Annotated in this window: 47 protein-coding genes and 1 tRNA gene (2 of these 48 running past the window's edge); 27 read left to right on the top strand and 21 right to left on the bottom strand. The window is 65.0% G+C overall.

Going from position 1 to position 57,671, the window contains the following annotated elements:
• On the bottom strand, window positions 1–172 hold the beginning of the coding sequence (locus BMX85_RS27960) for an enoyl-CoA hydratase (protein WP_090327001.1). It extends 605 nt beyond the left edge of the window; 172 of the gene's 777 nt are visible here — the first part of the coding sequence; the start codon lies at window positions 170–172; its stop codon lies beyond the left edge, outside the window.
• A 71-nt stretch (window positions 173–243) separates the two neighbouring features.
• Between BMX85_RS27960 and BMX85_RS27955 the strand changes: the two genes are divergently transcribed.
• A complete protein-coding gene (locus BMX85_RS27955) occupies window positions 244–1,560 on the top strand; it encodes an MFS transporter (protein WP_090326996.1) in 1,317 nt (438 codons plus the stop codon).
• A gap of 79 nt (window positions 1,561–1,639) precedes the next feature.
• The gene (locus BMX85_RS27950; protein WP_090326992.1) at window positions 1,640–2,077 is read left to right on the top strand and encodes a universal stress protein; all 438 of its coding nucleotides are present in this window, start codon (window positions 1,640–1,642) and stop codon (window positions 2,075–2,077) included.
• A 12-nt stretch (window positions 2,078–2,089) separates the two neighbouring features.
• Here the strand turns inward: BMX85_RS27950 and BMX85_RS27945 are convergent, their stop codons facing one another.
• On the bottom strand, window positions 2,090–3,304 hold the full coding sequence (locus BMX85_RS27945) for a murein transglycosylase A (RefSeq protein WP_090326986.1): 1,215 nt from the start codon (window positions 3,302–3,304) through the stop codon (window positions 2,090–2,092).
• Window positions 3,305–3,479: 175 nt separating this feature from the next.
• The gene (gene apaG / locus BMX85_RS27940) at window positions 3,480–3,854 is read right to left on the bottom strand and encodes a Co2+/Mg2+ efflux protein ApaG (protein WP_090326982.1); all 375 of its coding nucleotides are present in this window, start codon (window positions 3,852–3,854) and stop codon (window positions 3,480–3,482) included.
• 198 nt (window positions 3,855–4,052) lie between these two features.
• Here apaG and rpe point away from each other — a divergent pair, with 198 nt between their 5' ends.
• From rpe to trpC, 9 genes are all read left to right on the top strand, one after another.
• A complete protein-coding gene (rpe, locus tag BMX85_RS27935; protein WP_090326979.1) occupies window positions 4,053–4,718 on the top strand; it encodes a ribulose-phosphate 3-epimerase in 666 nt (221 codons plus the stop codon).
• 328 nt (window positions 4,719–5,046) lie between these two features.
• Window positions 5,047–5,169: a hypothetical protein gene (locus BMX85_RS31395; protein ID WP_255372404.1), complete on the top strand. Its 123-nt coding sequence runs from the start codon at window positions 5,047–5,049 to the stop codon at window positions 5,167–5,169.
• Between the two features lie 23 nt (window positions 5,170–5,192).
• On the top strand, window positions 5,193–6,224 hold the full coding sequence (locus tag BMX85_RS27930; RefSeq protein WP_218147412.1) for an ADP-ribosylglycohydrolase family protein: 1,032 nt from the start codon (window positions 5,193–5,195) through the stop codon (window positions 6,222–6,224).
• Between the two features lie 142 nt (window positions 6,225–6,366).
• The gene (locus BMX85_RS27925; RefSeq protein WP_177196899.1) at window positions 6,367–7,068 is read left to right on the top strand and encodes a phosphoglycolate phosphatase; all 702 of its coding nucleotides are present in this window, start codon (window positions 6,367–6,369) and stop codon (window positions 7,066–7,068) included.
• Window positions 7,069–7,280: 212 nt separating this feature from the next.
• Entirely contained in the window at window positions 7,281–8,777 is a 1,497-nt protein-coding gene (gene trpE / locus BMX85_RS27920; RefSeq protein ID WP_090326976.1) for an anthranilate synthase component I, read from the top strand.
• A gap of 1 nt (window position 8,778) precedes the next feature.
• Complete coding sequence (locus BMX85_RS27915; protein WP_090326971.1) at window positions 8,779–9,342, top strand: anthranilate synthase component II; 564 nt, start codon at window positions 8,779–8,781, stop codon at window positions 9,340–9,342.
• A gap of 66 nt (window positions 9,343–9,408) precedes the next feature.
• Window positions 9,409–10,446: an anthranilate phosphoribosyltransferase gene (trpD, locus tag BMX85_RS27910; protein WP_090326967.1), complete on the top strand. Its 1,038-nt coding sequence runs from the start codon at window positions 9,409–9,411 to the stop codon at window positions 10,444–10,446.
• 12 nt (window positions 10,447–10,458) lie between these two features.
• Complete coding sequence (locus BMX85_RS27905) at window positions 10,459–11,124, top strand: LysE family translocator (protein ID WP_090326962.1); 666 nt, start codon at window positions 10,459–10,461, stop codon at window positions 11,122–11,124.
• Window positions 11,125–11,131: 7 nt separating this feature from the next.
• On the top strand, window positions 11,132–11,932 hold the full coding sequence (trpC, locus tag BMX85_RS27900) for an indole-3-glycerol phosphate synthase TrpC (RefSeq protein WP_090326957.1): 801 nt from the start codon (window positions 11,132–11,134) through the stop codon (window positions 11,930–11,932).
• A 7-nt stretch (window positions 11,933–11,939) separates the two neighbouring features.
• Here the strand turns inward: trpC and BMX85_RS27895 are convergent, their stop codons facing one another.
• The 7 genes from BMX85_RS27895 to BMX85_RS27865 all read right to left on the bottom strand — a co-directional run bounded on the left by BMX85_RS27895 (window position 11,940) and on the right by BMX85_RS27865 (window position 20,617).
• Window positions 11,940–13,148: a GGDEF domain-containing protein gene (locus BMX85_RS27895; protein ID WP_229210695.1), complete on the bottom strand. Its 1,209-nt coding sequence runs from the start codon at window positions 13,146–13,148 to the stop codon at window positions 11,940–11,942.
• Between the two features lie 240 nt (window positions 13,149–13,388).
• Window positions 13,389–15,218 (bottom strand): M61 family metallopeptidase, encoded by a 1,830-nt coding sequence (locus BMX85_RS27890; protein WP_090326953.1) that lies wholly within the window; start codon window positions 15,216–15,218, stop codon window positions 13,389–13,391.
• Between the two features lie 14 nt (window positions 15,219–15,232).
• Entirely contained in the window at window positions 15,233–15,817 is a 585-nt protein-coding gene (locus BMX85_RS27885; RefSeq protein ID WP_090326948.1) for a nucleotidyltransferase family protein, read from the bottom strand.
• A gap of 4 nt (window positions 15,818–15,821) precedes the next feature.
• Window positions 15,822–18,077, bottom strand: a complete 2,256-nt coding sequence (locus tag BMX85_RS27880; protein ID WP_090326943.1) for a xanthine dehydrogenase family protein molybdopterin-binding subunit — start codon at window positions 18,075–18,077, stop codon at window positions 15,822–15,824.
• A gap of 11 nt (window positions 18,078–18,088) precedes the next feature.
• Complete coding sequence (locus BMX85_RS27875; RefSeq protein ID WP_090326937.1) at window positions 18,089–18,547, bottom strand: (2Fe-2S)-binding protein; 459 nt, start codon at window positions 18,545–18,547, stop codon at window positions 18,089–18,091.
• A gap of 76 nt (window positions 18,548–18,623) precedes the next feature.
• Window positions 18,624–19,352, bottom strand: a complete 729-nt coding sequence (locus tag BMX85_RS27870) for a DsbC family protein (protein WP_090326935.1) — start codon at window positions 19,350–19,352, stop codon at window positions 18,624–18,626.
• Between the two features lie 47 nt (window positions 19,353–19,399).
• Window positions 19,400–20,617, bottom strand: a complete 1,218-nt coding sequence (locus BMX85_RS27865; protein ID WP_090326928.1) for an FAD-dependent monooxygenase — start codon at window positions 20,615–20,617, stop codon at window positions 19,400–19,402.
• Window positions 20,618–20,694: 77 nt separating this feature from the next.
• On the opposite strand from BMX85_RS27865, the gene BMX85_RS27860 reads away from it, so the two are divergent.
• Window positions 20,695–20,770 (top strand) — tRNA-Phe (locus BMX85_RS27860).
• A gap of 74 nt (window positions 20,771–20,844) precedes the next feature.
• Here BMX85_RS27860 and BMX85_RS27855 read toward each other — a convergent pair.
• Entirely contained in the window at window positions 20,845–21,297 is a 453-nt protein-coding gene (locus tag BMX85_RS27855) for a hypothetical protein (RefSeq protein ID WP_090326924.1), read from the bottom strand.
• A gap of 179 nt (window positions 21,298–21,476) precedes the next feature.
• On the opposite strand from BMX85_RS27855, the gene BMX85_RS27850 reads away from it, so the two are divergent.
• The 4 genes from BMX85_RS27850 to rnk all read left to right on the top strand — a co-directional run bounded on the left by BMX85_RS27850 (window position 21,477) and on the right by rnk (window position 26,419).
• Window positions 21,477–23,345, top strand: a complete 1,869-nt coding sequence (locus tag BMX85_RS27850) for a rhomboid family intramembrane serine protease (RefSeq protein ID WP_090326920.1) — start codon at window positions 21,477–21,479, stop codon at window positions 23,343–23,345.
• A gap of 25 nt (window positions 23,346–23,370) precedes the next feature.
• The gene (locus BMX85_RS27845) at window positions 23,371–23,517 is read left to right on the top strand and encodes a DUF2256 domain-containing protein (protein WP_218147411.1); all 147 of its coding nucleotides are present in this window, start codon (window positions 23,371–23,373) and stop codon (window positions 23,515–23,517) included.
• 158 nt (window positions 23,518–23,675) lie between these two features.
• Window positions 23,676–25,706 (top strand): S9 family peptidase, encoded by a 2,031-nt coding sequence (locus tag BMX85_RS27840; protein WP_090326916.1) that lies wholly within the window; start codon window positions 23,676–23,678, stop codon window positions 25,704–25,706.
• A gap of 305 nt (window positions 25,707–26,011) precedes the next feature.
• A complete protein-coding gene (rnk, locus tag BMX85_RS27835) occupies window positions 26,012–26,419 on the top strand; it encodes a nucleoside diphosphate kinase regulator (protein WP_090326911.1) in 408 nt (135 codons plus the stop codon).
• A gap of 161 nt (window positions 26,420–26,580) precedes the next feature.
• On the opposite strand, the gene BMX85_RS27830 is transcribed toward rnk, so the two are convergent.
• Complete coding sequence (locus BMX85_RS27830; protein WP_090326906.1) at window positions 26,581–29,382, bottom strand: M16 family metallopeptidase; 2,802 nt, start codon at window positions 29,380–29,382, stop codon at window positions 26,581–26,583.
• A 119-nt stretch (window positions 29,383–29,501) separates the two neighbouring features.
• Window positions 29,502–31,160 carry a M28 family metallopeptidase gene (locus tag BMX85_RS27825; protein WP_090326903.1) on the bottom strand — a complete coding sequence of 553 codons (1,659 nt, stop codon included), beginning with the start codon at window positions 31,158–31,160 and terminating at the stop codon, window positions 29,502–29,504.
• A gap of 157 nt (window positions 31,161–31,317) precedes the next feature.
• Between BMX85_RS27825 and BMX85_RS27820 the strand changes: the two genes are divergently transcribed.
• Window positions 31,318–32,154, top strand: coding sequence for a DNA-formamidopyrimidine glycosylase family protein (locus BMX85_RS27820; protein WP_090326899.1), 837 nt, complete (start codon window positions 31,318–31,320; stop codon window positions 32,152–32,154).
• On the opposite strand, the gene BMX85_RS27815 is transcribed toward BMX85_RS27820, so the two are convergent.
• Complete coding sequence (locus tag BMX85_RS27815) at window positions 32,096–33,511, bottom strand: GntP family permease (RefSeq protein WP_090327100.1); 1,416 nt, start codon at window positions 33,509–33,511, stop codon at window positions 32,096–32,098. The genes BMX85_RS27820 and BMX85_RS27815 overlap by 59 nt on opposite strands.
• Before the next feature lie 291 nt (window positions 33,512–33,802).
• On the opposite strand from BMX85_RS27815, the gene BMX85_RS27810 reads away from it, so the two are divergent.
• The 3 genes from BMX85_RS27810 (at window position 33,803) to BMX85_RS27800 (ending at window position 36,553) form a co-directional block, all read left to right on the top strand.
• A complete protein-coding gene (locus BMX85_RS27810) occupies window positions 33,803–34,963 on the top strand; it encodes a TIGR04552 family protein (RefSeq protein ID WP_090327096.1) in 1,161 nt (386 codons plus the stop codon).
• A 61-nt stretch (window positions 34,964–35,024) separates the two neighbouring features.
• Window positions 35,025–36,062 (top strand): hypothetical protein, encoded by a 1,038-nt coding sequence (locus BMX85_RS27805; RefSeq protein WP_229210694.1) that lies wholly within the window; start codon window positions 35,025–35,027, stop codon window positions 36,060–36,062.
• A gap of 83 nt (window positions 36,063–36,145) precedes the next feature.
• Window positions 36,146–36,553, top strand: coding sequence for a hypothetical protein (locus BMX85_RS27800; protein ID WP_229210701.1), 408 nt, complete (start codon window positions 36,146–36,148; stop codon window positions 36,551–36,553).
• A 97-nt stretch (window positions 36,554–36,650) separates the two neighbouring features.
• On the opposite strand, the gene BMX85_RS27795 is transcribed toward BMX85_RS27800, so the two are convergent.
• From BMX85_RS27795 to BMX85_RS27775, 5 genes are all read right to left on the bottom strand, one after another.
• The gene (locus BMX85_RS27795; RefSeq protein ID WP_090326886.1) at window positions 36,651–39,809 is read right to left on the bottom strand and encodes a S8 family serine peptidase; all 3,159 of its coding nucleotides are present in this window, start codon (window positions 39,807–39,809) and stop codon (window positions 36,651–36,653) included.
• A gap of 16 nt (window positions 39,810–39,825) precedes the next feature.
• Window positions 39,826–40,632 carry an NF038120 family PEP-CTERM protein gene (locus BMX85_RS30685; RefSeq protein ID WP_090326881.1) on the bottom strand — a complete coding sequence of 269 codons (807 nt, stop codon included), beginning with the start codon at window positions 40,630–40,632 and terminating at the stop codon, window positions 39,826–39,828.
• A 425-nt stretch (window positions 40,633–41,057) separates the two neighbouring features.
• Window positions 41,058–43,715 (bottom strand): aminopeptidase N, encoded by a 2,658-nt coding sequence (pepN, locus tag BMX85_RS27785; RefSeq protein WP_090326876.1) that lies wholly within the window; start codon window positions 43,713–43,715, stop codon window positions 41,058–41,060.
• A gap of 94 nt (window positions 43,716–43,809) precedes the next feature.
• Window positions 43,810–45,867 carry a S9 family peptidase gene (locus BMX85_RS27780; RefSeq protein ID WP_090326872.1) on the bottom strand — a complete coding sequence of 686 codons (2,058 nt, stop codon included), beginning with the start codon at window positions 45,865–45,867 and terminating at the stop codon, window positions 43,810–43,812.
• 135 nt (window positions 45,868–46,002) lie between these two features.
• Window positions 46,003–46,785: a type 2 periplasmic-binding domain-containing protein gene (locus tag BMX85_RS27775; RefSeq protein WP_090326868.1), complete on the bottom strand. Its 783-nt coding sequence runs from the start codon at window positions 46,783–46,785 to the stop codon at window positions 46,003–46,005.
• Between the two features lie 130 nt (window positions 46,786–46,915).
• On the opposite strand from BMX85_RS27775, the gene BMX85_RS27770 reads away from it, so the two are divergent.
• The 6 genes from BMX85_RS27770 (at window position 46,916) to BMX85_RS27745 (ending at window position 54,629) form a co-directional block, all read left to right on the top strand.
• On the top strand, window positions 46,916–47,494 hold the full coding sequence (locus BMX85_RS27770; RefSeq protein WP_090326865.1) for a TetR/AcrR family transcriptional regulator: 579 nt from the start codon (window positions 46,916–46,918) through the stop codon (window positions 47,492–47,494).
• An 83-nt stretch (window positions 47,495–47,577) separates the two neighbouring features.
• Window positions 47,578–48,288 (top strand): SDR family oxidoreductase, encoded by a 711-nt coding sequence (locus BMX85_RS27765; RefSeq protein ID WP_090326862.1) that lies wholly within the window; start codon window positions 47,578–47,580, stop codon window positions 48,286–48,288.
• 379 nt (window positions 48,289–48,667) lie between these two features.
• Window positions 48,668–49,258 carry a hypothetical protein gene (locus BMX85_RS27760; protein ID WP_090326859.1) on the top strand — a complete coding sequence of 197 codons (591 nt, stop codon included), beginning with the start codon at window positions 48,668–48,670 and terminating at the stop codon, window positions 49,256–49,258.
• Window positions 49,259–49,471: 213 nt separating this feature from the next.
• On the top strand, window positions 49,472–50,827 hold the full coding sequence (locus BMX85_RS27755; RefSeq protein WP_229210693.1) for an MFS transporter: 1,356 nt from the start codon (window positions 49,472–49,474) through the stop codon (window positions 50,825–50,827).
• A gap of 71 nt (window positions 50,828–50,898) precedes the next feature.
• A complete protein-coding gene (locus BMX85_RS27750) occupies window positions 50,899–53,286 on the top strand; it encodes a S9 family peptidase (protein ID WP_090326847.1) in 2,388 nt (795 codons plus the stop codon).
• Between the two features lie 2 nt (window positions 53,287–53,288).
• Window positions 53,289–54,629, top strand: coding sequence for an alpha-amylase family glycosyl hydrolase (locus BMX85_RS27745; protein ID WP_090326843.1), 1,341 nt, complete (start codon window positions 53,289–53,291; stop codon window positions 54,627–54,629).
• Window positions 54,630–54,652: 23 nt separating this feature from the next.
• On the opposite strand, the gene BMX85_RS27740 is transcribed toward BMX85_RS27745, so the two are convergent.
• The gene (locus tag BMX85_RS27740; RefSeq protein WP_090326839.1) at window positions 54,653–55,189 is read right to left on the bottom strand and encodes a DUF2058 domain-containing protein; all 537 of its coding nucleotides are present in this window, start codon (window positions 55,187–55,189) and stop codon (window positions 54,653–54,655) included.
• Window positions 55,190–55,322: 133 nt separating this feature from the next.
• On the opposite strand from BMX85_RS27740, the gene BMX85_RS27735 reads away from it, so the two are divergent.
• Window positions 55,323–56,315, top strand: a complete 993-nt coding sequence (locus BMX85_RS27735; protein ID WP_090326835.1) for a DUF3616 domain-containing protein — start codon at window positions 55,323–55,325, stop codon at window positions 56,313–56,315.
• 8 nt (window positions 56,316–56,323) lie between these two features.
• Here the strand turns inward: BMX85_RS27735 and BMX85_RS27730 are convergent, their stop codons facing one another.
• A protein-coding gene (locus tag BMX85_RS27730; RefSeq protein ID WP_090326831.1) for a M20/M25/M40 family metallo-hydrolase crosses the window boundary here: on the bottom strand, window positions 56,324–57,671 show its 3' portion. The gene runs 65 nt beyond the window's last position; the window shows 1,348 of its 1,413 coding nt (coding positions 66–1,413); its start codon lies beyond the right edge, outside the window — the gene reads right to left on this strand; it ends in the stop codon at window positions 56,324–56,326.

Here is a 57,671-nt window from a genome sequence, read left to right as displayed (position 1 = left end):
CGCTGCCGGTCAGGACGATGCACCCGATCGCCGGATCGGCGTCAAACTTGAACAACGCCTCGCCAAGTTCGTTCATCATGCGGTCATTGAGCGCGTTCAGCGCCTTCGGACGGTTCAGGCGGATCAGCGCGACTTTGCCGTGCACCTCAACGATCAGGTCTTCATATTGCATGGTGTTGCCTCCATGGTGGAATTTTACAGGTCGATTGTAGCGCCTATCACCGCCGCTGGTATTATTGATGCTTGGCAACTTACTTCGGCGAGCCTCCCATTTTTACCTCCCTGCGCCGCCCGCTGCGCGACAAGCTGGGCGCTGACCCGCTGCTGGGCAACAGCGATTTCCTGCGCTACTGGTTCAGCGCCATCCTCAACGGCTTCGGCGGCTATATCGGCGGGCTGGCCGTGCCGCTGTGCGCGGTGCTGCTGCTCAAGGCCACGCCGGCGCAAATGGGCATGCTGGGCGCGGCGGCGGCGATGCCGTTCGCGCTGTTCGCGCTGCCGGCCGGCGTGCTGCTGGACCGCAACCGCAAGCTGCCGATCCTGCTCTCCAGCAAAGCCATCCAGGCGAGCGCGCTGTTCAGCATCCCCGCCGCTTACTGGATGGGCGTGCTGTCGGTCGAATGGATGTATGCGGTCGCCTTCACCACCGGCGCGTGCAACGTCGTCGGCGGCGGCGCCGAGCAGGTCTTCCTGACCAACCTGATCGGTCGCGAGCGCCTGATGGACGCGCAATCGAAATTCGCCGCCACCGACTCGGCCTCGCGGCTGCTGGCGCCGGGGCTGGCGGGGCTGCTGATCCAATGGCTGACCGCGCCCTATGCGGTGCTGCTCAACGCCATGGGCTTCGTCACCTCGATCCTGCTGCTGCGCAACCTGAAGGCCAACGATCCGAAGCCGGCGCCGTCCGACAAGCACCCGCTGCGCGACATCCGCGACGGCTTGCAATTTATCTGGCAGCAGCCGTTGCTGCGCACGCTGGCCTGGAGCGTGGGCGCCTGGCACATGCTGTTTTACGGTTACGCGGCGCTGGCGGTGCTGTTCGCCACGCGCGACCTCGGCATGAGCGCGGGCATGCTGGGCGCGGCGCAGATGGTCGGCGGCCTCGGCGTGCTGGCCAGCTCGATGCTGCTCAAGCCGCTGACCCGGCGCTACGGCGCCAGCGGCACCATCCTGATCGGCATCGGCCTGACCGCCTTCGCCTTCACGTTGACGCCGATGATACCGGCCAGGCTGTTCGGCACGCCGATGGCCAGCGCGACGGCGTTCGCGGCCTTGTCGCTGTTCCTCGACTGCGGCGTGATGCTGTTTGTCATGCCGTACATGGCCATCCGGCAAAAAGTCACGCCGGACGCCTACCTCGGCCGCATGGTGTCGACGATGCGCTTCCTGACCATCGCCGTGGCGCCGCTGGGCGCGCTCACGGCCGGGTATATCGGCGAGCATTTCAGCGTCCGCACCGGCATGGCGTGCGTGGCCGTGGGCGCCATCGTGCTGACCGCCTGCATGGCCGTGGCGTCGTCGCTGCGCGACGCCGAACAGCCGGCGGTGGCCGCGCCGTAAGCGGCCCTACCGTGCGCCGGAAATCCGGCCAAGCCAGTACGCTCACTCCCGTATCAACCGATCCCGATAGGAGTGCGCCATGTTCAACACCATATTACTGCCGACCGACGGCTCCGACTTGTCGGACAAGGCGACCGCGACGGCGGTCGAGTTCGCCAAACTGCATCGCGCCAAGATCGTCAGCATCACCGTGATCCAGCCCTTGCCACTGGCGTCGATGGGCGATGGCGGCGCCGTGATCGACTCCGGCCAGTTCGCCGTCAAGATGCAGGAAGCCGCGCGCGCCTACATCGACAAGGTGGCGGCGGCCGCGCGCGCCGCCGATATTCCATTCGAAGGGGTGATCTCGGTGTCGCACACCCCGTACGAGGAAATCGTCGAGGCGGCGAAAAAATTCGACTGCGACCTGATCATGATGGCGTCGCACGGGCACAAGGGTATTAACAAGCTGCTGCTGGGCAGCCAGACCGACAAGGTGCTGGCGCACACGACCTTGCCGGTGTTGGTGTTGCGCTAGCGCTCCCCGGCCTCAGGGCTGCTTGGGCAACAACACCCAGACATTGCCGCGCTGCTTCATGCGGCCGGCGTTTTCCGCCGCCTCCGTGCCGAAGCCGAAGAAGTAATCGACCCGGATCGCGCCACGGATGGCGCCGCCGGTATCCTGCGCCATCACCAGGCGTTGCAGCGGAATATCGCTGTTCGGCATCGTGGTGGCCAGGAACATCGGCGCGCCCAGCGGCAGTTGCGAGGCGTCGATCGCCACCGAACGCTGCGGCGTCAGCGGCACGCCCTGCGCGCCCTTCGGCCCGACCTTCGGGTCCGGCAGCTTTTCTTCCTTGAAGAACACATAGCTCGGGTTCGCATTGAACAGTTCCTGCATGCGGGTCGGGTGGCCGGCGATCCAGGCCTTGATGCCCTGCGCCGACGCCTGTTCCAGCGTCAGCTCGCCCTTCTCCACCAGATACTTGCCGATCGATTTGTACGGATGGCCGTTCTGGTCGGCGTACGCCACGCGCACCGTTTCCTGCGTATCGGTCAGCTGCACGCGGCCCGACCCCTGCACCTGCAGGAAGAACGATTCCACCGGATCGTCCACCCACAGCAATTCCTTGCCGGTGAAATCGGCCTTCTCGATCTCGGCGCGGGTCGCGTACGGCACCACCTTCTTGCCCACCAGCTTGCCGCGCAGGCGCATGCCCTTGAGCTCCGGATAGACGCCGGCCAGGTCGATCGTGACCATGTCGTCCGGCACCTTAAACAGCGGCGTTTGATACGGCCCGCCCTTTTTGCGGGCGCCGCGCAGCAGCGGCTCGTAATAGCCGGTGACCAGCCCATCGGTGGCGCCGTCCGGCGCGATCACCTGGTTGGGCACCATGAACGCCTCGAAGAAGGTGCGGATGGCCTTGTCGTCGGCGGCGTTGACGCCGCGCGCGATCGAGCACGATTCCTTCCATTGCGGCTGCTTGACCAGCACGGCGCACGAGGACATGAAGGCCGGCCAGGCGGCGCGCACGTCGTCGCGGTCCCAGCCGGGCAGCGCGGCGAAGGTGGCCGGCACCATCCGCAGCGCACCGGGCGCGGCCGGCACGGTCGGGACCGGCGGCGTCGACGGCGTGGCGGGCACGGCCGGCGGGGTCGGCTGTCCGGCCGGCTTTTCCGGCGGGATCGGCGTGGTGGTGCAGGCGGCCAGCGAAAGCGCGACGACGGACAGCGGAACGAGTAGACTACGACGTGTAAATGACATAAGGATAGCTATGTGGGTAGTGATATTGGAAGCATGCGTGGCGTTTTTCCTGCTGGTCTTCATCGTCTGGTGGACGATGTACCAGGGCAAAGGCAAAACCAGGAAGTTGCCCCCGCCCGAACGGCATGACGATCCGAAATAACGGGAGAGGCGGCGCGGCCGCAAACCCGCTGGATCAATGGAGCGTGCGTGGCAGCGACAGCACGAACTCGGGGATCTTGGCTTCGAACTGATGGCCGTCCTCGGCCACGCAGAAGTATTCGCCGACCATCGAGCCCTGCTGGGTTTGCAGCGCGGTGCCGCTGGTGTATTCGAAATGCTCGCCCGGCTGCAGCAACGGCTGATGGCCGACCACGCCCAGTCCGCGCACCTCTTCGATGTGGTTGTTGGCGTCGGTGATGACCCAGTGGCGCGAAATCAGTTGCGCGGCGACGGTGCCGGTGTTCTTGATCGTGATCGAATAGGTGAACACGAAGTTGGTGCGTTCCGGATCGGATTGATCCGGCAGGTACTGGGTTCTGACCGACACAGTAAATTCATAAGTTGCCATCGAAATTCCTTAAGGCTGAGGCGTGGGGTCGTAATGAGATCAATTGCGATTGTATATCGTCAGGCCCCCATTGCACCGCAAATCGGCAACGGGTGCAAGCGGCGTGAGGCTGAAACCAGGCTGAAAGCAGGCTGAAAACGGGCGCGGGCGCGCACGGCAGCGTAAAATAGCGCATCTTTTTAATGCAGGCCTCACGTCATGTCCAATTTCCGTATCGCCCCCAGCATCCTGTCCGCCGACTTCGCCCGTCTGGGTGAAGAGGTGCGCAATGTCGTCGCCGCCGGCGCCGACATCATCCACTTCGACGTGATGGACAACCATTATGTTCCGAACCTGACCATCGGCCCGCTGGTGTGCCAGGCGATCCGCCCGCACGTGGACGTGCCGATCGACGTGCACCTGATGGTCAAGCCGGTCGACCGCCTCATTCCGGACTTCGCCAAGGCCGGTGCCAACATCATCACCTTCCACCCGGAGGGCTCCGAGCACATCGACCGCTCGCTGCAACTGATCCGCGACCACGGCTGCAAGGCCGGCCTGGTGTTCAACCCGGCCACCCCGCTGAGCTATCTGGAACACGTCATGGACAAGATCGACATGATCCTGATCATGTCGGTCAACCCCGGCTTCGGCGGCCAGTCCTTCATTCCGCAGGCGCTCAAGAAGATCGCCGAGGCGCGCCGCCTGATCGACGACTCGGGCCGCGACATCATGCTGGAAGTCGACGGCGGCATCAAGATCGACAACATCGCGGCGGCGGCGGCGGCCGGCGCCGACACCTTCGTGGCGGGCTCGGCCATCTTCGGCCAGCCGGACTACAAGGCCGTCATCGACGCCATGCGCGCCAATTTGGCGGCGCTCTGATCCTCTAGCACGACTTCGGGTGGCGCGGCCGCGCCACCCTGCCCGTCCCCTCCCGCTGTAGCATTTCCCGCATCCAGAACGCAAAGATCGCCTCGAATCCACCAGCGCTTGTGCCTGCTCAAAATTTCACGCCTTATCCAATGCCAGCATAGCGCACACGGACAAGCAGTCGGGAATGAAAGAGCGAGCCCGTTGGCGAGTTGCGGCAAGGCAGGCGCAACGATCGCAGATGCGATAGCAAGTCCATTGGACGGCGTCAAAGGGCTCTTAAGGGCCTCGTGAACATGATGCTACGACAACCAGCATCTTGAAGTTTGGAGGAAATTCAATGACTGCCGATAAAAACACAGAAGCTGCTCTAGAGCAAATTAATCGAGCACCGGAAAAGCAGAAAAAATATCCGGAAGACATGGGTTTTTATCCAATTCGCTCGCATGACAGGACAAACTGAAAACACCCTGGCTCGAAAATTATTTGGATCTACGTGACGATAATGCGGGCAAGAGTGCGTTAAACAACTTCTTGCGTGAGACAGGTGCGGACTCATTTCCTCTAGCGGACCGCTCGCGGGGGGCACTCTTAGGGCTGATGCTTGGGGATGCGCTAGGGATGCCACTGGAGTTTAGTAAGCGGGATACCAAGCACGTATCGGACCTCGAAAAAGGCGGCCCTTTCAATCTTGAGCGCGGCTACTGGACCGACGACAGCAGCCTCGCCTTCTGCACCGCCTACAGTCTGTCCAAATGCGTCGGCTTCGATGCCAGGCATATGATGGAATGTTATTCGCTCTGGTATCGCTATGGAGCGTTCAGCTCAACCGAAGAGTGTTTTGACATTGGCAATGCGACCCGGCAGGCGATCGAAAACTACCTCCGCACCGGCGAGCCATATTCGGGCAGCGCGCACCCTAAAACCGCTGGAAACGGCTCTTTGATGAGGCTCGCGCCAATACCGATCTTCTATTCGGACGACTTTCAACGCACCGTCCATTTTGCGGCCGAAAGCTCAAAATTGACGCACAAGGCGGTCGAGGCGGTTGATGCATGCCGTTACTTTGCCGCGCTTCTTTACGGCGCGCTCAATGGCGAAAGCAAAGGGAAAATTCTGGACGGATTGTATGCACCCGCGCCGGACTACTGGGATCAGCATCCGCTGACGCCGTCCGTGAAAAAAATCGCGCTGGGCTCGTACAAAAACAAGAGCCGCGACCAGATTTCCTCATCCGGCTATGTCATCGATACCTTGGAGGCCGCACTATGGGCATTTTATCGAAACGATGACTTCCGAAGTGGCGCCCTGGAAGCGGTCAACCTGGCCAATGACTCCGACACTGTCGGCGCCGTGTATGGCCAGCTGGCCGGCGCTTTCTATGGGGAGATGGAGCTGCCGTTCGACTGGATCCGCAAGCTCTACAAATTACAAGCGGCCTATCATTTCCCCCAGGATCTGCTTCAAGCAAAAACCGAAAACGCGCGTCATGTGGAAGCGGCGGCCGCTGCGGACTAAATGCCAGTCCACAATCGCGCGGCCTGAAAAAAGCAGCGGGATGGATGGGTTTGGCCACGCTCCGCTATACTTATCCTCCAGCCGGCGGCATACCTATCGGGCATACCGCTTTTTTTGCCTTAGCTCCGAGGAAATGCACCCAATGTCCGCCAATCTGAAACTGTCCCCACTGGCAGGCGTGCGCGCCGCAATCATCGACCTCGACGGCACCATGCTGGACACGATGCCCGACTTCCACGTGGCGATCAACGGCATGCTGAAGGAACTGGGCCTCGAATCCATCGAGCAAGAGCAAATCGCGCTGATGGTCGGGAAGGGATCCGAGAACCTGATCCGCTCCGTGTTGGCGCTGCAAGCGGACGCGGCCGGCGTGGAGCAGCGCTTCGACGCGGCGATGGACGCCTACCAGCGCCATTACCTGGGTATCAACGGCAACCACAGCACCTTGTACCCGGACGTGATCGAAGGCCTGACGGCGATGAAAGCCGGCGGCCTGCGCCTGGCCTGCGTGACCAACAAGCCGATCGCCTTCACCACGCCCTTGCTCAAGCTCAAGGGCCTGGACGGCTTTTTCGACGTGGTCTACGGCGGCGATTCGCTGCCGCGCAAAAAGCCCGATCCGCTGCCGCTGCAAACCGTGTGCGCCGATTTCAACCTGCCGCCGGCGCAGGTGGTGGCCATCGGCGACTCGTCGAACGACGCGCAAGCGGCCCGGGCTGCGGGTTGCCCGGTGTTGACGGTGCCTTACGGTTACAATCACGGACAGTCTATACACGGGATCGATTCCGATGGTATAGTAGACACGCTGCTCGACGCGGCAAGCCGCATAAGTTCGCAAAATTAACCTTTAGCTGAACCAAACCTGACCGAATGTCTTCCATCAAAAAACACAATGTCAACCAAACCGGCTCGATTGAGGCCTGGCTTTGGCGACGCTGGCAATCCTGGCAAAACTAAGCCGAACTGATTGCTGTCGCACGTGCACGCGCACCCGACAGGTTTTTTGACAAACCACCGCCAACCCACACCCATACTTTGGCGGCATGGAGAGAAGACATGACCGAACTCGAATTCAAATCGTTGGCCAACGAAGGCTACAACCGCGTCCCGCTGATCGCCGAAGCCTTCGCCGACCTCGAAACCCCGCTCACGCTGTACCTGAAACTGGCCCAGACCCAGAACGCCGGCAAGAACACCTTCCTGCTCGAATCGGTGGTCGGCGGCGAGCGTTTCGGCCGCTTCTCGTTCATCGGCCTGCCGGCGACCACGGTGCTGCGCACCTTCGGCACCCGCACCGAGATCGTCAAGAACGGCGCCGTGATCGAAACCCACGAAGGCAATCCGCTCGAATTCGTCGAGGCCTACCAGAAGCGCTTTAAAGTGGCGCTGCGTCCGGGCATGCCGCGCTTCTGCGGCGGCCTGGCCGGCTACTTCGGCTACGACACCGTGCGCCACATCGAGAAAACCCTGGCCGACACGCAGCCCAAGGACGACCTGGGCCTGCCCGACATCCAGCTGATGGTGACCGAGGAACTGGCCGTCATCGACAACCTGTCCGGCAAGCTGTATCTGATCGTCTACGCCGACACCACGCAGCCCGAATCCTTCAGCAAGGCGCGCCAGCGCCTGAAGGACCTGCGCATGATGCTGCGCCGTGGCGTCGACGCGCCGGTCACCAGCGCCTCGGTGCGCACCGAAACCATCCGCGACTTCCCGAAAGAGGAATACCTGAAGGCGGTCGCCAAGGCCCACGAATACGTGATGGCCGGCGACTTGATGCAGGTGCAGATCGGCCAGCGCCTGCGCAAGCCGTACGTCGATTCGCCGCTGACGCTTTACCGCGCGCTGCGCTCGCTCAATCCGTCGCCGTATATGTACTTCTACAATTTCGGCGACATGCAGATCGTCGGCGCGTCGCCGGAGATCCTGGTGCGCAACGAGACCCTGCCCGACGGCGAAAAGAAGGTCACCCTGCGCCCGATCGCCGGCACCCGTCCGCGCGGCTCGACGCCGGAACGCGACGCCGAACTGGCCAGGGAACTGCTGGCCGATCCGAAGGAAATCGCCGAACACGTGATGCTGATCGACCTGGCGCGCAATGACCTGGGACGCATCTCCGAGATCGGCAGCGTCAAGGTCACCGACCGCCTGGTCATCGAAAAATACTCGCATGTGCAGCACATCGTCTCCAATGTCGAGGGCAAGCTCAAAGACGGCCTGTCCAACCTGGACGTGCTGCGCGCCACCTTCCCGGCCGGCACCCTGACCGGCGCGCCGAAAGTGCGCGCGATGGAGGTGATCGACGAACTGGAAATCTCCAAGCGCGGCATCTACGGCGGCGCCTGCGGCTACCTGTCGTTCGGCGGCGAGATGGATGTCGCCATCGCCATCCGCACCGGCGTGATCAAGGACGGCATGCTGTACGTGCAGGCCGCCGCCGGCATCGTCGCCGACTCGATCGCCGAGATGGAATGGCAGGAAACCGAAAACAAGGCGCGCGCCGTGCTGCGCGCCGCCGAACAAGTGCAAGATGGCCTGGATGGGGAGTTCTGAGATGCTGCTAATGATCGACAACTACGACTCCTTCACCTACAACATCGTGCAGTACTTCGGCGAGCTGGGTGAGGATGTGCGCGTGTACCGCAACGATGAAATCACGATCGCGGAAATCGAGGCGCTGAACCCGGACCACATCTGCATCTCGCCGGGTCCGAAAGACCCGTCGCAAGCCGGTATCTCGATCGAGGTGCTCAAGCACTTCGCCGGCAAGAAGCCGATCCTGGGCGTGTGCCTGGGCCACCAGGCCATCGGCGAAGCGTTCGGCGGCAAGGTCATACGCGCCAAGCAGGTCATGCATGGCAAAACTTCTTTAATCGCGCATACGGGCGTGGGCGTCTTCAAGGACCTGCCCTCCCCGTTCACGGTGATCCGCTACCACTCGCTGGCAATCGAACGCAGCTCGCTGCCGTCCTGCCTCGAAGTGACGGCATGGACCGACGACGGTGAAATCATGGGCGTGCGCCACAAGGATTACGACATCGAAGGGGTGCAATTCCACCCCGAGTCCATCCTGTCGGAACACGGTCACGCACTGCTGAAGAACTTCCTGGTTCGTTAAGCGGCGGCCCGCCCCCGAGGGGGCCGGCTTCATATCGCGCGTTAAAAAATTAAAGAAGGAATTGCCATGGCTATCACCCATCAAGAAGCACTGCTGCGCTGCATCGAACACCGCGAGATTTTCCACGACGAGATGCTGCACCTGTTCCGCCAGATCATGTCCGGCGAGATGTCGCCGTCGATGATCGCCGCCCTGACCATGGGCCTGCGCGTGAAAAAAGAAACCATCGGCGAGATCGCCGCCGCCGCGCAGGTGATGCGCGAGTTCTCCACCAAGGTGCCGATGGCCGACACCACCGGCCTGCTCGACATCGTCGGCACCGGCGGCGACGGCGCGCACACCTTCAACATTTCCACCGCCTCGATGTTCGTGGCGGCGGCGGCCGGCGCCCGCGTGGCCAAGCACGGCGGGCGCAGCGTGTCGTCGTCGTCCGGCAGCGCCGACGTGATCGAGTCGCTCGGCGCCAACATCAACCTCAAGCCCGAGCAGATCGCGCAATCGATCGCGCAGACCGGCATCGGCTTCATGTTCGCGCCCAACCACCACGCGGCGATGAAGCACGCCGCGCCGGTGCGCAGGGAGCTGGGCGTGCGCACCATCTTCAACATTCTTGGACCGCTGACCAATCCGGCCGGCGCGCCCAATATCCTGATGGGCGTTTTCCACGCCGATTTGGTGGGTATCCAGGTGCGCGTGCTGCAGCGCCTCGGCGCGCAGCACGCCATCGTCGTCTACGGCCGCGACAACATGGATGAAGTCTCGCTGGGCGCCGGCACCCTGGTCGGTGAACTGATCGACGGCGAGATCCGCGAATACGAAATCCACCCCGAGGACTTCGGCCTGCCGATGATCGCCAGCCGCAATCTGAAGGTCGCCAACGCCACCGAATCGAAGGCGAAGATGATGGAAGCGCTGCGCGGCGAGCCTGGCGCGGCGTTCGACATCGTTTCGCTCAACGCCGGCACGGCGCTGTACGCGGCGGGCGTGGCCGGCTCGATCGAGGACGGCCTGGCGCGCGCCCGCGTGGCGATCAACTCCGGCGACGCGCTCAAGAAGATCGAGCAGTTCGTGCAGGTCACGCAAAGCCTCGCCTCCACCAACTAAAGGGCAGCGACCATGTACGGCATTCACGACCTGACCTTGTTTATCATCTCCGGCCTGCTGCTCAATATCATGCCCGGTCCCGATTCGCTGCTGATCATGACGCGCAGCGCGACCCAGGGCTGGCGCGCCGGTTCGGCCGCCGCGCTGGGCATCGGCGCCGGCACGATGATCCATATTTTCGCCGCCGCGCTGGGCTTGTCGGCGCTGCTGTCGACCTCCGCCGCCGCCTTCACGGTGGTCAAGTGGGTCGGCGCGGCCTACATCATCTACGTCGGCATCGGCATGCTGCGCGCCAAGCTGCGTGGCGAGGCCGAAGCGCTGACCGATGACGCGCAGGCTTCGGCCGTTGCCGCCGCGCCGCTGCCTTACCGTAGAATCTTCTTCCAGGGTTTTCTGACCAATGTGCTGAACCCCAAGGTGGCCTTGTTCTTCCTGGCGTTCGTGCCGCAGTTTATCGCGGCCGATTCGACCAGCAAACCGCTGGCGTTCATCATCCTGGGCTCCATCTTCAATTTCAACGGCATGCTATGGTGCCACGGTCTGGCCGTCTTCACGGCCTTCGCCAGCGCGCGGCTCAAGGTCAAGCCGCTGGTCGCCCTTTGGCTCAATCGCGTCACCGGCGGCCTGTTCGTCGCACTCGGCCTGCGTCTGGCGCTGGCGGAACAACATTCATCCTAGGTTTATCATGTCCGACATCCTGAATAAAATCCTCGCAGTCAAAGCCGACGAAGTGGCCGCCGCCAAAAAACATCGCGGCTTCGCCAGCCTGCGCGCCGACGTCGAAGGCAATGCCGAACTGCGCGCCGGCCTGCGCGGCTTCGAGGCCAGCCTGCGCGCCAAGATCGCCGCCGGTGCGGCCGGCATTATCAGCGAAATAAAAAAGGCATCGCCGTCGAAGGGCGTGATCCGCGCCGACTTCCGCCCCGCCGACATCGCCGTCAGCTACGCCGCCAACGGCGCCGCATGCCTGTCGGTGCTGACGGACGAACAGTTCTTCCAGGGCTCCGAGGCCTATCTGCGACAGGCGCGCGCCGCCTGCGCGATCCCGGTGCTGCGCAAGGACTTCATGATCGACATTTACCAGATCTACGAGGCGCGCGCGATGGGCGCGGACGCGATCCTGCTGATCGTCTCCGCCCTGGACCACGGCCTGATGGCGGAAATGGAAGCCTGCGCGCACGAATTGGGGATGGGCGTGCTGGTCGAAACCCACGACGGCGACGAACTGACCGCCGCCCTGCGCCTGAACACGGCGATGGTGGGCATCAACAACCGCAACCTGCGCACCTTCGAGACGTCGCTGTCGACCACCATCGGCCTGCTGGACCGCATTCCGCCGGAAAAACTGGTGATCACCGAATCGGGCATCATGGTGCCGGAAGACGTCAAGCTGATGCGCGACGCCAATGTCCACGCCTTCCTGGTCGGCGAAGCCTTCATGCGCGCGCCCGATCCGGGTGCCGAGCTGAGCCGTCTATTCGACTAAGCCGGGTTCACGCCGACGCGTGCAGCGGCAGAACCGCCTCGGCGGCGATCTCGATGCGGTCGCGCCCGCGTTCCTTGGCGCAATACAGCGCCCGGTCGGCGCGCAGCAAAATGTTGTCTAAATCCTCATCGGGGCTGACCTGGCAGGCGATGCCTATGCTGACCGTGTAAGGCGGCAAGGCGGCGGCCGCCGCGCTCTGTTCGCTCTCCGTTTCCGAGCGCGGCGCCCGCAGCACGGTTTGAATGCGCTCGGCGACATGGTGGCCCCGCTCCAGGCCGGTGGCGGGCAACAGCACGACAAACTCCTCGCCGCCGAACCTGGCCACATGGTCGGAGGCCCGCAGCGCCTTGGCGATGACCGACGCCACATCGGTCAGCACCCGGTCACCGGTCGAGTGTCCATAGCAATCGTTAATCGCCTTGAAGTAATCCAGATCGATGCTGAGCATCGTCATCACCGTCTGTTCGCGCCGCATCAGCGCGTGCTCCTTGGCATACACTTCGTTAAAACCACGTCGATTGAGCACCTGCGTCAACGGGTCCAGTGTCGAGCGGCGTTCCAATATCGTCTGCAGGCGGCGGGTGGCGACCGTCATGAAGCCCACCGTTAATAGCAGCGTCATAAAATGACTGGTCAGCAGATAAAGATTTTGATGCGGGCCGCTGACGAATTGATTCATATCGTCGCTGCTATGGGTCATCGCCAGAACGCCGCGTATGAGCACCACCACCGACTGGAATAACATCAACAAGCCGAAGAACACGGTGGAGAAATGGCGCTCGCCATATCCCCATATCAGCACCACCTGGTAGGAATATAAAACAAAAGCCAGAACGGAAAATATGGCGAGACGGCCGGAATAGTCTGGATTAACGATAACGTAATAGCCGCTCGCAACCATTCCCAAAACCCAAACGAAGTGGAATAGCCACCACGACGATTCGCGGCTGTAAAACATTTGCGTGCCGATAAGGCCGAACCCGAGTCCCCACAGAATAACTGCGTTGGCACACAACGGCGATAATATATTACCGAGGAGGCCGCTGGTAGATGCGTATATCCCGGAGCCGAAGGCCAACAACACCAGGCTGATCGCCCATTGCTTCAAGCCTTTAATTTCTCTGGGAAAACTCGAATGCGCGGAATACAGGACGACGCTCATCGCCACCGCCATGACGGTCGACATCAAAACGATAGTGGCGGGATCGAGTGCCATAACTTGCGAATCGGTAGCTGACCAATAGAGAGTTATGGTTAAATTTTAAACCACTTCAGGACTTGCTGGAAAACTAACCCCCGTCAAACCGCTGCATTGCACCAAAATGCCACGCCCGAATGCCGATCCGTGCCGGATTTTGGCGGTTACGCGCCAATATCTGGCATGGAATTGACGAAAAGAAACCGCCAGCGCCAGCAAAACGGCGAACCGTTGCGGCGGTGGCGGCGCTTGATGGGATTAGCGGGCCGCGCTGGGACGCAGCGGACCGCTGGATTTTTTGGCGACCGGGTCCAGCGACAGCGTGATGCCGGGCACCCGCTCACCCTGCAGCGTCATACCGAAAGTCATTAATTCATCGCGGCGGAAGGCGTGCACTTCGACGGTCGAGCCGACGCCATAGCGCGACAGCAGCGTTTCCAGATTGGTCGCGTTCACGCGCAAACCGTCGATCGCGACCAATATATCGCCGGCCGACAAACCCGCCGAATGCGCCGCGCCGTTCTCATGGACGCTCGATAATTTGCAGTCGTTGCCATCGCGGCCGATATTCGCATCGAGGCTAGGCTTGGACGATTTACGTTCGTCGTTATATTTAACGCCGAATGGCGCCAGCATTTTAGCCAGCGGTATATCCTCGGTGCCGCGTATATATTTATCGAAGAACGGTTTGAAACGCCCGCCGCTGATTTCATCGAACAGCGCCTCCACTTCGGCCGGGGTAACGCCGCGTCCGCCGCCGTTATAAAATCCACGGCCATAACGCTGCCACAGCGCCCGCATGACATCGTCGAGCGATTTCTTGCCGCCGGTTTTAGCGCGGATGCTCAGGTCCAGCGCCAAGCCGATCAGCGAACCTTTCGTGTAATAACTGATGATCGCATTGGGCGCGTTTTCATCCTGGCGATAATATTTACCCCATGCGTCAAAACTGGAATCGGCGACGCTTTGTTTGGTCCGTCCGCTACCGCGCAGTACGCTGCCGATAGTTTTTCCCAATAACTTGAAATAGGCCGGTTCGGCGATGACGCCGGCGCGCACCAGCATCAGGTCGTCGTAATAACTGGTGAAGCCCTCGAACAGCCACAGCAGCGGCGAATAGTTCTCGACTTGTAAGTTATACGGCGCGAACGCCGCCGGCTTGATGCGCTTGACGTTCCAGGTGTGGAAGTATTCATGGCTGCACAGGCCCAGATATTGCAGGTAGCCGTCGCTGATGTCCTTGCTGGTGGCGGTGGTGCTCGGCAAATCGGCGCGGGCGCAGATCAGCGCGGTCGAGGCACGGTGCTCCAGGCCGCCGTAGCCGTCGCCGACCGCCAAGGTCATGAAGACGTAACGGTCCATCGGCGCCTGCTTCGATTTCGGTTCGAAGAAGGCGATCTGGGTTTCGCAGATTTTTTTCAGGTCCGCGCTCAGGCGCGCCAGGTCCAGGTTCGGCACCCGGCCGCTGATGACGATGTCGTGCGGGATGCCGTGGGCCTTGAACGTGGCCAGCGCAAAATCGCCCTGCTCCACCGGATGGTCGATCAGTTCATCGTAGTCGGCGGCGATGTACGTGCCAAAACCATAACGCTTGGCCTTCAATTCCGGCAGCGACGTCGCCACGCGCCAGGTGTGCGCCGCCGCGTCGGCCGGACGCTGGATATCGACCACGTGGGGCTGGTCTTCCTGCCCCAGCACGCGCAGGAACACGCTGGTGCCGTTGAAGAAGGCGTGGTTCTGGTCCAGATGCGCGGCGCGCACCGACAAATCCCAGGCATAGACTTCATAGTGCAGCGTGAGCGGCGACGGACCGGTTTTCAGCGGGTCTCTTTGGGCGGCCGCCTGCCACGAGTGCTTATCGAGCTTGGTCAGCGCGACCGGCTCGCCGTCGGACTCCGCGCGGATGCGCACAATATTGCGCGAAAACTCACGGATCATGTAACTGCCCGGTATCCAGGCCGGCAGCGCGAAGATCTGGCCGTCGGGCGCCGGCGCGTCCACCGTCAGCGTGACGTGGAACAGATGCGCGGCCAGGTCGTGACCGACGATGCTGTAGGCGATGGCTGGATTCTTGTTCGGTTTCTTCATGTCGGTCCTTGTGGTTATATGTCGCCGCGTAAATCGCCGGGCGTATCGATATCGCGCACCACGCCGGCGTCGTCGACCACCAACTCGCTCACGGCATGGCTTTTCAGGATCGCGCGCGCGCCCTGGTCGCCGGATAGCGCCAGCAGCAGCGGCAAATGAAAACTGCTGAAGGCGACCGGATTGCCGCGCCGTCCTTCATACACGGGCGCCGCGATGCGCGCGCCCCGTTCCACCGTGGCCGCCAGCGCGCGCACGGTCGCCGGCTGCACGTACGGCATGTCGCCCAACGCGATCACCCAGCCTTCCGCACCCTTGGTGTGTTCGATCGCCGTCGCCAGCGACTCGCCCATGCCCAGATCCGCGTCGGCGCAGACGCGCACCTCGCATCCGAGGCCGCCCAGCAGCGCCGCCACCTTGTCGTCGCCCGGCTTCACGATCGCCAGCACGCGCGGCAGCGCGGCCAGCATGTTCCTGGCGCTGGCCGCGACCACCGCTTCACCGGCGGCGCCGTCCACGGTTTGCAGCAGCTTGTTTTGAACGCCGGACGGATCGAAACGTTTTCCCCGTCCGGCAGCGAGCAAAATACCCGTCAGCGCCATCGGCTTACGCCTTGGCCGTGCTCAGATCGAACGGCAGTTTGCGCAGACGCTTGCCGGTCAACTTGAACAACGCGTTGGCGAAGGCCGGCGCCAGCGGCGGCAGGCCAGGTTCGCCGATGCCGGTCGGTGGATCGTTCGACGGCACGATATGCACGTCGATGACCGGCATGTCGGTCATGCGCGCCACCGTGTAGTCGCCAAAGTTCTGCTGGTCCACGACGCCGTCCTTGATCGTGATCGCCGCGCCGGGCAAGGTCATGCCAAGTCCCATCAGCGCCGCGCCCTGGATCTGCGCCTCGATCGTCAAAGGATTGACGGCCGTGTTGCAATGGACGCCGGCGGTGACCCTGTTCAGCTTTGGCGAGCCGTCCTTGTTCACCGACGCCACCACCACATAGGCCACCACGGTGCCGAAGGCTTCGTGCACCGCCACGCCCCACGCCTGGCCTTTGGGCAAAGCCTTCTTGCCGTAGCCGGATTTGGCGACCGCCAGCTCCAGCGCCGCCATGTGGCGCTTGCCTTTTTCGCCCATCAGCTTTTTGCGGTAGGCGACGGGGTCGGTTTTGGCCGCATGCGCGGCTTCGTCGATCAGCGTTTCCATCACAAAGGCGGTGTGCGTCGAACCGACGGAGCGCCACCACAGCACCGGCACGTTGGCCTTGACCGCGTGCGCGCTCAGGTTCAGCGGCACTTCGTACGGCTCGCCCATGCCTTCGACCATCGTCGAATCGACGCCGTCCTTGATCATCACGGCCTCGAACGGCGTGCCGGTGATGATCGACTGGCCGACGATGACGTGGTCCCAGGCGACGATGCCGCCCTTGGCATCCATGCCGATGTCGGCGCGGTGCACGTGCGACGGACGGTAGTAGCCGCCCTTGATGTCGTCCTCGCGGCTCCACACCACCTTGACCGGTTCGCTCTTGCCGGCGGCCTTCCAGACCTTGGCGATGTTGACCGCTTCGACCAGGTAGTCCGAACTGGGCACCGCGCGGCGGCCGAAGCCGCCACCCGCCGTCATCGTATTGAGCACCACCTGCTCCGGCTTGAGGCCGGCGGTGGCGGCGATGGCGCCGTGGTCGAAGGTCTGGAACTGGGTGCCGGCCCACACGGTGCAGCCGTCGGCGCGCAGGTCGACCACGCAGTTGAGCGGTTCCATCGGCGCGTGCGCCAGATACGGGAACTCGTAGACGGCGGAGATCTTCTTAGCCGCGCCGGCCAGCTTGGACGTATCGGCCTTGCGCACCGGGGTCCCTGGCTTGCGCGACAAGGTCTTGAATTCCGCCAGCTGCTTGTCGCTGCTGATTTTTTCGACGCCGCTGGTGTCCCATTCGATGACCAGCGCCTCGCGGCCCATCTTGGCCGGCCAGTAGCCGTCGGCCACCACCACCACGCCGCTGCCGCCGCGATCGGTCGCCACTTGCAGCACTTCGATCACGCCCCTGATGGCTTTCGCCTTGCCGGCGTCGAACTTGGCGACCTTGGCGCCGAACACCGGCGGCCGCGCCACCACGGCGACCTTGCTGTCGGGCGCCTTGAAGTCGATGCCGAACTGCTGTTTGCCGTTCGATTTCGCCGCCGCGTCCAGGCGCTTGACGGGCGTGCCGATGATGGTGAAGTCCTTCGGGTCCTTCAGCTTCACGCTGGCGGGCACCGGCTGCTTCATGGCCGCATCGGCCATCGCGCCATAGGTGGCGGTCTGGCCTGCGGGGCCGGTCAAGGTGCCCTTGGCCGTCTTGACCTGCTCCGGCGACACCTTCCACTGCTCGGCCGCCGCCGCGATCAGCATCGCGCGCGCTTTGGCGCCGATTTCGCGGTACTGGATATACGAGTGGGCGATACTGCCCGAGCCGCCGGTGATCTGGATGCCGAAGATCGGGTCCTTGTACTGTTCACCGGCCGGCGCCAGCGCCCCGACCATGTTCGACCAATCGGCGTCGAGCTCCTCGGCGATCAGCATCGGCAGCGAGGTTTGCACGCCCTGACCGATTTCGATGCGGTTGACCTGCACCGTCACCGTGTTGTCCGGCGCGATGCGCAGGAAGGCGTTCGGCTCGTAGACCTTGGCCGGCGGCTGCTGCGCGTTGGCCAGGCGGCCGGCGCCGGGCAGGAAAAAACCCAGCACCAGGCCACCGCCGGCGACCGCGCCGGCCTTCATGAAGCTGCGGCGCGAGACGCCATCCGCCGCAACCGCGGCCGGCGCGGCGGCCAGCGACGCCAGCGAGGTCATATTGTCCTGATTAAGCCATTCGATACGCATACGGTGCTCCTTTAGGCGATGGTGCTGGCGGCGTCTTTAATGGCGGCGCGTATGCGTTGATAGGTGCCACATCGGCAGATATTGCCGCTCATGGCGTTGTCGATGTCGGCGTCCGACGGCTTTTTATTCGTGCGCAGCAGCGCGGTCGCGCTCATGATCTGGCCGCTCTGGCAGTATCCGCATTGCGGCACGTCGAGCTTGACCCAGGCGTCCTGCACGGCCTTGCCGATCTTGTCGTTCTCCATCGCCTCGATGGTGGTGATCTTCTGGCCGACGGCGGCCGAAATCGGCGTCACGCAGGAGCGGATCGGTTCACCGGCCAGGTGCACGGTGCAGGCGCCGCACAGCGCCGCGCCGCAACCGAATTTGGTGCCGGTCATGTTCAGGTTATCGCGCAGGGTCCACAAAATGGGCGTCGATGGATCGGCGTCGACCTGCACGTCCTTGCCGTTGATATTCAAGGTGATCATTCAATTCTCCTGGAGGGAAACCGCTTATAGGTATAGTGAGGGGACCGCCCGGGTCCCCTGTCAGAACGGCAAACGCTTACTGTTTAAGCTTGGCGAACTTCGCCTCAAGCGCCTTGGTGTCGACCGCGCCGGGGATGCGCGAGCCGTCGGCGAAGAAGATCGACGGCGTACCGCTCACGCCCAGTTTGCGGCCCAGCGCCAGCACGTCCTGGTTCGGGGTCTTGCACGATTCGGCGGCGGTCGCCGGCGTTTTACCGTTCAACATCCATTCGTCCCAGGCCTTGTTGCGGTCCGTCGCGCACCACACGCCGGCCGATTTGGTGAACGAATCCTCGCGCAGGATGTTGTACATGAAGGTGTAGACGGTGACGTTGTCGATGTCCTTGAGCGTGGTCTTGCGGAACTGCTTGCAGTAACCGCAGTTCGGATCCTCGAACACCGCGATCACGCGCGAGCCGTCGCCCTTGACGCTCTTAAGGGCTTTGTCCAGCGGCAGATCAGAGAACTTGATCTTGTTGATATCGTCGATGCGCTCGCGCGTCAGATCGGAGCCGGTGGTCAGGTTGAAGATATGGCCATTGAACACATAAGTGCCGGTTTTATCGGTGTAGAGGATCTCGTTACCCATGCGGATTTCATACAGGCCGGCGTAAGGCGTGGCCTTGACCGAATCGACCTTCACCCCCTCGCCGAGGCGCGGCTCGACGATCTTCTTGATCTCTTCCTCGGTCGGCGAGGTTTGCGCCTGGCCGCAAGACGCCATCATCACAGACAACAACAGCAAAACGAACTTACTTTTTTTCATGACATCTCCGGTGACTACTGACAGACCATGCCGCCGCCTTTTTCCACTCACTTGCCCATGGCGTGAGAGATCAGGCGGCGCTTCAGCACAGGTAATTTATTCAACAAGTTTAATCCCAAATTGCGCACCACGCGCAGGGGTTCGACGTCGGCGCCGAACAGGCGCGCCAGGCCGTCGGTGGTCAGCTGCATCAGCAGCACGTCCTCCTTGCGGGCGCGCTCGTAGCGGGCCAGCACGCGGTCGTCGCCAACGCCGCGTTGCGGTTCGCGCTCGGCTAGGGTCTTCATCAGCTGCGCCACGTCGGCGAAACCCAGGTTCATGCCATGGCCTGCCATCGGGTGGACCACGTGGGCGGCGTCGCCGACCAACGCCACGCGCGGCGACGTCATCGCGTGGGGACGCAGCAGGCGCAGGGGGAAATCGCGCACCAGCTCCGGTTGCAGCGGCGTCAGGGCGCCCAATTTTTCGGCGGCGTAGACGGCCAGGCGTTCGGCGATCCGCGCCGCCGATTCCTCGCGCAGCCGGTCGGCCAGCAGGTCCGGCGCCGACCACACCAGCGACACCCGGTTACCGGGCAGCGGCAACAGCGCCACGATGCCCTCGGCGCCGGTGAACCACTGATAGGCGGCGCCGTGGTGCGGCTTTTCGCAATCGAAGTTCGTCACCACGGCGCGCTGGCCGTAGCTGCGGTAATCGAGACCGATGTCGCATTGGCCGCGCACCCAGGAATCGGCGCCGTCCGCGCCCACCACCAGCTGCGCCCTGACGCCGGCGCCGTCGTCCAGCCGCACGGTGGCGTGGTCGTCGCCGCGCACCAGCGCCGCCGCCCGGCCATGGACCAGGGTCACGTTGCGGGCGAACCTGAGGGCGGCGTCGAGCGCCTGGCCGAGGTTGCGGTCCTCCAGTATCCAGGCCAGGGTGCCGGCGTGGGCGCCATAGGCGTCGAACGACAGGTCGCCGGCGCGGGCGCCGTCGCCCTGGATGATCATGGCGTCGACCGGCGCCACGCGGGCCGCGTCGAGCGCGTCCCACACCTTCAACGACGACAGCAGGTCGCGGGCGGTGTGGTTGAGGGCGTAGACCCGGGCGTCCCAGCCGGGATCGGCGGCGCTGGCGGCGCCGGCCGGCGCGGACGGCGGACAGAGCAAGGCGACGCTCAGGCCGGACTGGGCCAGGCCCAGCGCGGTGGTCTTGGCAATCGCGCCATTGCCAACAATGCAAATGTCACTCTCGATGACGCGCGGCGGGGACGTTGGATTATTCATCCACCCATTATAGCGTTTGTGTGCCTGAGAAATTGTTCCTTGCAATTTCGTCCGGGCCTGCTATAATTCTGCTCCTTGGCCTGGTAGCTCAGTTGGTAGAGCAGAGGATTGAAAATCCTTGTGTCGGTGGTTCGATTCCGCCCCGGGCCACCAAGATTCAAAAAATCCGCTTCGATAGCGGATTTTTTTTGCGTCTACGGATGTCAAAAACACAATCACCTTGTCCCCTATTCCTTCTTTTCCCTGAAGTCGCCATCGATCACCGTGTCATCGGTGGGCTGGGCAGGGTTGCGGCCGGTGAACTTGAAAACCGACCCGAGCAGTCGATCGAAGATCGCGCGCCGCAGCCAGGGCAAGGTCACAAGAAACACCGTCGTGACGCCGGTGACCAGCGCGGCCACCTCGTCGCCCTTCCCGACAAAGTGCACCAGGCAAAAGACGAGGATGCCCGCGATGAGCGGGCGACGGACCGGTTTGGGCAACAGCCCGACAATGCGCGGCCTGCCGTTTCTTATCCACGGAACTCTCGCAAACACAATCCCAAGCAGCAGGCCCGCGACGAAGCGGCCCGTGCCAAGTAGATCGGCCAATACGCCGACGACCAGGAAACCGGTATAGGCCATCGTGCCGGCCAACGCCGCCAGCACGCAAAATGCCACGGCGGCCGTTAGCTTGGGCATGCGGATCGCCGTTCTGACTAATAAAGGTAGGATTTGAGTGCTCCTGCAAAGTGGGATCGAAGAACGATGGCAAATTCTAACAGCACTCGCCGGTACGTCGCCGCCAGCCGTGAAGTTGCCAAGCTGTTATTATCACGCCAATATTGCATCTCCCTGCCCTTGCCACTCCTCAGGAATTCATGTCCGATCACGCACAGCCGCTCCGCCGCCCCCTCGTCACCTGGGCCCTCTTTGCCATCAACGCGATGGTGTACCTGGCGCAAGTCTTCACCGGGGTCAACTGGCTTGAGCCCAGCACCGCGTCGATGCTCGCCTGGGGCGGCAACCTGGCCGCCTACAGCCTCACCGACCAGCCCTGGCGCCTGTTGACCAGCATGTTCCTGCACGTGGGCCTGGTGCATCTGGCGCTGAACATGTACATGCTGCTGGCCTTCGGCAGCCTGGTCGAGCGCCGCTTCGGCCACGTGCGCACCCTGCTGGCGTACCTGCTGGCGGGCCTGGTTGGCAGCCTGGTCAGCGCACTGTGGCATGTCGATCCGCTGCGCCAGGTCATCGGCGCGGGCGCGTCGGGCGCGCTGATGGGACTGTGCGGCGCCTATCTGGCCGACTGGATGGTCGCCCGGTGGCACAACGATCCGCACGAGCAGCTCAGCACGAGCGGACCGCTGGTGCAGACGATCGGCATCAACCTGCTCATCGGCGCGGTCATGCCGGGCATCGACAACGCCAGCCACGTCGGCGGCCTGATCGGCGGCTTCATCGTCGGCGGCGCGTTCGCCATGATCCCCCCCGGATTTGGCCGCCTCAAAAGCGCGGTGGCCGTCACCCTCATTTCCGCCCTCACGCTGGGCGCCATTTATGCCAAGCTGAACGGCGAGCCGTCGGAAAAGCTGCTCCTGATCAAGCAACTGCGCGCCGATGAGCGGGCCGAGCAGGATGCCATGGACGCCGCCAAGCGCGCGCAGGCGGCACTGGCCAAGGAAATCGCCGACGATCGCCGGCGCGGGCCGCGCACGGTCAGCCGCGAGCAGGCGGCAGGCGCCACGATCGCGCTGGCGGGGCCGGCCAGCAGTCTGTACCTGATGCCGGACAACACCCGCATCGCGGTGGCTGACGAAGAGGAGCGCTCGCTGCGCCTGGTCGACCTGGCTGCGCGCGCGGCCGGTCCGGCGATCGGCGGGCAGCCGGCGCTCGCCGGCCTGCGGGGCTGCAGCCTGCGTGGACGCTGCACCCACCAGGATGCCAACGCCGTGGCCCTCACACAAGACGGCCGCAGCGCCTACGTGGCCTCGCTGGTCGCCAATGGCGTCGGCGTGGTCGACCTGCAAACCGGGCGGGTGACGGCATCCTTTAAAACAGGCAAAAGTCCACGCGCCATCGTGCTGGCCAAATCCGGCGAGCGCGCCTACGTGCTCAACGATGGCGACGACACCGTCGTCGCCATCGACCTGGCCACGCGCAAGATCATCGGCAAACCCGTGGTGATCGGCAAGAACCAACCGGACAACCATCACCCCACCGGGATGTGGCTGGCGGCGGACGACAAGGAGCTGTGGGTCATGGATGAGAGCGCCTCGCGGCTGGTTGTGCTCGATGCGGCCACCCTGGCCGAGGTGGGCGAAGTGGTTGTGACGTCGGGCTACATGAACGGCGCCCATGTCGATCCCCAGCGCGGCAAAGTCTGGCTGGTGGGCGTCGACGCGATCGACTTGATCGACCTGAAAAGCAAGAAGATCGAGAAAACCGCGCGCTACTGCGGCGGCGTGCTGGGCGGGCCGATCGCCGTCAACCATGATGGCAAGCTGATGGCGATCGCCGAGCCGGAGGGCTGGGTGCGCATCGTCAACCTGGGCACGGCGGCGACGGTGGCAGCCTATCCGTTCGAGGGCAAGCCGGTCGGCCTGCGCTTCGCGCCGGACGGCAAGCAGCTCTATTTCGTCGCCAACTCACCGGCGCACCTGACCGTGTTCGACACCGCCGTCACCGTCGCGCTCGACCAGGTGGTGAACAAGGACGCGTTCGAACTGCTGTGTTCTCCGCTGCGTTAGGATTTGTCCGAAGGGAGTGCTAGCCATGAAAATGCGCAAGAAGTCCGAGTTGCCGTCCAAAGTGTGCGCCTACTGCTTGCTGCCTTTTAGCTGGCGCAAGAAGTGGGAACGCGACTGGGAGCAGGTCAAGTACTGTTCGGAACGCTGCCGCCGCGCGGCCAAGGCTGGCTGATCGCGTCCGTCGCGCGGCAGCACATCTACGATCGACGGCCGTAACGCCCCGTTCAGCCCCCGGAATATGCCGCCTGTCGCATGGCCAACCCGGCAACCCGGTCTTGACCTATCATCGACTTGTGATTTTTTCATTCTTTCCACAACGATGAGGTCCATATGAAGCGCTACCTGTTGTCCGCCGCCGTGCTCGCCACCATGCTGCCTGCCCACGCCCAGTCCCCGTCGCCCGCCGCCGCCCCCGCGGCGGACGCGCCGCTGATCGAGCGCGCCAAGATCTTCGGCAATCCCAGCAAGACCGGCGGGCGCCTCAGCCCGGATGGCAAATGGCTGTCATGGATGGCGCCGCGCGACGGCGTGCTCAACGTCTGGGTGGCGCCGGCCGCCGATCCCTCCAAGGCGCGCGCGCTGACCGAGGAAAAAACGCGGCCCATCCGCACCGCCATCTGGTCGCCCGACTCCAAGCAGTTGTTGTACATCCAGGACAAGGGCGGCGACGAGAATTTCCTGTTGTACGGCGTCGACGTCGTCAGCGGCAAGCAAACCAGCCTGACGCCGTTCGAGAAGACCCGCGTGCGGCCCATCGCCTACAGTAACAAGGTCAAGGACCGCGTGCTGATCGGCCTGAACAACCGCGACGCGCGCTGGCACGACGTCTACAGCCTCGAACCGGCCACCGGCAAACTGACCTTGCTGCTGCAAAACGACGGCTACGCCGGCTTCATCGCCGACGAGCAACTGAACCTGCGCGTGGCCGAGAAGGCGCGCGCCGACGGCGGCACCACGTATTTCCGCCTCAAGGATGGCAAGCCGGACGGCGAGCCGCTGGCCGATGTCGGCCTGGAGGACGCGCAGACCACCGCGCCGCTGACCTTCACGGCCGACGGCAAAACGCTGTACTGGACCGATTCGCGCGGCCGCGACACCTCGGCGCTGGTGGCGCAGGAGGTCGCCACCGGCAAGACCACGCTGGTGGCGCAGGACGCGCGCGCCGATATCTCCAGCGCGCTGTACGATCCGAAGACCGGCGCGGCGCAGGCCTACAGCGTCGACTACCTGAAGCAGGACTATGTGGCGCTGACGCCGGCGCTCAAAGCCGACCTCGACTTCCTGAAAAAGCACATCAAGGGCCAGTTCACGGTAGGCTCGCGCACCGAGTCCGACGACCAATGGCTGGTCTCGGCCGATTCGGTCACGGCGCCGCCGGCGACCTGGCTGTACGAGCGCAACACCAAGCGCCTGACGCAGCTGTACGTGTCGCGTCCGGAGCTGGAAGGCGCCGCGCTGGCGCAGATGTATCCGCACGAAATCAAGTCGCGCGACGGCCTGACCTTGGTGTCCTATCTGACGTTGCCGAAATCGGCCAACGCCGACGCCGCGGGCAAGCCCGGCAAGCCGGCGCCGATGGTGCTGCTGGTGCACGGCGGCCCGTGGGGGCGCGACGGCTACGGCTACAACGGCTACCACCAGTGGCTGGCCAACCGCGGCTACGCGGTGCTGTCGGTGAATTTCCGCGGCTCGACCGGCTTCGGCAAACGCTTCATCTCGGCCGGCGACCTGCAATGGGGCCGCAAGATGCAGGACGACCTGGTCGACGCGGTCGACTGGGCCGTCCAGCGCGGCGTCACCACCGCCGACAAGGTCGCCATCATGGGCGGCTCCTACGGCGGCTACGCGACCCTGGCCGGGCTGGCGTTCACGCCCACCACGTTCGCCTGCGGGGTCGACATCGTCGGCCCGTCCAACCTGTTCACCCTGCTCAAGACGATTCCGCCGTACTGGGAAGCTGGCAAGCAGCAGTTCTACAAGCGCATGGGCGACCCGACCACCGAGGAAGGCCAGGCGCTGCTGAAGGAACGCTCGCCGCTCAACTTCGCCGCCAACATCCAGCGGCCGCTGCTGATCGGCCAGGGCGCCAACGATCCGCGCGTCAACATCGCCGAGTCGGACCAGATCGTCGAGGCGATGGCGGCCAAGCACATCCCGGTCACCTACGTGGTGTTCCCGGACGAGGGCCACGGCTTCGCGCGGCCGGTCAACAACATCGCCTTCAACGCGGTGGCCGAGAACTTCCTGGCCAAATGCCTCAACGGACGCGCCGAGCCGATCGGCAAGGCGCTCAAGACCTCGACCGCGCAGGTCAAGCACGGCGCCGAGTTCGCGCCGGGCCTGCAGGACGCGCTGGAGTAAGCGCCGCACGCGGGGGAGGCTTGGTATATACTGAAGCTCGGCTCCCCCGATATCGATTTCCTCATGAACATGTTCCGCATTCCCGCGAAGAATCATTGTTCACCCCTGAACGAGGGAGCATCGGCTGCGGCCGCCCCAACGGCGCGACACCGCGCCGGCCTTTCCCGGGCTCGGTAAGCCAGCAAGACCCCGCGGTCTTGTCCGCGCTGCCGAGCCGCCCCGCCCTGTTTTCCTGAACAACCAACGATCGCGTTCGCGCGGCCATGCCATGGCCGTCCTGCCGCCGTCCACCCGGAGCTTGCATCATGCAACCAAAAATCATCGTTTCATCGCTCGACGCCGAACGGCTCGAGATCCTGCTCGACGCCCTGCCGCCCGCCGAAGCGGCCGCCCACGACGGGCTGCTGGAAGAGCTCGGCCGCGCCGACATCGTCGCGCCGCAGGACATGCCGGCCGGCGTCGTCACCATGAACTCCACCGTGCGCTTCGAGATCGACACGCCGCGCGAGGAATTGCGCCTGACCCTGGTCTACCCGCGCGACCTGGCCACCACCGCCGACGCGATCTCGATCCTGACGCCGGTCGGCAGCGCGCTGCTGGGCTTGTCCGTGGGGGCCGCCATCGATTGGCCGAGGCCGGACGGGCAGCTGGTGCGGGTGCGTATTCTCGAGGTGGTGTATCAGCCGGAGCAGGCCGCCGAAGCCGTCCGCTGACGGCGCCAGTGGTGGACGCGGCGGTGGCGGCTCAGGCATGGCCGATCACGCCGCGCTCATCCGCCCTGTCTGGCTCCTCGGCGGAACCTGCCGCGCGGCCGTTAAAAAGCCCCGCAAGCTTTACGCTGCGGGGCTATTCTTGACGCGCGTTTCCGTGCTGGTTACTGCGGATTGCCGTCGGCGTCGATCTTGCGCACGTCGCCCAGCTTCAGTTCGCGGATGCCGCTCTCGACCTTGCCCATGTCGCCCACCACCACCCACACCAGCTTGCCCGGCGCGATGGTGCGCGCGGCCAGCGCGTTGGCTTGCTCCGGCGTCATCGCCAGCACCGTGTCGGTGAAGGTGTTGTAGTAGTTTTCCGGCAGCTTGTACTGCAGGATGGTGCTGTAGGCGCCGGCCAGCTGGCCCGCCGTTTCAAACGAGCCCGGCAGCGCCAGCGTTTCGTTGCTCTTGGCCTCCGCCAGTTCGGCGGCGGTGATCGGCTTGGCGCCGGCGATGTCGCCGTACTCGCGCACCAGTTCCTGCAGCGCCTCCGTGGTCTTGTCGCTTTGCACCGGCGACGTGCTCATGTACAGACGCTGGCCCAGCGCCGGCGACAGGCTCGAGCGCACGCCGTACGACCAATGCTTGTCTTCGCGCAGGTTCATATTGATGCGCGAGCCGAAGTTGCCGCCGAAGATATTGTTGACCACGCCAAGCTGGACCGCGTCCGGCGAGTTGCGCGGCGGCGCCAGCTGCACGCCGTAGATCACGCTTTGCAGCGCGCCCGGCTTGTCCATCAGGTAGACCACCGGCTTGTCGGCCGGCGCCACCTGGGCGATGTTCTTCTTCGGCGTCTCGCCGGCCTTCCAGCCGCCGAACGCTTTTTCCAGCAGCGGCGTGATCTCGGCCAACGTGGTGTCGCCCACCACCAGCAGGGTCGCGTTGTTCGGCTTGAACCACGCCTGGTGATACTTGGCCAGGTCGTCGCGGCCGATACGGGCCACCGACGCCTCGGTGCCGCTGCCGGTCAACGGCAGCGAATAGGCGTGGCCCTTGCCGTATACCAGCGACGGAATCACGCGCAAGGCCATCGTCGACGGATTGGCTTTCTCCCGCTGGATCGCGGCCAGCTGGTCCTTCTTCAAACGGTCCAGCTCGTTCTGCGCGAAGGCCGGCCGCAGCAGCACGTCGGCGTAGACGTCGAGCGCCTTCGGCATGGTCGCCTTGAGCGCGTTGAGCTGCACCGAGGCGCCATCCAGATTGGTGCTGACGGAGAAATTGGCGCCCAGCGACTCGAATTCCTCGCTGATCTTCGCCGCGCTGCGCGTGGCCGTGCCTTCGTCGAGCATGTTGGTCGCCAGGCTCGCCAGTCCCGGCAATTCCTGCGAATCGGACGCGTAACCGGCATCGACCATCATCGAGAAATTGACCACCGGCGCCGCGTGGCGTTCGGCCAGCACCACCTTCAGGCCGTTCGACAACGTCGCCTTCTGCATCGGCGGCAGGTTCAGCGATTCGGCCTTGCCCAGCGCCGGCGGCTTGCTGCGGTCGAGCTTGGCGGTGGTGGCGTAGTTGGTGGCGAACGGTTTGACTTCCAGCACGTAATCGCCGTCGGCGAGCCAGGCGTTCATCGCCTGCCTGACCTGGGCCGGCGTGGCCGCCTTGACCGCCGCCAGGTATTCCTTGTAGCAGTCCGGATTGCCGGTGTAGGTGGCGCAGCTGGCCAGCAAATCGCTCTTGCCGCCGAAGCCGCCGACGCGCTCGACGATGCGGGTGTACGAGGCCAGGATCGCCGTCTTGGCGATCTCCAGCTCGGCGGCGGTCGGGCCGGACTTCATCAGCGCGCGCAACTCCTCGTCGGCGATCGCTTCCATCTTGGCGACATCGGCGCCGGGGCGCGCGGTCACGACGGCATAGAACTGGCCGGCGATCTCGGAACTGTAGTTGCCGGCGCTGGCGTCGCTCGCCAGCTGGTCCTTGTAGACCAGGCGCTTGTAGAAGCGCGAGGTCTTGCCGCCGCCGAGCACGTTCGCCGCCAGGTCGAGCAGCGGTTCGGTCGCCGTGTGCGCGCCGGGCACGTTCCACACGCGGTAGATGCGGCCCTGCGGCACCCGGTCCTCGACCGTGCCGCGATGGGTGCCGCTGCGCTTGGCGATCCACTCCTTGTGCTTGGCCAGCGGCGGACCGGCCGGAATGTCGCCGTAGTATTTTTCGACCTTCTCGCGCGCCTGTTCCGGCGTGATGTCGCCGGCCAGCACCAGCACCACGTTGTTGGGGCCGTAGTTGGCCTTGAACCAGTCCTGCACGTCGGTCATCGACGCCGCGTCGAGGTCGGCCATCGAACCGATCGTGGTCCACGAATACGGATGGCCGGCCGGCCAGGTGTTCTCGGTCAGCAACTGGCGCGTGACGCCGTACGGCTGGTTCTCGCCCTGGCGCTTTTCGTTTTGCACGACGCCGCGCTGCAGGTCCAGTTTTTTCTTGTCGAGCACGCCCAGCAGATGGCCCATGCGGTCGCTCTCGGCGAACAGCGCGAAGTCCAGCATCGACGTCGGCACGTTCTGGAAGTAGTTGGTGCGGTCCGGATTGGTGGTGCCGTTCAGATCGGTCGCGCCGATCTGCTGCATCGAATTGATGTAGGTCTTGTTGAAATTGTCGCTGCCGCTGAACATCAGGTGTTCGAACAGGTGGGCGAAGCCGGTCTTGCCGGGTTTTTCGTTCTTGGAGCCGACGTGGTACCAGGTGTTGACGGCCACCACCGGCGTCTTGTGGTCCTCGTGGACCAGCAAGGTCAGGCCGTTTTTCAGCACGAACTTGGTGTACGGAATATCGGGAATGGCGATGTCGGACTTGGCCGATTTGTTCGCGGCCGGCTTGCCGGCTTCGGCGGCGCGGGCGGATGGCGCGGCGCCGGCGGCCAGCAAGGCGACGGCCATGGCGACCGACGCCGCGATCGTGGTGCGGCGGATGAACATGGTCATGCGGTATCTCCTCGTGGTGGGAACGGACCTGGGAATGGACCTGGGAACGGACCTGCAAGCGCGCGCCGGCGCTGTGGCCGGCACGCAACCATTTTATTGCATTTTAGTTAAACATAAAACTATTTACGCTTGGCCTCGGTTTTGTCGCGCGCGGCGCGGAACTCGGCGTCCGCCGCCCAGTTCGGCCAGGCCTTCGACTCGGCCAGGTCGCGGCCCAGTCCGTACAACATGCCCAGGTCGTGCGCCATGCCCTTGAACGACCAGTCGGCGCGCCACTCGTCCGACGGCTGGTGGTAGTCGTTGGTGGTGTAGCTCTCTTCGGCCTGCTTGCCGGCGCGCAGGCCGCCATCGACGAAGTCGTTGCCCGAGCCGTAGGAAATGGCCGGCACGCCGCGCTTGGCGAACGGGAAATGGTCGGAGCGGAAGAAGTAGCCCGCCTCCGGTTTCGGATCGGGCGAGTACACCAGGTTCCATTCCTTGGCCTTGGCGATCAACTGGTCGAGCAACTCGACCTTGGCGCTGCCGGAGATCGTGAAGTTGCGCGACACGCCTTGCGGGCTCAACGCATCCATATTGATCACGCCGACCGTCTGCGCCAGCGGGTACAGCGGGTTCTGCGCGTAGTACTCCGAGCCCAGCAAGCCCTTCTCCTCGGCCGTCACGGCCAGGAACAGCACGCTGCGCGCCGGCGCCGGCGCCTTGCCGTAGGCGCGCGCCAGTTCCAGCAGCGCGGCCAGGCCGGTGCCGTTGTCGACCGCGCCGTTGTAGATCTTGTCGCCCTTGGCGTTCGCCAGGCCGACGCCCAGGTGGTCCCAGTGGCCGCTGTAGATCACGGTCTCGTCGGGCTTGCTGGCGCCGACGATGCGGGCGGCCACGTTTTTCGACGTGATCACCTGCGCGTCGACCGCGTAGTTGGCCGACAAGGTCACGTCCTTCAGCTGCACCGGCTTGAAGTCGCGCGTCTGCGCCAGCTTCTTGAGCGCGTCGAAATCCTGGCCGCCGCGCTTGAACAGGTCGACCGCCAGGTCGCGCTGGATCCAGGCCTCCATCGGCGCGTGCGCCTCGGACGGCTTCTTGCGCACGATGTCGTACATCACGTTGGTGTTGGAATTCTTGACCGTCGGCCAGCCGTACGACGCCGGCGCCGTTTCGTGCACGATGATGGTGCCGAGCGCGCCGCGCTTGGCCATCTCCTCGTATTTATAGGTCCAGCGGCCGTAATAGGTCATGGCCTTGCCGCCGAACTCGCCGGCGCCGGTCTCGAAATCGGGATCGTTGATCAGCACCACCGCCAGCTTGCCCTTCAGGTCGACGCCCTTGAAGTCGTCCCACTTGCGCTCCGGCGCGGTGACGCCGTAGCCGACGAACACCAGCGGCGCGTTCTTGAAATCGACCAGCTTGACGCCGCTCATCGAGGCGCGCACGGCCAGGTCGTCGCCCTGCTTGAGCTCCTGGCTGCCCTTGGCGTCCTTGACCGACAGCTTGACCGGACCCTTGATCTCGAAACGGCCCAGCGGCACGTCCTGCGTCCAGCTGCGCTCGCCTTTCTTGCCTTTGACCGGGTCGCCGCCCGGCTGCATGCCGGCCGCCTTGAACTGTTCGATCAGGTAGTTGACGGTCTTGGTTTCGCCGGCGGTGTTCGGGCCGCGTCCTTCGAATTCGTCGGACGCCAGCACCTTGACGTCTTGCGACAACTTCTGCGGGCTGAATTCGGGACCGGTGGCGGCCTGCGCCAGACCGGCGGCGAGCAAGGAAGCGATGAGCAGTGTATGTTTCAAAATGACCCCTTCAAGTTAAACCTGCATGGAAACAGATCGGCAATACTGCCATGAAACCACAAGTACAGCAATCGGACCGCGCTCGGTGGGTTGGCGAACAGTGCGCTGGTGGACGCCGGCGCACACTGATGGCTTTCACCGCGAACCGGAGCATTCCATGCCCGAAGGACCATCGATCGTCATCATGCGCGAGCAGACGGCCGGCTTCATCGGCAAGACCATCGTGCAAGCGAGCGGCAACACCAAGGGCGTCGACATGGCGGCGTTGCGCGGCCAGCCGGTGCTGGACCTGCGCAGCTGGGGCAAGCACTTCCTGATCCAGCTGCCGGACCTGGCGCTGCGCATCCACTTGCTGATGTTCGGCAGCTACCGGATCAACGAGCGCAAGGACGCCACGCCGCGCCTGGCCCTGCAGTTCGACGATGGCGAGGAGCTGAACTTCTACACATGCTCGGTCAAGACGCTGGAAGGCGACCTTGACAGCAACTACGACTGGCGCGGCGACGTCATGTCCGAGGACTGGTCGGCGGCGGCCGCGCTCAAGAAGCTGCGCGCCGCGCCCGACACCTTGGTGTGCGACGCGCTGCTCGATCAGGATATTTTCGCCGGCGTCGGCAACATCATCAAGAACGAAGTGCTGTTCCGCATCCGCGTCCACCCGCTGTCGACGGTGGGCGGACTGCCGGCGGCCAAGCTGCGCGAGCTGGTGGCGCAGGCGCGCGAATACAGTTTCGATTTTCTCGAATGGAAAAAAGCCTTCGTGCTCAAGCAGCACTGGCTGGCGCACACCAAGCGCGTCTGTCCGCGCTGCGACCTGCCGTTCCACAAGGGCCACCTGGGCAAGACCAAGCGCCGCAGCTTCTTCTGTCCCAACTGCCAGAAGCAATACCCGCCGGCGCTGCCGGTGGCCAAGGCGGTGGCGCCGACTGCGCGCGCTAAACCAGCCCGGTCAAGTAGTAAACCGCGATCACAAAGAACACCGCCGCCGTCTTGATGACGGTGATGCCGAAGATCTCGCGGTACGATTGCTTGTGCGTCAGCCCGGTCACCGCCAGCAAGGTGATGACGGCGCCGTTGTGCGGCAAGGTGTCCATGCCGCCGCTGGCCATGGCCACCACGCGGTGCATCACCTCCAGCGGAATCTGCGCCGCCTCGGCCGCGCGGATGAACTGGTCGGACATGGCCGCCAGCGCGATGCTCATGCCGCCCGAGGCCGAACCGGTGATGCCGGCCAGGGTGGTCACCGACACCGCCGCGTTGACCAGCGGATCGGGTACGCTCTTGAGCGCCTGGCTGACGGCGACAAAGCCCGGCAGCGCGGCGATGACGCCGCCGAAGCCGTACTCGGACGCCGTGTTCATCGCCGCCAGCAGCGCGCCGCCGACGGCCGCCTTGGTGCCTTCGGCGAAGGCGTCGCGCACCCGGGCGAACGCCGTCACCACCACGAAGATAATCCCCAGCAGCAGCGCGCCCTCCACCGCCCAGATGCCGACCAGCGTCTTGATCGGCGTGGTGATCGTCGCGTGCAGGCCGGGCAAGGCGTCGGCGGTCAGCGCGTAGCTCTCGCCGTACCACTGCGGGATCATCTTGGTCAGCGCGAAGTTGACCACGCCCACCAGCAGCAGCGGCGCCACCGACAGCAGCGGATGCGGCAGTCCGCGCGCGCCCGCCTGCGCCGCGCCGGCCGCCGCCGGCTTGGCTTTATCCTCGACGCCGTAGCCTTCGCCGGTGGCCATCACCGCGCGGCGGCGCCATTCCAGGAAGGCCAGCCCGGCCGCCAGCGTGGCGATGCCACCGATCGTGCCCAGCCACGGCGCGGCCCAGCCGGTGGTCTTGAAGAAGGTGGTCGGGATGATGTTCTGGATTTGCGGCGTGCCCGGCAAGGTATCCATCGTGAACGAGAACGCCCCCAGCGCGATGGCGCCCGGCATCAGCCGCTTGGGGATGTTGCTCTGACGGTAGAGCTCGGCGGCGAACGGATAGACGGCGAACACCACCACGAACAGCGACACGCCGCCGTAGGTCAGCAGCGAGCACACCAGCACGATGACGGCGTTGGCGCGCGTGCGGCCGATGTAGCGGATCGCCGCGACCACGATCGACTCGGAAAAACCGGACAATTCGATCAACTTGCCGAACACCGCGCCCAGCAGGAACACCGGGAAGTACAGCTTGATGAAGCCGACCATCTTGTCCATGAAGATGCCGCTGAACACCGGCGCCACCGCGCCGGGATCGGTCAGCAGCACCGCGCCGAGCGCGGCCACCGGCGCGAACAGGATCACGCTGTAGCCGCGATAGGCGGCCAGCATCAGGAAACACAGTGCGGCGAGGACGATCAGGAAGGACATGCCGGCTCCATACATTGTTGGCTTCCGGCTATTGTAGAGTTAAATGCAAGCGCTCGCCGTCCGCATGCGATCCCGGCCGCCTGCGGCGTCGCGTCCGGCGCTTCCACGACGGCGCGCGCATGGTGGAGGCGGGATACGGAAATCGCTCGGGCATTGCAAGCTTGCCCAAAATAAAACCCTAGTTATTTGCTATTGGGCAATAAGAGACACTGCCGGCGGCAACCCCTGGTATCGATTGACGCTCGCGGAACGGGCTGCAATACTGGCTCATCGCAGCCCATGCAGGACGCCATGACTGAACTACGAGCCTCGCTCAAAAGCGGTGGCAGGTTCTCGCTGAACTGGAGCTATCTGAACGCCATCGCCAACGGCGTGTCGGCCATCGACCTCGGCGCGCTGGCGTTGCGCAACCTCCACGACGCCCGCCAATTCGTGCGCGAATACGGCTTCGACCTGGAGCAGCCGGCCGCGCCGGCGATCATCGCCCGCGCCCACCGCGAGGCGGTCGACTTCCTCGCCTGCACCTTCCTGGCGCCGGACCAGGCCGGCTTGATCCCGGCGGAGGTCAGCCATCCGGACGATCCGCTGCAATTGCTGGTGTACGCCTCGCTGCGCGGCAACAACGTCGACCTGCGCCGCATGTGGTCGTGCGCGGTGCTCAAGGTCATGCACGGCATCTTTTACATCGACAACAACCTCAAGCTGCGCCACTTCCACGCCATCCGCGCGCAGGTGTTCGCCACCCTGGACGAGGTGATCCGGCACGACGGCGACCGCCACTTCCTCACCGACGGCGAGGTCTGCCTGCCGATGCTGCACTACGAGCGCAAGAACAACAAGGGCCGCAACAGCATCCTGCTCAAGCTGCTGCAAAAGGCCGCCTACCTGGCCGCCGACATCTTCGACCACCTCGGCGTGCGGCTGGTGTTCGCGACCCGCTTCGAATGCCTGCTGGCGCTGCGCAGCCTGCAACGCGCGCACCTGCTGTCGGTCACCAACGTCGACGCCGAGCGCACCCGCAACACCCTGCTGGACCTGGAGGCGGCCAAGCAGATCTTCAACAAGTACCGCGCCCAAATCGAGCACAGCGACGACTATCCGTTCGAACTGCTGCGCACCATGGACGCCGAACTGGCCGACCTGGCGCAGCCGCAGACGCGCTGCGACAACCCGCACAGCGGCAGCGGCTTCAACAGCATCCAGGTGACGGTGCGCAAGATGATCCACGTGCAGCCGGACCATCCCAACATCGGCGCCGGCGGCGAGCAGGAATACGACGTCGGCTTTTTCTTCGAGTACGAGATCCAGCTGATGGACCAGGCCAGCTACGAGCGCAGCCTGGCCGGTCCGGCCAGCCACGACGCCTACAAGCGGCGCCAGATCGACACGGCGCGCACGCGCGTGTTCGGCCGCGAACTGCTGCGCTGGGTGGAGGCGCAATCGGCGCAATGAGCGGTGCGACGCGAACGCGCGCGCTGGCCTAACATTGGTTTCCGCCGCAGCAGGAGCCGACTTGTCCAATTTTATACACCGCCGCGTATGGCGCTCTCTGGCGGCCGCGATGCTGATCGCGTCCTGCCAGCCGGCGTCCAGCCAGGACGCCCCGGCCAAGGTGACCGTCACGGCCACCCGCGATCCGGTCGACAAGTCCTACCGCAAGATGATCGCCGGCATCGAGCGCTTCGAGCGCGACCGGGCGCTGGCGCCGCAGGCGTCCCTGCGCTTCCAATTGCTGCCGCGCCTGCCCACCACGCGGCTCGACGGCATCACCGTGCGCGTGGTCGGCGACACCGTCGCGCTGCCGGTGCCGGTCGCGCCCGACCACACCTTCACCCTCGACCGCGACAGCCAGGCGCTGCGCGAAGACGCGGCGCTGATCGCCAGCAGCAAGACCAGCACCTTGACCTGGCGCGCGCAGGTGCGCAGTCCCAACGTGCCGCCCGGCACGCGCCGCCTCGGCGACCTGCGGCTCGAATGCCAGGTCGGCGTCGAGGCGGGACTGCTGTCGAACAACGCCACCGTCTTCGCCTGGCTGGGCGAACTGCTGACCGACCCCGACCGCGTGTGCGCTTCGGCCGACGGCAACTACCTGTTCTTCGCCGAGCGGCCGCTGTTCGGCGTCACGCTGCGCGACGGCGCCCGCACGGAAACGCTGCCGTTTTCCAGGTTGTACGCGGGCGGCACGCAGACGCCCGACACGCTGCCCTTCTGCGATTGCCAGGTCTTGCTCGACCGTAGCTATTACGCGCCGATATGGGACCGCCGCTGGTCCGACGATACCCTGGTGGAATTCGACTACATGGACGCCGCGCCGGGCGCCGGCACGGTGCCGGTCGCCGGGACCCACCGCACCACGGCGCAAATGCGCGCCGCGCTGGGCCCGCCCACGGCGCTGCGCTTCGACAGCGGCTACCAGGTCTGGCGCTACCGGTATCCGACATCGAAGCCGGAGAAGAACCAGGAAGACGGCAAGCCCGGCTACGCCGAATTCGTCGTCCTGTTCGGCCCCGACGGCATCGCGCGCAAGGCACGATTGAGCGAGCCCTTGTAAAGCCGCGGCGATTGGATCATCATGAAATGATGAAAAATCCCCTCCGCTCCCGCCCCCTTCGCCTTGCCACGGCAAGCCTGTTGATGCTCGCCGCCAGCGCCTGCGGCAGCGCGCCGTCGGCCACGCCAGCCGCGCCGGCGCCGGGCGCGCCGACGGCAACCCAGACCGAGGCGCTATGGAAGAAAATCCAGGCCGCCAACGCCGACACCAGCTGCGACACGCAAAGCCAGTGCCACACGATAGGCTTCGGTTCGAAGGCCTGCGGCGGCCCCGAACGCTATCTGGCCTGGTCGAGCAAAAACAGCGACGGCGCCGCGCTCAAGGCGCTGATCGAGCAACACGCCGCCGCCCGCCGCGCCGACGACCAGCGCGAGCAGATGATGTCGACCTGCTCGCTGGTCAGCGACCCCGGCGCCAGCTGCCGCGCCGGCCGGTGCACCATCAACCCGACCGCGCCCGGAAGCGGCACCGATCCCCGCCGGGCGGATTGACGGCGCGACCGGACGGCGCGACCGGACGACGGGGTCATAACAAAAAAACCCGCGAGACCAACCGGCCTCGCGGGTTTTTCACATCCACAGCTGCCGCTTAGAAGGCCAGCGCCTCCTTGGCGCGCGAGTTTTTAAACAGCGGCAACGGATCGGTCGTATCGACATCGATCACGGTCGCGCCCTGCTTGACGCCGCCCAGCAGGTAGTTGACCACGCCGACATGGCGCACGCCAGGGGCCAAACCGGACCAGCTCATGCCCACGCTGGCGGTGCCGCCGATCGTGGCCGTGCTCGGCAGAACCACCTTGAAGTTGCCGCCCGTCGAAGGCTGCACCACCCAGCTCGACAGCGCGTACGTGGCCTGGCCGCCGTTCGGACGGAAACCGATCACGCACACGTTGTAGTCGCCGGCGGCCGGAGCCACCATCTGGATGGTTTCATTGGCCGAATCGCCGCCGCTGCTGAGCACGGGCGTGTTGCCGCGCATGACGATCAGATCGAGGTCCGAGTCGCCCGGGACGGCGCCGGTCGTATCCGAATCGAACAGCGAGAAGCGCGCCAGCAAGGTGCCGGCCGGGATCGTCACCGGATGCAGGTTGACGCCGGTGGCGGCGCCCGCCTGGCACAGCGCCGCGTTGCTCAGGCCGGTGTTGGCGGTGCCGATCGAGCGCGTCTCGCGGGTGGCCGGCTGCAGGCCGCCCTTGACCGCGCTCATGGCGCCGGCAAAGCCGGTGCCGACGGTGACGACCTTGCTGCCGGTGGCCGCCTCGCTCACCACGCTGGCCGGGGCCGACAGGCCGGTGGCGCGCGCGGTCAGCGGGCTGCGCACGACATGGGTGCCGTCTTTCCAGTTCAGCACGCCGTAGGCCCAGGTGTCGAGCGGCGCGCTGGTGCGGGTCAGCTTGACGGTGAAGCTGGCCTTGGCGCCGGCCGCCAGCACCAGGGTCGCCGGCTGCACCGAGACCGTGAAGCCCGGCAGCGAAGCGGTGGCGTTGTAGGTCGCGGTGGTGCTGCCGACGTTGGTGACGGTGCGCGTCATGCTCAAGGTGCCGAGCACGTTGGCGGCGGTCAGCGAGGCCAGGTTCAGGTTGTACGCGGCGATGCTGCCGCCCATCGTGGTGCACTGGGCGGTGGTGTAGATCAAGCCCTGGCCGCACAGGAAGCGCGCGTAGTCGACCGGCGCGATGTCGTACACCAGGCCGGGATCGGCCGCCGAGTTCGGCGCGATGTGGCCGGCGCCCTGGCCCCAAGGCAAGGTGCCGGCGTTGGTGGCGCTGCTGTCCCACGCGACCCGGGTGGTCAGGCCGTCGCTGAAGGTGTCGGTCGCGCTGGTCATCAGCGCCGACTTGATGGCCGACGGGGTCCAGTCCGGATGCAGCTGCTTGAGCAGCGCGGCCACGCCGGCCACGTGCGGCGAGGCCATCGAGGTGCCGCTGTAGAACGCCCAGTCGGTCACCGGGGCCGGCGAACCGGCGGCGACGGCGTCGCGCTGCGCCGGCGTCAGGTCGGCGGTGACGGCGGCCAGGATGTCGGTGCCCGGCGCGGTCATGTCCGGCTTGAGGATGTTGGCGTTGGCCACGTTCGGGCCGCGCGACGAGCTGCTCGACATGATCGGCGCCTTGACCGACGGATCGAAGCTGGCGCGCAGGTTGCCCAGCGACGCGACCGCCGTGTTCGGATTGGCGGCGATGTAGCTCTTCAGGACGGCGGTGTCTTCCTTGACGATGTGCACCGTCGAAATCGTGTGCGCCTGGTTGATGATGGTCGCCGCGCTGCCTTCGATGTTGGCGATGATCACGCCGACCGCGCCGGCCACCTTGGCGTTGGCGCTCTTGTTGACCAGCACGTTGGCGCCGCGGTCGCACACCAGGATCTTGCCGGCCACCTTGGCCGGGTCCAGCAGCGGCGCGACGGCGTCGGCGGCGCCGAAGCAGCGGCTCAGCTGGAGCGCATCGGCGCCGGCGACGCCGGCGTCCTTGGCCAGCACCAGCGGCGCCCTCGGCGTGTTGGCGTTGCTCGACGCGCCGGTCAAGGTGGCGCCGTTGCCGGTGACGGCGTCGGCCAGGTACAGGCGGTTGTGGGTCGAGTTGCCGACCGAGGCCAGCCAGGGGCTGATGTGGCCGACCGGGGCCGGCGCGGTCGAACCCGGGCCCTGGTTGCCGGCCGAGGTGGCGACGAACACGCCGGCGGCGGTGGCGCCCAGGAAGGCTTGTTCGGTCGCATCGGTGAACGAACCGCCGCCGGCGCTCGATCCGATCGAGAAGTTGATGACGTTGACGCCGTCCTTGACGGCCTGGTTGATGGCCGCCACGCTGTTGGACGGGGCGCAACCGTTCTTGCCGGTGGCGGCGTCGGTCCAGCACACCTTGTAGGCGGCGATGCGGGCGCGCGGCGCGATGCCGCTCACCTTGCCCAGGTTCAGGCCGCCGGTGATCGCGCTCACGCCGGCGTTGCCGGCCGCCGTGCTGGAGGTATGGCTGCCGTGGCCGCCGTGGCCTTCGGCGCCGGCGACCGAATCGCGCGCCGACAGGAACTCGGTCCAGTGCAATTGCTGGCCGGCCTGTTTGTAGTAGCGCGCGCCGATCAGCTTGTTGTTGCAATCGGCGACGCTGAAGCCCTCGCCGGTGTCGCAGCTGCCCTTCCAGGTGGTCGGCGGGGCATCGTAGACCACGGTCGAGCCGCTATGGCTCGGGTTGCCGTTGCCGTCGACGCGGTCGGCGTAGCTCGGGTTCTCCGGCCAGATGCCGCCGTCGACGATGCCGACCACGATGTTCTCGCCCGACGAGCCCTTGCCGCCCAGTTGGTCCCACAGGCCGCCGGCCTTGTCCAGGCCGAGGAAGGTCGGCGTGTAGCTGGTGTCGAGCTCCATCATGGAATCGGCGGTGATGGCCGCCACGCCGCTGTTCTTTTTGAGCGCGCGCACTTCGTCGTCGGTCAGCATGGCGGCGAAGCCGTTGAACACGACATCGTATTTATGGGTGATCTCGGCGGCGTTGATGGTGCTGATGACCGCGTTCTGCTTGGTGTCCAGGTAATTGATGTAGGCCTGCACGGCGGCGGCGTCGACGTTGAGGCGCTGGCCCTGCGGCGGCATCGTCGCGGCCAGGCCGGCGACCTGGCCGGTGTAGGTGGCGACCGGCTTGTCGGTCAGTTGCACGATGTACGAGCGGCGCTCGGACTCGGCGTGCGCCGGGCTGGCGCCGATCAGGGCGGCGGTCAGCATCAGGACGGCGGCGGAAATAGGACGGAGTTTCATGTGGGGCGTTCCTTGCTCAGGCGTTGATGGTGGCGGCGGCGGTGGTGGCTGCGGCGTTGGCGGCCGCCTTGGCGCGGCGGCGCGACAGCAGGCCCACCAGACCCAGGCCGAGGCCCATCATGGCGTACGTTTCCGGCTCCGGCACGGGGGCGACCGGACCGACGGCGCTGATATCGAGGTTGTCGAAGGCGAACTGGGCCTGGTTTTCCGAGCCCGGAAGCGGGCTGTAGCAACCGCCGGCGCCGTCGAACAGGCACGAACTGATGACCAGGCTGCTGAGGCTGACGTTGCCGAAGGCCGTCAGCGCGTTGCTGACGAACGGCGAATTGCCGGCCGCGTCGAGCAACGGGAAGTCGTAGGCGACCGCGATGGTGCCGCCGTCGATGCGCGTGCCGAGCAGGGTCAGCTGGCCCCACGAATAGCTGGGCAGGCCGCCGACCGGCGCCAGGAAGGCGTAGTCGATGCCCGACACCTGGAACGCCGCGTTATCGCCGCGCGTTACCTTCAGGCCGCCGTCGTTGACGCCCATGTAGAAGTGGCTGGCGTTGCCGGTCGGGCAGGCGGCGATCGCGCACAGGAAAGGGTCGTTGCCGTCGCCGACGGCGCCGGCGAACCCGGTGCCGTCCGGACCGGCGGCTGGCGTATCGATCACGGTCATCGTATAGCCGTGCTCGCTCAGGGTCTCGGTGCCGCCGTAGATCGACGGGCCGATCGATTCGAAATCGATCACGGCGGCCATGGCCGGCGTGGCGCTCATCAGCGCAAGGGCGCCGAGGGCGGCGCCGGTGATTTTTTTCAATTGCGCTTGCTTCAAGTGGTTCATTTCACTGCCCTTTTGATGAAAGTAATGGCGCCGTGGTCCGCCGGTCTGGTCGCCCGCTGGACCTTTGTCTACTTTTTGTAGGTAACAATGAATATAAACAAACAACACAATTTGAGTAACTTAAGATTAAGAATTATTATTCATTAATAATAATCAATTGCCAAATAAAATCTTGGTTCCTCTATGAAAGCAATGTCATCGAATTGTCACAAAATTGTGCCGGTATGATCATTTTTCTGTTGTTCTTTTACAAAACAAGAATGTCTCAATCGAAACCATCCGGTCCGTAAAAAGTTACTCAAACGAACTAAATTCTTGCATTCCGGCGCCATTCGCGGGCTTGTCGCAGCCATCTGCCGCCAACGCGTCGCGGCGAAAAAAAAGCCAGCGCATGGCTGGCTTTTCCCCGCAACGACGAGCGGCAATTAAAATACTGTCATAGCTTTCTTGATGGCAACACAACGCTCATCTTCCTGATGTCGTACCAAAAGAGAACGTTTAGTGCCAGTCGACAAGTCCGGTAATTTAACAATCGCCTCTTGCAGGCGCGCTACGCTGGCCGGCGTGCAGGTGGCCGGTATCATCGCCTCGGCGTACGACCGCATGAAGACCGGGCCGGCGGCCTTGTCGACCTGCCCCAGCGTCGCCAGCCGTTGTTCCGCGCTCAGTTCGTTCAGCGCGCCCTGGTCGGCCGGATACATCACTTGCATCGCCTGGCGTATCTTCGAGAACGGCAACTTGGTTTGCAAATCGCCGATATTGGCCAGCCACTCGGCCTTGACCTTGGCGTCCGGACGGATCACGCGCGCGGCCAGCGCGGCGGCTTGGCCGCTGTCGGATTTGTCGCGTTCCTGCTCGGCCGCCAGCAAGGCTTCGCTGCCAGGATAGGCAAACCGGTTCAGGCGGTTGACGATCTCCCAGCGCACGTCCTGGCTGACGTTCAGGCCAGGCACCACCAGCTTGCCGCCGAGGATATCGGCCAGTTGCGCCAGCGCCGGCTGGCTGCTGGCCACGCCGACGAAGGTGGCGAACCACAGGCGCTGGAAGTTCTTGTCGGCGCTGGCGGCGCCGCTCGCCGCGAACGCCATCCGTTCCAACCGCCCGCCCACTTTCGAGCGGTACGCGGCGGCCTGCGGCCCCATGTTGTCCAGGTAGGCCCGCGACTGCCCCACCTTGGCCAGGATATCGCCCAGCAGCGTGTAATCCTTCTCGCCCGGCGCCTGGGCGAGCACGGTGTCGAGGAAGGCGTTGAGCGGCAGCTTGCCGTCGCGCACGCTGTCCCACAGGCTTTGCCACAGCATCGAGCGCAGCAGCGGATCGGCAACCTTGTGCAGGCGCGCCTGCGCGGTGGCGAACGACTTCTTATCCAATTGCACTTTCGCGTAGCCCCAATCCTGGTAGTTCGGATACGCCAGGTCGGGACAGGCCGCGCCCGTCAATTCCGGCACGGCGGTGGCCGCGCCCTTGTAGGTCACCGCCAGGTTCTTGCTGAGCGACAGACCGTTCTGGCCCAGGTTGAACAGGCCGATCTGCACGCGCTGCTCGCGCAGCGTCGGCATGGCCGCGCTCGGCGCGCTCTGGTGCAGGCTGAACGATTTGATCTTGCCGCCGGCGCAGCTGAACTCGGCCGCGATGGTGTTCACGCCCGGCTCGTACAACCATTCCCTGGTCCACGGGCCCAGGTCGCGGTTGGCGGCCTGCGCCAGGCTGCCGATGAAGTCGTCGAGCTTGGCGTTCTGGTAGGAATACTTGACCAGGTAGTTGTGCACGCCCTGGCGGAACACTTCCTCGCCCAGCAGGTGGCGCAACTGCTTCAAGGCCGAGGCGCCCTTCGAATAGGTGATCGCGTCGATATTGTCGAAGGCGTTGGCGGTCGACGGCACCGGCGTTTCGATCGGGTGCGTGGTGACGCGCTGGTCTTGCGTATAGGCTTTCTGCTTGTCGTCGGAATAGAAACTCTGCCACGCGTGCGTAAACTCGGTGGCCTCGGCCGTCGCCAACGTGCCCATGAACGAGGCGAAGCTTTCGTTGAGCCACAGGCCGTTCCACCATTTCATCGTCACCAGGTCGCCGAACCACTGGTGCGCCATCTCATGCATGATGACGCCGGCCAGGCTCTCGCGCTGCGCCGCCGTCATCTCATCCTGGTGCAGGAAGGCGCGCTCGGCGAAGGTGATCGCGGCGGCGTTTTCCATCGCGCCGTAGAGGAAGTCCGGCACCAGCAGCTGGTCGTATTTCTCGAACTGGTAGGGCACGCCGAAGTACTGGTCGAAGAACTTCAGGCCGCGGCTGGTGTAGCTGAACCAATCCTTGGGCGCGACCTGGGCCGCCACCGACTGGCGCGCGAACAGGCGCATCGGATACGGTCCGCTGTTGTCCTCCCATACCTTGTACGGGCCGGCGTGCATCGAGAAGTTGTACGGGCTAAGCTTTTTGCTGCGCGGGAAGGTCCAGCGCTTGCCGCCGGCGATGTCGGTGACGCCCGATTCACGCATCGTCGACGACACCACCCAGTCGGCCGGCGTGGTGACGGTCACCTGGAAGGTGCCCTTCAGGTCGGGCTGGTCGAACAGCGCGAACATCTGGTGCGCGGCGGCCGGCTCGAAGTGCGAATACGTGTAGACGCGGCCGTCGACCGGGTCGACCATGCGGTGCAGGCCTTCGCCGTTGGTGCTGTGCAGGCGCGTGTAGGCGATGGCGACCGTGTTGCGGCCGGCCTTCAAGTCCTGTGGCGCCAGCGTGACGAACCACTGGTTGTAGCGGGGCGTGACGGCCTTGCCGTTGACGGTGACGCTGGCGATGGTCGCCTTGTCGAGGTCGATGGTCAGGGGACCTTCGGCGTCGGCCAGGTCGAACGCCAGCGTGGTGGTGCCGGAGAAGCTGTCCTTGCCGGTCAGCGCGAATTCGAGCGTGTAGTCGACGTTGCCGACGCGCGCCGAGCGGGCGGCGGCGTCCTGTTGCGACAGATAGGCGTTCTCGGCGCGCGCGGGCGCGGCGACGACGGGAGTGACGGCGGCGGCGGTGGTGGCCACGGCCGCGCCGTAGCCCAGCAGCAGCGCCGCGACGATCATACTTTTTTTCATTGTGGCTTCCTCAAATAGGGAAACGCCCGCGACGTTGGCGGGCGTGAGATCGGACGATCCGGTTCAGCTTATTTTTTCAGCTTATTTTTTCAGCTTATTTTTTTAGATACGTATCGAGCCAGTCGATCACCGTGTGATGCCACAGCACCGAGTTGGCCGGCTTCAGCACCCAGTGGTTCTCGTCCGGGAACACCAGCAGCTTGCTCGGGATGCCCTGGCGCTGCAGCGCCGTGAACGTGCCCAGGCCCTGCGAGGTCGGAATCCGGAAATCCAGATCGCCCTGCACCACCAGCATCGGCGTCTTCCACTTCTTCACCTGCAGCGCCGGGTTGAATTTCTCGTGCGCGTCCGGCTTGTCGTAATAAGTGCCGCCGGCTTCCCACTCGGTGAACCACAGCTCCTCGGTGGCGTAGGCCATGCCGCGCGTGTCGAACACGCCGTCATGGTTGACGATGCACTTGAAGCCGTCGGACCAGTTGCCTTCGATCCAGTTCATCATGAAGCCGCCGTACGACGCGCCCAGCGCGCAGCTGCGCTCGCGGTCCAGCCACGGGAACTTCTGCACCGCCGCCGCCAGGCCCTTCTGCAAGTCTTCCAGCGGCTTGCCGCCCCAGTCGCCGCTGATCGAGTCGGTGAACTTCTGGCCGTAGCCGGTCGAACCGTGGAAATCGATGAACACGGTGGCATAGCCGGCGCCGGCGTACACCTGCGGGTTCCAGCGGTAGCTCCACGAGTTGCCGAAGCTGCCCTGCGGGCCGCCGTGCACCAGGAAGGCGATCGGATACTTGACGCCGGGCTTGGCGTCCCACGGCTTCATGACGTGGCCGTAGACGGTCTCGCCGTTGGCGCCGGCGAACGAGAACTGCTCGAACTGGCCGAACTTGACGTCGGCCAGCGCGGCCGCGTTCAGCTCGGTCAGTTGCGTGGCGTTGTCGGCGCTGCCGCCGAGCTTGAATTTGTACAGCTGCGCGCCGGACGCCAGGCTGGCCTGCGCCATGACGACGGTGTCGCGCGCGACGTCGAAGCCGCTGACGTAGCCGTTGCCGGTGAGCTTGGCGACCTTGCCGCTGGCGGCGTCGATGCGGAACAGCGGATGCTGGCCGAGGTCGTCTGCGGTGGCCAGCAGCGCCTTGCCGTCCGGGGTCCAGCGGTAGTCGGCGATCGAACGATCCCAGTTGTCGGCGACGGTGCGCTTCTTGCCGCTCGCCACGTCGATCAGCACCAGGTGGAAGCGGTCGGCCTCGAAGGTCGGCTTGTCCATCGCCAGGTAGGCCAGGGTCTTGCCGTCGGGCGAGTAGCTGGCCTTGGCGTCCCAGGCCTGGTTGTCGGCCGTCAGGTTGGTCGGCGCGCCGCCGGCGGCCGGCACCGTGTAGACGTCGAAGTTGGTCGACCACGCCTCGGTCTTGCCGGCGATGCGCACGGAGAACACCACCGTCTTGCCGTCGGGGCTGAAGCGGTACTCGTCGCGGTCGCCGAACGGCTTGGACGGCACGTCGCCGTCGAGCGCGCCGCTCAGGCTGACCGGCTGCGCGCTGACCTTGCCGGTGGCGTCGATCGGCGCCGCGTACAGCACGTTGTTGCGCCCGTCCGCCCAGGTATCCCAGTGGCGCACGAACAGCTTGTCGTAGAGCTTGCCGCTGGCCTTGTCCTTGGCCGTGGCGTCCAGGCGCGATTTGGTGCAGGCCAGGTCGGCGCAATCGCGGAACACGGCCAGGCTCAGCGCCAGGCGGTCGCCCTGCGGCGACAGGCGGAAGTTGTCGACGTCGAGCGGCAGGTCGGTGACCTTGGCCGCCTCGCCGCCGCCCAGCGGCAGGCGCCACACCTGCGACGAGCCGGAACGGGCCGACAGGAAATACACGGCGTCGCCGCTGGGCGACCATTCGGGATCGCTGCTGCTGGCGTTGGCCTGGGTCAGGCGCACCGGCGCGGCCTTGGGCGCGCGCAGGTCCAGCATCCACAATTGCGTGTTGCCGCGGTTCTTGTCCATATCGGTGGCGCGCACGGTGTAGACCACGCGGGTGGCGTCCGGCGACAGCGCGGGGCTTCCGACCCGTTCCATCTTGACCAGGTCTTCCACGGTGAAGCCGCGCGGCGCGGCCATGGCGTTGGAAGCCGCAACAGCGGTCCCAAGCAGCAGCAGGGGTAATCTCATTCGGGGATCTCCGACGTTGTAGAAAAAATACCGGCTGGTGGCCGGTCGTCGTGCATCATACCAAGTTCGCGCAGCGGCCAGTAAACTGTTACTTTACGCAACTTTAGCGGGCGCGGCCGGGGTGGGGCTGGGGCGCTATTGGTGCTGGGGGAACTCGGCGATGAACCGGCGGAAGCCGGGCGTGTGGCGCGCCTGGGCGATGGCCTGCCAGTAAGCCTCCACCTGCGCCTGATGCTTTTGGTAGTAGCCCTGGTTGACCAGCAGGTAGACCGGCGTTTTCTGGAACGGCACCGGCAGCATGTCGATCTGCCCCCGGTACTTGCGCGCGATCGACGCCGCGCCCTCGTCCCGCTCGGTCACGGCCGCCGCCACCCGCTTGCCCGCCAGTTTGGCAAACACCTGGTCGACGCTGGAACCGCTGCTGTCGATGACGACGCCCATCTCGCGCAGCATCGGGATGTGCAGCAGGTCCGGTTGCGCGCCGACCGGCTGCCGGCCCAGGCCGATGAAGCGCTGGCCGTCCCAGTCCACCGCCGCGCCGCGCCGGCGGGAGACGGAGAAGTTCAGCTCGCCGACGCCGCGTCCGGGATCGGGCTGCGCGCCCTTCATCGGATATGCGCCGTAGGTGGCGCGCTCGGGCGTGAAGGCGGCCAGCATGGCGTCGACCTGGCCGCTGCGCAAGCGGTTCATGCACTGCGAACGCGGCGCCACCAGCCGGCGGATCGCCACCGGCTGCAGCGCCGACGCGCGCCGCAGCAGTTCCAGCGACTGGCCGCAGCCGTCCGGAAACGTCAGGGGCGAAAACGGCTGGTCGAACACGCACACCGTCATCTCCAGCGCCGCCGCCCGCAGCGAGACGCTCAGCATCAAGCCCGGCACCAGCGCAGCCCCGCTCCACACCTTCGCTTTGGTACGCACAGTAGATAACCTATCATGACCATTGGTCCACTAACTATATAGTTAGTATGTACCGTTGTCTATCGGGCAATAGATAACTTCCCGCGAAACAACGCTTGACTAATTTAAGACGACCGGTCATATTACGCACATGGCCAAACCTAACGTCAAAGAACAAATCGTCACCGCCGGCATGACCCTGTTTCACAGCAAGGGCTTCAACGCCACCAGTGTGCAAGACATCACCGACGCCGCCGGCGTGCCGAAGGGTTCGTTCTACAACCATTTCGCCAGCAAGGAAGAGCTGGGGGTGGAGGTGTTGCAGCGCTACGCGGACCAGGCGGGGGAGATAGGCGCCCTGCTCGGCGCTTCATCGTTGCCGCCGCGTGCGTGGCTGCGCGGCTATTTCGGCAAGCTGGTCGAGTCCAACGTCGCGTCGGCATTCGACGCCGGCTGCATGCTGGGCAACTTCAGCACGGAGCTGTCGAACCAGAGTCCGGCCATCCGCAACCAGGCCCGGCAATCGTTCGCGGCCATGGCCAAGATGCTGGAAGACGTCATCGCGCAGGGCCAGCGCGACGGCAGCATCGGCAACGCGCAGCCGGCGCCGGCGTTGGCCAACTTCACCGCCGACGCCTGGCAAGGGGCGGTGCTGCGGGCGAAGGCAGAAAAAGACCGGGCGCCGCTGGACCGCTTCGTCGCGATGGTGCTGGACCGCATTCTCGTGTGATCGTTTTTTTTCGCCGGTTTTAAGATGACCGGTCATATTGTAAGTTGCACCCTTAAACCGCACTCCCATCGAAAGGTATCATCATGAACTTCAAAGACTCCATCGTCCTCATCACCGGCGCCAACCGTGGCCTGGGCAAAGCGCTGGCCGAAGCGGCCCTCAAAGCCGGCGCGCGCAAGGTCTACGGCGGCGCCCGCAATCCGGCGTCGGTCACCGTGCCCGGCGTCACGCCGATCAAGCTGGACGTCACCGACGCCGACGACATCGCCGCCGCCGCGCGGGCGATTCCCGACCTGACCATCCTGATCAACAACGCCGGCATCTTCAGCGGCACCGACCTCACCGCGCCGAACGCCTTGCAGGTGACGCAACAGGAACTGGACACCAACTTCTTCGGCCCGATGGCGCTGAGCCTGGCCTTCGCGCCGGCGCTGAAGAACAACGGCGGCGGCGCCATCGTCAACGTGCTGTCCGCGCTGTCCTGGATCACCATCCCGGGCACCGGCACCTACAGCGTGTCCAAGGCGGCCGCCTGGGCGCTGAGCAATGGTTTGCGCGGCGAACTGCAAGCGCAAAAAACGCGGGTGCTGGCGGCGCACATGGGTTACATGGACACCGACATGACCGCCGGCGTCGAGATGCCCAAAACCGCCCCGGCCGACGTCGCGCTGAGCATCGTCACCGCGCTGGAAAATGGTGAAGACGAAGTGCTGGCCGACGACACCTCGAGGCAGGTCAAGCAGGGCCTGGGCGCGCCGCGCGGCGCCTATCTGGGCACGCCGCTGGCAAGCTGAAAGCGCTGCGCCGCAGCAAAGAAAGCCGCGCCGCATATGGCGCGGTTTGATACAAAACTTTTTTTGCTAGTGACTCGTAAACGCCTACACGGTTCCGGAAAATGGGTGCATAATTTCCCACTCAGTCAGGTAGAGTACGCATCAGTTATCACCGGCATGGCATGTGTATAACGCGTTTTCCCCGCCGGTAATCTTCGAAGTTGGAGCAGTTGATCCTTATTATTGCAGCACAATTATTGCCTTTTAACTAGTTGTGAACAATTGTAAATCGACGTTGAATGAACTGGGCTCAGCGCTAAGGTAAACCCCCTGGCCGCGCTGGCCGCAGGGCACTCCTCGCTTGCCGCGCAGCCGAAGTCAGACGAATACGGGAAACGTTATGCTAACTGCCACTTATGTCCTACTGACACTGTCCATCGAACAGAAAAAAGAACGCCACTTCATCTCGCGCTTGCTGCAGCATGTGCAGTCGATCGCGCGCCGGCCACAGGAGATCGATCCTGTGTTCATCGAGTCCCAGCTCAAGGAGCTGACCAGCTTTGCCGAGGCGCGCCACCAGCGCAAGGTCGAGGCCTGCCTGATGCCCGCCGTGCGCGCGGCCGATTCCAATTGCACCGCGTTGCTGAACGACCTCGAGGCGCTCAGCCGGCTCGGTAGCGCGATGCTCAACGCCGTGCACAAATGCCTGCGCCGGGCGATGCGCCGCAGCGCCTCGCAGGGCAAATTCCTGTGCCGCACGATCGACCTGTATTGCCAGAATTTGCTCAAGCGTCTGGACAAGGAAGAACAGGAACTGCTGCCGCTGGCGCAAAAGGTCATTTCCAGCGACGAGTGGTTCGAAATCGGCAGCCAGTTCCTGGCGCAGGAAGAAGGCGACGCCGCCACCCGGCCCGAACTGCGGCCCCGCCGCAACGTCGGCACCATGAACTACCACGCCCGCGCGATGGGCGCCGGAGCGGCGCGCGCCTAGGTCCGCGTCCACCCCGGTTTCAACGTCCTCGCTGCGCCACGATGGTGCGTGAAAACGCCGCCATCGCGGCGCTTTGTTGTTTTGAGTTCCCCATTGCGCCAAACGCTTGCCTAAGGTTTTAGGCACGGCTAATATCGGCTACATGCAGACCACCCTTGCCCCCGCATCGTGAACCATGGCGCCACGCTTCTGCACCTGCGCGGCGCTGCCGGCATGGATGCAATCTACCGCAAGATCAGCTGGCGCCTGCTGCCGCTGCTGATGCTGTGCTGTGTGGTCGCGTACCTCGACCGCGTCAACGTCGACCTCGCGCAGCGCCACATCCAGGACAGCCTCGCCTTCGGCAACCAGGTCTTCGCCTGGGGCGCCGGCGTGTTCTTCTTCGCCTACGCGCTGTTCGCCGTGCCTTGCAATCTGCTGCTGGAAAAACTCGGCACGCGCAAAATCCTGCTGCGCATGATGCTCGGCTGGGGCGCGGCCACCGCCGCCGGCGCCTTTGTGCGCACGCCGCTCGAGTACTACACGATCCGCTTCCTGCTCGGCATGTGCGAGGCCGGCTTTTTCCCCGGCGTGATCCTGTACCTGACCTACTGGTATCCGGCCGCGCGGCGCGCGCGCGTGTTCGCCGTCTTCGCGTCGGCCACGCTGGTCGGCGGCATCGTCGCCGCGCCGCTGTCGGGCGCCATGCAGCAGGCGCTGCACCTGCACAGCGGCATGCAGGGTTGGCAATGGCTGCTGCTGGCGCAAGGCTTGCCGGCCGCGGTGCTGGGCATCGCCGCCTACTTTTATCTCGACGACCATCCGGACGATGCCAAATGGCTATCGGGTTTCGAACAGCAGATGGTCAGGCAGGATTTGAACCGCGATGAAACGGCGCTCGCCAAGGCCGCCGGCGTCGACGAGGACGAGGACGACCAGGACGAACCGCCGTCGGCCTTCGCCATCATCTGGTCGCTGCTGCGCGACCCGGCCATCTGCCTGCTGGCGCTCGCCAACCTGCTGCTGGCCGGCGCCAGCTACGCGCTGGCGCACTGGGCGCCGGCGCTGATGCAGCGCTGGAGCGCGGGCGGCCCGCAATCCGGCCTGCTGGCGGCGCTGCCCGGCATCGTCGGCATCGTTGGCATGATCGCCATCGGCTACGACTCGGACCGCCGGCGCGAGCGGCGCGGCCACTTCATCGCCTGCATGGTGCTGGCCGCCGGCGGACTCGGTCTGGCCATCGCCGCCGACAACGGCCTGGCGTGGTCGCTGGCCGGCCTGTCGCTGGCGTCGCTGGGCATCTCGTCGGCGCTGCCGCTGCTGGTGGCGATCCTCACCGATTTGCTGAACCGCCGGCGCGCCGCCATCGGCATCGCGCTGGTGGGCGGCCTGGCGATGATGGGCGGCGCCCTGGGTCCGGCGCTGAGCGCGCGCGTGCTGGCTTGGGGCGACAGCGCCGCCATGCTCGCCGCGCTGATCGGCATGTATCTGGCGGCCGGGTTGATCCTGATGCTGGCGCTGCGCATGGCGCCACGGCGCGGCGGCCCGGACGCCAAGGACGGCCTCCGGGACAAGATAGCCCGCAACTGACTGTTCGGCTAGAATCGTGGACGCGTCGCAATCCGGCGCTCCCGTTCACCCAACTTCAAAGCGAACTATCCATGCGTTTTGTCCTGCCCTTCTCCACCGCGCTGGCCGCAGCGTTCACCACCATCGCCGCCAACGCGGCCACCCCAACTCCGATCACGCTGGACCAGGCCATGGCCAATCCCGACTGGATCGGCAATCCGGTCGAATCGGCATGGTGGGGCTGGGACAGCCGCCAGGTCTACTTCAAGCAAAAGCGCGCCGGCTCGCCGCTGCGCGACACTTTCCAGATCGCCGCCGGCGGTCCGAAGCTGGTGGACGACAAGCAGCTGGCAAACCTCGACAGCGCCGATCCGGTCTACAACCGCGATCGCACGCGCGCGATTTTGGTGCGCAACGGCGACCTGTTCGAACGTGACTTGAAAAGCGGCGCGCTGACACAAATCGTGCGCGGCACCACCCCGGCCTTCGATCCGCAATACACGGCCGACGGCGCCGGCGTGCAATTCCGCGTGGGCAGCGACTGGTACGGCTGGAGCCGCGCCGAGCGCCTGGTGTCGCCGTTGGCCGTGCTGCGCACCGCCAAGGACCCGGACGCCGCGCCCGACGCCAGCGCGCGCCGCGACCTGCAATTGCGCCTGCTCTCGACCCTGGCGCGCCAGAAGCAGGAGCGCGACGCGCTGCGCGAGCGCCGCAACCAGGAACGCGGCGCCGACGCCACCCGCGCCCCGCAGCCGGTCTACCTGGGCGAGAAGGTCGTCATCGACACCAGCGCGCTGTCGCCGGACGGGCGCTACCTGCTGGTGGTCACCAGCGCCAAGGACGGCGACAAGCGCCGCGTCGGCAAAATGCCGAAGTACGTGACCGAGTCTGGCTACGAGGAGACCGACGACGAGCGCAAAAGGGTCAGCGACGAAGGTCCGCAGCCGCAGCAACTCAAACTGATCGAACTGGCCACGCGCAAGGTCACCGAGCTGTCGCTCGACGCCCTGCCCGGCATCAATGTCGATCCGCTGGCCGACATGCGCGCCGCGCGCAAGCTCGATGCGCTCAAGGGCAACCGCGGCGTGCGGTTTGAAAGCGGCGACGAATCGATCCGCTGGAGCGGCAACGGCAAGCAGGTGGCGGTGATGGCGCAGGCGATCGACAACAAGGACCGCTGGATCGCCACCGTCGACCTGGCCGGCGCCAAGCTGCAGCCGGTGCACCGTCTGACCGACGCCGCCTGGGTCAACAACCGTGGCAACGGCTTCGGCTGGCAGCCGGACAACAGCACCTTGTGGTACCAGTCGGAGGAAAGCGGCTACGCCCACATCTACCTGCAACCCGCCACCGCGGGCGCATCGCGCGCGCTCACGTCGGGCAAATGGGAAGCAAGCAACGTCGAATGGTCGGCCGACGGCAAGACCGCCTACTTCCTGTGCAACCCCAAGCTGCCCGGCACCTACGAGGTATGCTCCAGCTCCGCCACGGGCGGCGCAACCAGCGGCGCGCCGAAGGAACTGACGTCGCTGGGCGGCGTGGAGAGCTTCAGCCTGTCGCCGGACGGCCGCAAGCTGCTGGTGCGCTACTCGACCGCCTACATGCCGGCGCAAGTCGCCATGGTGGACAGCGGCGGCGGCGCCGCCAAACAACTGACCGACACCCGCAACGCCGACTACAAGGCGCGCGAGTGGATCACGCCGCAAATCGTCGCGGTGCCGTCGACGCATGGCGCCGATCCGGTATGGGCCAAGCTGTATCGTCCCGCCACGCTGGAGCCGGGCAAAAAATATCCGGTCGTGATGTTCGTGCACGGCGCCGGCTATCTGCAAAACGTCACGCAGCGCTTCCCGGTCTACTTCCGCGAGCAGATGTTCCACAACCTGCTGGTTGAAAAAGGCTACATCGTGCTGGACATGGACTATCGCGCATCGCTCGGCTACGGCCGCAACTGGCGCACCGCGATCTACCGCCAGATGGGCCATCCGGAACTGGAGGACTACGTCGACGGCTTGAACTGGATGGTGGCCAACCAACAGGGCGACGCGAAGAATGTCGGCATCTACGGCGGCAGCTACGGCGGCTTCATGACCTTCATGGCGCTGCTGCGCGCGCCGGACCAGTTCAAGGCCGGCGCCGCGCTGCGTCCCGTCACCGACTGGACCACCTACAACCACGAATACACCGCCAATATCCTCAACACGCCGGAACTGGACCCGGAAGCGTACAAGATGTCGTCGCCGATCGAATACGCCGACAAGCTCAAAGGCCACCTGCTGATCGCGCACGGCATGATCGACGATAACGTCTTCTACCAGGACTCGGTGCGCATGGCGCAGCGCTTCATCGAACTGAAAAAGGACAACTGGGAACTGGCTTCCTACCCGCTCGAGCGCCATGCCTACGTGCACGCCGAAAGCTGGTACGACCAGTATCGCCGCATCTACCAGCTGTTCGAACGCACGCTCAAAAAGGAGTGACATTGAAACGACTTGCCACCTTGCTGCCGCTGGCAGCGCTGATTTGCACCCTCGGAGCGCCGCTGCACGCCGGCGCGCAGAAAATCGCACCGACCACCGTCGTCGCCAGCGTCAAGCATCCGGCGTGGACGCGCAGTGCGAACATCTACGAAGTCAATCTTCGCCAGTACAGCAAGGAAGGCACGTTGAACGCCTTCGCCGCCACGCTGCCGCGCCTCAAGCAGATGGGCGTGGACGTGATCTGGCTGATGCCGATCCACCCGATCGGCGAAAAGAACCGCAAGGGCGCGCTGGGCAGCTACTACGCCGTGAAGGACTACCAGGCCGTCAACCCGGAGTTCGGCAGCATGGACGACCTGCGGCGCATGGTCAAACAGGCGCACGGGCTGGGCATGCACGTGATCCTGGACTGGGTGGCCCACCACACCGCCTGGGACCACCCATGGACCGGCGAGCACGCCGACTGGTACAAGCAGAACGACAAGGGCGAGATCCACGCCGTCAGCTTCAAGAACGACAGCGGCGGCACCGAGGAATGGGCCGACGTCGTCGGCCTGGACTACGGCAACAAGGCGCTGTGGACGGCCATGACGGAGGCGATGGCTTACTGGGTGCGCGAAGCGGGCATCGACGGCTTCCGCGCGGACGCCACCGGCATGGTGCCGGCCGAATTCTGGGACCAGGCGCGCCCGAAGCTCGACAAGATCAAGCCGGTGTTCATGCTGGCCGAAGCGGACCACCCGGGGCTGCACGAGCGCGCGTTCGACGCCAGCTACGACTGGCGGCTGAACGGCATCATGCGGAAAATCGGCAAGGGCCAGGCCGGCGCCGCCGAACTCAAAGCCTACGTCGCCAACCCGGCGCAACGCTACGCGCGCGACGCCTACCGGCTGCAGTTCACCAACAACCACGACATCAACTCGTGGCAAGGCGCGGACAAGGATTTGTACGGCCCGGCGGCGGGCGCGATGGCGGTGCTGAGCTACACCCTGCCCGGCATGCCGCTGGTGTACAACGGCCAGGAAGCGAAGCTGGAGAAGAAGCTGGCCTTCTTCGAGAAGGACACCATCGACTGGAAGACCACGGAGCTGGAAGGGTTCTACGCGGGCCTGAACCAGTTGAAGAAGCAGAATCCGGCGCTATGGAACGGCAAGGCCGGTGGCACGATGCAGGTGCTCGACGTGATCAACGAGCAGTTGTTCGCGTTCCGCCGCCAGCAGGGCAAGAACACGGTGCAGGTCATCGTCAACCCGACCGGCGTGCTGCAGAAGTACAAGCTGGCCGGCGACGAAGGCCAGGCCGTCATCAAACCCTGGCGCTGGCGCATCATCGTCTCGGAGTAAATCCGGAGTCCAACTCAGGATTTTTACCACATCAAATCGTCGGGGATCTGGAACGCCGCGTACGGATCGTCCTCGTCGACCTGGGTGCTGGATTTGTTCACCCGCACCACCAGCGAGGCGTCGCGCTCGGCGATCTTGTCGGCGATTACGCGCGGCACCAGTTCCACCGTGCCGTTCATCACCACGATCACCAGCCGGCCCGCGACCAGATGCTCGCGCACCGCCGGCGAGACGAAAATCCGCTCGATCTTGGTGCCGTGCGTGAAGTTGTAGGGGATGTCGCCCTTGCCCTTGTCCTGGCGGTTCTGCCGCACCATCTGCGCGATCTGCGCGACGATCGCCTTCTGGTTGGCGGCGGCGTCGCGCTGGGCGTTCGCTTCGCGCGCGCGCTCGGCGTTCTTGCGCTGCACTTCCAGCGCGGCGATGCGCGCTTCGTCGACAGACTGCTCGCCGGTGCGGCGTTCCACCTTCTTTTGCTTGCTCTTTTCCTGGTTGGCCAGTTTGACCTTGGTCTTGTCGACCAGGCCTGCTTTCAAAAACTGCTCTTGTAACGAGACCATAGCGGCTACTCCGTAATTGGGCTGCGCCGCCAGCGCTGTGGCACCGGGACGCGGAAAAGCGCTAGCATAGCAAATATGGCGCGGCCACCGGCCTTTTCGCCACGGCCGGATACTGTTCTTCAGGAGAATAAAGATGGTCAATCCCAAAAAAGTCGCCTTCGCGCTGGCCGGCCTGCTTGCCCTGCCCGGCGCGTCCGCCAAGGCGCCGCTGGAGCACCACGGCATGTGCGACGCCTCGGCCGGCGTCGCCGTCGACGACCAGCATTTCGTCGTCGCCAACGACGAGGACAACATCCTGCGCATTTACCGCAGCGACCGATCCGGCGCGCCGGTACAGACTTTCGACCTGTCGGACCAGTTGCGCATCCCCGGCGAAAAGCAGCGCGAGGCCGACATCGAGGGCGCCGCCCTGGTCGGCAAGCGGATTTACTGGATCGCCTCGCACGGCGCCAACAAGAAGGCGCGCGCGCGGCCGGAACGGCGCCAGCTCTTCGCCACCGACATCGGCGGCAAAGGCGACGACCTGACCTTGACGCTAGCCGGCAAACCCTACACCGGCCTGCTCGACGCCATCGCCGGGTATGCGCCGTTCCAAAAATACCGGCTGCACGAGGCGGCGCAAATCTCGCCCGAGGACGAGGGCGGCCTGAATATCGAAGGGCTGGCGGCCACGCCAGAAGGCCACCTGCTGATCGGCCTGCGCAGCCCCGTGGTCAACGGCAAGGCGCTGGTGCTGACGTTGAAAAATCCGGACGAGGTGCTGGCGATCGGCGCGGCGGCCAAGGCGCCGGTGTTCGGCCCGCCCATCGAACTGCCGCTCGACGGCCTGGGCATCCGCAGCATCGACTACGCCGCCAAGCTGAAGGCGTTCCTGATCGTCGCCGGGCCGCAGGATTCCGAAGGCGTCTTCAAGCTGTACAAATGGGCGCCGTCGGCCACGGAGGCGCCGACCGCGCTGGCGACCAGCATCGGCAAGGGACTGCGGCCCGAAGGCCTGTTCTCGCTGGGCGACGGCAAATCGTTCCAGCTGTTGAGCGACGACGGCGACGAGAAGACCGGCGGCGTGCCGTGCAAGGAGGCGCCGCCGGCGCAGCGCAAATTCCGCAGCGTCACCGTCACCCTCTAAGGGCCGCGCTACTCGGTGGCCAGCCGCTTGGCCAGGCGGTACAGGTATTCCTGGCCGTCGTACAGCGACTTGACGCGGATATGCTCATTGAGCCCGTGCGCGCCGGAGCCCTCCGGACCATGGAACATGCCGCTGACGCCATAGGTCCAGATGCCGGCGTTGTTCAGGAAGCGGCCGTCGGTGCCGCCGGTCGACATGGTCGGTATCACGGGCACGCCGGGCCACATGGCGTCGCTGATCTCCTCCACCGCCTTCATCAGGGACGGCGTCAGCGGCGGCATCGGGCTGGTCACGCCGTCGCCGATGCGGCTGATCTTGATCTGGTCGTCGGCCAGCACGCGCTGCAAGGTCGCCTGCACCTCGTCGATCGGCTCGCCCGGCAGGATGCGGCAATTGACGGTGGCGCGGGCGCGCTGCGGCAAGGCGTTGTCGGCGTGGCCGGCGTCGACCTTGGTCGCCACGCACGTGGTGCGCACGGTGGAGTTGTGGCCGGGGCTCACCGCGTACAGGCGCTCCAGCGCCGCCGCGTCGGGCGGATCGCTCAATATGGCCTTCATGTCGGCGCCGACCTGGCCCTTCTCGATGGTCGACATGCGCTCGTAATAGGCGCGCGTGACGTCCGACAGCTTGAACGGGAACGCGAATTGGCCCAGGCGCGACAAGCCGTCGGCCAGATGGTAGATGGCGTTGTCGCGGTACGGCGCCGAGCTGTGGCCACCGGGATTGGTCACCTCCAGCTGGAAACTCTGGTACACCTTCTCGCCGGCCTGGATGCCGTGGCGGACCGGCTTGCCGTCCTTGTCCAGCATGCCGCCGCCGCCTTCGTTCAGCGCCAGCTCGGCGTCGATCAACGGCCGGTGGTGCTTGAGCAGGTATTCGACGCCGTCGAATTTGCTGGGCACCTTCTCCTCGTCGCAGGTCAGCGCCATGACCAGGTCGCGCTTGAGGGCGGGCTTTTCCTTTTTGTAGCGGATCATGTTGGCGACGAAGGCCGCCGCCATCGCCTTGTCGTCGGAGGCGCCGCGCGCGTAAAACATGCCGTCCTCCTCGACCAGCTTGAACGGGTCGCGGGTCCAGTCCTCGCGCTTGGCCTCGACCACGTCGACATGGGCCAGCAGCAGCAAGGGCTTGGCGCTGCCGTCGCCCTTCAGGCGCGCGACCAGGTTGCCCTTGGCCGGCCCGCCCGGCGGCACCACGATGCGCAGATCGGCGTCCCGGTAGCCGGCAGCCTTGAGGCGCTTGGCCATCTTCGTCACGGCCACGGTACACGAACCGACCGAATCGGTGGTATTGGTCTCGACCAGCTCCTGATAAATCTCGCGCATCTGCCTTTGCGCCGGCGACAGTGCAGCCGCC

It is taken from the genome of Duganella sp. CF517 (assembly GCF_900110275.1).
Classification (GTDB): domain Bacteria; phylum Pseudomonadota; class Gammaproteobacteria; order Burkholderiales; family Burkholderiaceae_D; genus Rugamonas.
This window is presented reverse-complemented; position numbering and strand designations above follow the sequence as displayed.

Excerpts from the sequence above, each read along its gene's own strand:
- BMX85_RS27905 (WP_090326962.1), top strand. The coding sequence starts at position 10,459 with ATGTACGGCATTCACGACCTGACCTTGTTTATCATCTCCGGCCTGCTG.
- BMX85_RS27830 (WP_090326906.1), bottom strand. The coding sequence starts at position 29,382 with ATGACCATGTTCATCCGCCGCACCACGATCGCGGCGTCGGTCGCCATG.
- BMX85_RS27750 (WP_090326847.1), top strand. The coding sequence starts at position 50,899 with ATGCGTTTTGTCCTGCCCTTCTCCACCGCGCTGGCCGCAGCGTTCACC.
- BMX85_RS30685 (WP_090326881.1), bottom strand. The coding sequence starts at position 40,632 with ATGAACCACTTGAAGCAAGCGCAATTGAAAAAAATCACCGGCGCCGCC.
- BMX85_RS27885 (WP_090326948.1), bottom strand. The coding sequence starts at position 15,817 with ATGGCGCTGACGGGTATTTTGCTCGCTGCCGGACGGGGAAAACGTTTC.
- BMX85_RS27925 (WP_177196899.1), top strand. The coding sequence starts at position 6,367 with ATGTCCGCCAATCTGAAACTGTCCCCACTGGCAGGCGTGCGCGCCGCA.
- BMX85_RS27810 (WP_090327096.1), top strand. The coding sequence starts at position 33,803 with ATGACTGAACTACGAGCCTCGCTCAAAAGCGGTGGCAGGTTCTCGCTG.
- BMX85_RS27845 (WP_218147411.1), top strand. The coding sequence starts at position 23,371 with ATGAAAATGCGCAAGAAGTCCGAGTTGCCGTCCAAAGTGTGCGCCTAC.
- BMX85_RS27855 (WP_090326924.1), bottom strand. The coding sequence starts at position 21,297 with ATGCCCAAGCTAACGGCCGCCGTGGCATTTTGCGTGCTGGCGGCGTTG.
- BMX85_RS27795 (WP_090326886.1), bottom strand. The coding sequence starts at position 39,809 with ATGAAACTCCGTCCTATTTCCGCCGCCGTCCTGATGCTGACCGCCGCC.
- BMX85_RS31395 (WP_255372404.1), top strand. The coding sequence starts at position 5,047 with ATGACTGCCGATAAAAACACAGAAGCTGCTCTAGAGCAAATTAATCGA.
- apaG (WP_090326982.1), bottom strand. The coding sequence starts at position 3,854 with ATGGCAACTTATGAATTTACTGTGTCGGTCAGAACCCAGTACCTGCCG.
- BMX85_RS27755 (WP_229210693.1), top strand. The coding sequence starts at position 49,472 with ATGGATGCAATCTACCGCAAGATCAGCTGGCGCCTGCTGCCGCTGCTG.
- trpC (WP_090326957.1), top strand. The coding sequence starts at position 11,132 with ATGTCCGACATCCTGAATAAAATCCTCGCAGTCAAAGCCGACGAAGTG.
- rpe (WP_090326979.1), top strand. The coding sequence starts at position 4,053 with ATGTCCAATTTCCGTATCGCCCCCAGCATCCTGTCCGCCGACTTCGCC.
- BMX85_RS27735 (WP_090326835.1), top strand. The coding sequence starts at position 55,323 with ATGGTCAATCCCAAAAAAGTCGCCTTCGCGCTGGCCGGCCTGCTTGCC.
- rnk (WP_090326911.1), top strand. The coding sequence starts at position 26,012 with ATGCAACCAAAAATCATCGTTTCATCGCTCGACGCCGAACGGCTCGAG.
- BMX85_RS27895 (WP_229210695.1), bottom strand. The coding sequence starts at position 13,148 with ATGGCACTCGATCCCGCCACTATCGTTTTGATGTCGACCGTCATGGCG.
- BMX85_RS27765 (WP_090326862.1), top strand. The coding sequence starts at position 47,578 with ATGAACTTCAAAGACTCCATCGTCCTCATCACCGGCGCCAACCGTGGC.
- BMX85_RS27815 (WP_090327100.1), bottom strand. The coding sequence starts at position 33,511 with ATGTCCTTCCTGATCGTCCTCGCCGCACTGTGTTTCCTGATGCTGGCC.
- BMX85_RS27880 (WP_090326943.1), bottom strand. The coding sequence starts at position 18,077 with ATGCGTATCGAATGGCTTAATCAGGACAATATGACCTCGCTGGCGTCG.
- BMX85_RS27890 (WP_090326953.1), bottom strand. The coding sequence starts at position 15,218 with ATGAAGAAACCGAACAAGAATCCAGCCATCGCCTACAGCATCGTCGGT.
- BMX85_RS27820 (WP_090326899.1), top strand. The coding sequence starts at position 31,318 with ATGCCCGAAGGACCATCGATCGTCATCATGCGCGAGCAGACGGCCGGC.
- BMX85_RS27850 (WP_090326920.1), top strand. The coding sequence starts at position 21,477 with ATGTCCGATCACGCACAGCCGCTCCGCCGCCCCCTCGTCACCTGGGCC.
- BMX85_RS27915 (WP_090326971.1), top strand. The coding sequence starts at position 8,779 with ATGCTGCTAATGATCGACAACTACGACTCCTTCACCTACAACATCGTG.
- BMX85_RS27770 (WP_090326865.1), top strand. The coding sequence starts at position 46,916 with ATGGCCAAACCTAACGTCAAAGAACAAATCGTCACCGCCGGCATGACC.
- BMX85_RS27800 (WP_229210701.1), top strand. The coding sequence starts at position 36,146 with ATGCTCGCCGCCAGCGCCTGCGGCAGCGCGCCGTCGGCCACGCCAGCC.
- trpE (WP_090326976.1), top strand. The coding sequence starts at position 7,281 with ATGACCGAACTCGAATTCAAATCGTTGGCCAACGAAGGCTACAACCGC.
- pepN (WP_090326876.1), bottom strand. The coding sequence starts at position 43,715 with ATGAAAAAAAGTATGATCGTCGCGGCGCTGCTGCTGGGCTACGGCGCG.
- BMX85_RS27740 (WP_090326839.1), bottom strand. The coding sequence starts at position 55,189 with ATGGTCTCGTTACAAGAGCAGTTTTTGAAAGCAGGCCTGGTCGACAAG.
- BMX85_RS27760 (WP_090326859.1), top strand. The coding sequence starts at position 48,668 with ATGCTAACTGCCACTTATGTCCTACTGACACTGTCCATCGAACAGAAA.
- BMX85_RS27950 (WP_090326992.1), top strand. The coding sequence starts at position 1,640 with ATGTTCAACACCATATTACTGCCGACCGACGGCTCCGACTTGTCGGAC.
- BMX85_RS27780 (WP_090326872.1), bottom strand. The coding sequence starts at position 45,867 with ATGAGATTACCCCTGCTGCTGCTTGGGACCGCTGTTGCGGCTTCCAAC.
- BMX85_RS27870 (WP_090326935.1), bottom strand. The coding sequence starts at position 19,352 with ATGAAAAAAAGTAAGTTCGTTTTGCTGTTGTTGTCTGTGATGATGGCG.
- BMX85_RS27945 (WP_090326986.1), bottom strand. The coding sequence starts at position 3,304 with ATGTCATTTACACGTCGTAGTCTACTCGTTCCGCTGTCCGTCGTCGCG.
- BMX85_RS27840 (WP_090326916.1), top strand. The coding sequence starts at position 23,676 with ATGAAGCGCTACCTGTTGTCCGCCGCCGTGCTCGCCACCATGCTGCCT.
- BMX85_RS27865 (WP_090326928.1), bottom strand. The coding sequence starts at position 20,617 with ATGAATAATCCAACGTCCCCGCCGCGCGTCATCGAGAGTGACATTTGC.
- BMX85_RS27875 (WP_090326937.1), bottom strand. The coding sequence starts at position 18,547 with ATGATCACCTTGAATATCAACGGCAAGGACGTGCAGGTCGACGCCGAT.
- trpD (WP_090326967.1), top strand. The coding sequence starts at position 9,409 with ATGGCTATCACCCATCAAGAAGCACTGCTGCGCTGCATCGAACACCGC.